Origin of the sequence: Vibrio sp. Vb1729, assembly GCF_033338655.1 — a bacterium.
Taxonomy (GTDB): Bacteria; Pseudomonadota; Gammaproteobacteria; order Enterobacterales; family Vibrionaceae; genus Vibrio; species Vibrio alginolyticus.
This window is the reverse complement of the sequence record NZ_JAWOTB010000048.1, coordinates 166,777-223,566: the sequence shown is the minus strand read 5'-3', so window position 1 is coordinate 223,566 and position 56,790 is coordinate 166,777. Positions and strand designations below refer to the sequence as shown.

The window sequence follows — 56,790 nt, the reverse complement described above, 5'->3', positions numbered from 1 at the left end:
CCGTCCATTGCGCGAGCTGTGTTATCGAGCAGAGTTTGACGTTGCTCTTCGCTCATCAGACGGAATAGGTCACCCGCTTGGCTGAAGTAGTCTTCGTCTACACGGTGATCGTAGTGATCAGCGTTGCCGTTGATGCGTAGAGGTGGCTCAGAGTAATCTGGTTGCTCTGCCCATTCTTGTTTGTAGTTTGGCTCGTAACCTAGTGTTGAACCAAAGTTGCCATCAACGCGCATTGCGCCATCGCGGTGGTAGCTGTGAACAGGGCAACGAGGTGCGTTCACTGGGATTTGATGGTGGTTCACACCTAGACGGTAACGCTGAGCATCGCCGTAAGCGAACAGACGACCTTGTAGCATCTTATCTGGAGAGAAGCCGATACCAGGTACTACTGCAGCTGGGTTGAACGCTGATTGCTCAACTTCTGCGTAGAAGTTTTCTGGGTTACGGTTCAGTTCAAACTCACCAACTGGGATCAGTGGGTAGTCTTTTTGAGACCATACACGTGTTAGGTCGAATGGGTTGAAGTTGACTTCATCCGCTTCTAGCTCAGGCATGATCTGTACGTACATCTTCCATTTAGGGAAGTCTTGACGCTCAATCGCTTCGTAAAGGTCACGGTGATGGCTTTCGCGGTCTTTACCTACGATGGCTTCTGCTTCTTGGTCAGTCAGGTTCTTGATGCCTTGTTGAGTTTTGAAGTGGAATTTCACCCAGTAACGTTCGTTTTCTGCGTTGATGAAGCTGAATGTGTGGCTACCAAAACCATGCATATGACGGTAAGAAGCTGGGATACCACGGTCACTCATTACGATAGTCACTTGGTGGAATGCTTCTGGTAGTGATGTCCAGAAATCCCAGTTGTTGGTAGAGCTACGCATGTTAGTGCGAGGGTCGCGTTTTACTGCGTGGTTTAGGTCTGGGAATTTTAGTGGGTCACGTAGGAAGAATACTGGTGTGTTGTTACCAACCAAGTCCCAGTTACCTTCTTCAGTGTAGAATTTTAGTGCGAAACCACGGATGTCGCGTTCTGCGTCTGCTGCACCGCGCTCACCAGCTACAGTAGTGAAGCGAGCGAATAGTTCTGTTTTTTTGCCGATGTCAGAGAAGATCTTAGCGCGCGTGTACTTTGTGATGTCGTGCGTTACTGTGAACGTACCGTAAGCACCAGAACCTTTTGCGTGCATACGACGCTCAGGGATCACTTCGCGGTCAAAGTGTGCCAATTTTTCAAGGAACCAAACGTCTTGTAATAGTTGAGGGCCACGAGGACCTGCAGTCATAACGTTTTGGTTATGTGCGACAGGGCAACCTGCTGCTGTAGTCAATTTCTTGTTTGTCATTTTTCTTCCCCCTCCAGGGCTCAATACCTTAGAAACTGTAGAGGAGGTTATTACGGAAAAGCTGGGGGAGAAAACTGATATTGCTTATCAATTCAATAGATGGTGACTATGGTCGAAACTATATTAGAATCAGAAATTTACTACATTAGCTTGATTGACATAACAATCGACGTTCTCGAATGCGATTGACTGGGGGGAGCGCTATCCAGTTAGCGTGTCTGCGATGCTAGTAATATCGCCCCTTAAATGAAGTTTTACGTGTCATCAAAGGGGCGAAAGGGGGGAAGTAATTAAGAGTACTTCACTTCAAGTTGTTCAGCTTTTGCAAATGCAGGGTGTGTCGCGAGCTGTTTCCCATAACGTTCAATATTAGGGAAGTGATTAACTAAACCAAACTTTTGAACCAATTCGACAATGAAAGACATCATGATGTCTGCGCCAGTCAGACGCTCTTCTACTAGGTAAGTTTTGCCTTCTAAGGATTGCTCGAAGTAGCCTAGTACATTCATTGCTTCCTTGTCGGCATAGCCTGATAAAAACTGAGTTTCATTTGGCTCTTTGCTTACGAAGATTTTTAGCAGCATAGGTAAAATTGCGGAGCTTTCTGCAAAGTGCATCCATTGCAAATATTCTGTGTGTGCTTTTGTACCGCGCTCAGGAGCAAAGGCTCCGTCACTGTATTTCTCAATCAAATATTCGGTCATTGCACCTGACTCAATGATAATCTCGCCGTTATCTTCAAGAACAGGTGACTTTCCTAATGGGTGAACACTTTTTAGTTCTGGCGGTGCCATGAAGGTCACGGAATCACGGACATAGGGTACAATTTCGTAATTTACATCTAGCTCTTCAAGTAACCAAATGATGCGCTTTGAACGAGACTGATTGAGGTGGTGAAGTTTAATCATTTACATATCCCTTTTTATAATGGGTCGTTAATCTGTACTACAAGTTTGCCGAAATTCTTACCTTCCAACAGACCGATGAATGCTTCTGGCGCATTATCCAGTCCTTGTACTAGATGTTCGCGGTATTGGATCTTTCCTTCTGCCAACCATTGATTAATATCTTGCGCAAATTCACCGTAACGATGTCCGTAATCATCAAAAATGATGAAGCCCTGCACCTTGATTCGTTTGGTCAGGAGCTTACCCATTAGTAATGGAAGATGGTCGGTACCTTCAGGCAGCTCTGTCGCGTTGTACTGAGAAATCAAACCACAAAGTGGGATACGCGCATTTGTATTCAGAAGTGGCAATACAGCCTCGAATACTTTGCCACCTACGTTTTCGAAGTAAACATCGATACCTTTGTCACAGGCATTTTTCAGTTGTTCTGCAAAGTCTTCAGCTTTGTGATCAATACACTCATCGAAACCAAGCACCTCTTTAGCGTAACGGCATTTTTCTTCTCCGCCTGCTATACCAACAACTCGGCAACCTTTGATTTTACCAATTTGACCAACTGTTGCGCCTACAGGCCCCGTAGCAGCTGCTACCACGATGGTTTCCCCTGGTTTTGGCTGACCAATGTCGAGTAAACCCATGTACGCGGTAAATCCTGGCATACCTGCAACGCCTAGCGCGTAAGAAGGATTTTGCGGTTCTTTACCAAGTTTAATGACCATCTCACCAGTTGAGATAGCGTAGTCTTGCCAGCCAACGGTGTAGGCAAGAACCCATTCACCCGCTTCGTAATCTGGGTGGTTTGATGTTTCTACCTGACAAACTGTACCACCGACCATTACGTCATCAATTGCAACAGGGTCAGCGTATGATTCGGCATCACTCATGCGACCACGCATGTATGGATCTAGAGATAAATAAACCGTTCTCAATAGCATTTCACCCTCTTTCGGAGTCGGTTTCGTTACCTCTTCTAAACGAAAGTTTTCTTGTGTCGGTGCACCATGGGGACGTGACGCGAGTACGATTCTGCGATTTGTTGCGTTAGTCATATCTATCTCACTTGTTGATTAGACCGGTCGTCTAGTATTTATTTCAAAATATCCCGCTTATTTAAAGCGGGAAGGTTTACTGTGTTAACACTGACGCTTTTTCTGACAGTGAAACGTGTGTAGGGTGTTCATTCTGCTTCCACGCCGCCCGTTATGGTCAAGTGCGCGTATTCTGCAGTAAGTGTTGAGTATAGGTCAGACTTTGCGTCAATGCTGCCTGATCTTGATAAAGTTTGTTCAGCAAGCTAGCGCCATTCCAAAGGTAGTATATCTGCCTTGCTAATAACGCACTGTCACCATTGGGGATTGAGCCATCTTGAATGCCGATGTCAATGCAATCCGCTATCGCTTGAATGGTTTTGTCTGCTCCTTGGCGTAATGCCAAGCGCATTGACTCAGAGAGATCGGAGACTTCTGCACTTAACTTAACCAATAAACATTTGTTCGCATTACACACGTCGTCTTCTACTTTGATCATTTCTTCGAAATAGCTCATTAGGCGTTGGTAGCCACTCAGTTCAGTATTGGTAAAGCGTGCGTTTAAACGCTCAAAATACTTAGTAAAGTAGTCTTGAATCATCGCTTCACCAAATTGTTCTTTGGATTTGAAGTAATGATAAAACGAACCTTTTGGCACTGCGGCCTTTTTTAATAGCTCTGAAAGACCAACACTCGTGAACCCTCGGTTTACGATCAACTCGTATCCGACGTCGAGAATATGTTGGCGTGTGTCATTCGTCTTTGCGTTCATGAAGTGTACTATAGGATGGATTAGACCAGTCGTCTAGTATTTGTTGTGGGTTATTTAATCAGCTCATACTCAATAACAAAGAGCGTGTCGGTATTTGGGTAGATTTCTCGAATTAACTGCTTGAGTTTTGGTAGTTCGATGGCTTCTTGTTCTGCATGAAACTCATTAATATCTTCAAAGTGAAGTGGTTCTACAGAACGTATCTTGATATCGCAGACTTTACGATCCGTTTCTAAGGTAAAAACTTCGACTTCTGTATTGGGAACGTAATGGCTTTCTGATTCATCTCGAATCGTTATCGTCTTTTTGCCTGACGTGATCAACGGGGTTAAGAATTCAAAAAAAGTAATCTTGGTTGGATGAGATGGCATGATGTACTCGTTAGTCTGGTTGTTTGGCGTAATTATATACCCAAATCCCCCAGAGATTCCTGTATTACTAGAACGATCGAGCGCGGATGAAGCGAATTAACTTGGCACTAAAGTAACCTGAGATAACGCCTATCCAGTTGGTGCTGAGATCATCAAAACTAAATGATCGATTTGGAATAAAAAGTTGGCTTATTTCTTCCATTGAAACGATAGCTAACAGCAGTAGCAAAAGACGAATCCCAAAAACGTCGGTTTTATTCGAGCTCACCAGAGAAGGGAACGTGAAGACCGATAAAAAGCCGATCAATAAACTGAAAGTAAAGTGAAGCGTACTTGATCCGCCTAAGTAGGTTTCCATTTGCAGGTAAGCAGTATGGTGTAGGTCAGAGCTTTTCCACAAAGAGAGTGAAGCGGTTAGCATCAGGACTAAAACAAAACTCGTGCGTGCCAGTATTAAAGCCATAATTAACCTATTGGAAAGAAGCCTAAGTAACGTTTTACAAAGTACAGTGCAGCTAAATTCTGGATAGCCATGCCAATTGCCATTGCCCACGCTGCACCAATCACACCAAACATTTGACAAAGCGTAACAAGTAGGCAGATGGACACCGTACCGGAGGAAATTGTAATGTATTTCATGGTTCTCTCATGACCACTCATTAATAATAAAAAACCTACTGAACCAGTCGCAACATTGACTAACTGCCCCAGAGAAAGGACGACTAATAGTGGTGCCGCGGCGAGAAACTCCTCACCAAAAAACTGCATTACAAACTCGGGGAAGAGGGTGCAAATAATTACGGGTACAATCGCTAAACCAACATTGGCTCGGCACGCCAAGCGGCTCAGGTTCTGCAGTTTGCGCATTTGACGCTCTTTGTAGAGAGAGGCAAACATCGGGGCGACCACAAAGTTAATGGTAATCAGCACAAAGCCAATCAGTAGTGATGTGCGTTGGGCTGCGGCTAACAAACCGATTTCCGCTGTTGAGATAAAAAAGCCCGCAATAACAAGGCTTCCCCATTGAAGAACATTCGTGAAGATACTGCCAACCCAGACTTGCTTGGCAGAAGCGGCCATTTTTTTGTTTGGTACGAAAGCCGATGTTTGATATTGATCTGAGCCAAGCCAATTGGCACTAGATATGACCGCGACGCCTATGCTCGCTAAAAGCAGTGCGGTCATTAGATTGTTGATATTTTGCTGACCGATATAGTCTAGGGCAAAGACAAAAATGACCATCAACATGCTTACCCCAAGCTGCAACGCAAACAGAGATGATACGACTTTTCTACATGCTTGAAGCACCCGACTGTTGGTTTGCGCAAGCACCAAGAAAGGTATACAAAGCAAGCATAAAGTAATCGCATACATTGGTGATTGAGTCTGGTTTAGCTGTTCTGGAAACAGATTAAACCCTGCCAACAAAACGCCTATGGCGAGCAAGCAAAATGCCATACTTCGATACAGTGCGGTTTTATAGTTTTGGCTTTGTTCAAGCTTCTCTTTGTTATTAAAAGCGATCGCATTGTAACGAACTAACGAGACATCAAAACCTAGCTGAGAAACGATAGCGAGTAGCGAGACTAGGTTGAATAAAAAGAAAAATTGACCGGCCGTCGAAGCGTCACTGGTCTTCGATACAATCAGAGTCAGTAAAAAAGCAAATAGCGCACTCAACACACGCGTGATTGCGGTTTTTAATCCAGTAGATAACAAGCTTTTTGTACCGCTGGGCATCAACAGTAATTTTTGTTGAACAGTGTGAAACATAGGGGCATTTAACCGTAAAGTTTATTGAGTGCGAGGCGCTGTTTTTCTTCACTGAAGGCATCGTTTAATTCTGCTGTATATTGGCGAAAATCGATCTCTTCATAATGATTGACACAATGCGCGATCTGCTTGGCCATTTCTTCAGGTGTGAGCGCTAAAAACGGGTAGTTGAGATCTTTGGTTGCGCCGATGGTCCGAATAACCATAGGAAGATGTAACTTGGATGCTTCTAGAATGGTTAACGGCATCCCTTCCCATGCTGCAGTATGTAGATAAAGGTCTGAACCCTTGAGCTTTTCAACTACCTCATCGCGAGGCAGCATGCCCGTTACATCCACATTTTCAGTGCGTAATTTCTGTTCGAGTACGTGGTCACCGCCACCTATCCATGTGATCTCTATCGGGCGGTTAAGCGCATACCGATTAAGGAACTGCAATGTGCTGATAAGAAACTGAGGATCTTTTTGGGGCGTGACACGACCAAGTACAACGAGCTTCAGCGTTTCTTGCTTGTTTCGCTCTATACGATCTTCACTTTGATAAGACACGTAGTTGTTGAGCAGTTCGGCACGTTTCACGCCAATGCTAATCGCCAAGTCACATTCTCGTTGGCTACAGCCTGCCACCACATCAATTTTGCTTAGTTTTACTTTCTCTAGCGCTCTATAGAGCTGGCGCGCGAATTCGGAGATATCTTCACGTTCGAAAGCATAACAGTGCGGAGTGTAAACCAAGCGCGCCTTGCCAAGTTTTAGAAATCGCCCGAGAAATCCCGCTTTACTCGAGTGCAAATGCACAACGTCAGGCGCAAGTGATGCAATCATGTGGTTTGCATCGCGAACAAATTGAAGTAAACCGCCTTCCACCCATTTGGTCTGTGTGAAAATATGATGGTTGTTCTCATTGGTCAAGTCGTTTTCTCGGGCTCTGGCTAGCAAGAAATGCTGATAAGGCTCGTCTCTGGATGAGTGAACATAACTATAGAGAGCAGTTTGAACGCCACCTCCAAATGCTTCTGTAACATGGAGCACTTTCTTCATGATGATTTTGTCCCTGGTGTTTGCATCCATTTGTGTTTAAAAGCATCACGCTCTTGCTCTGAATAAACGTGGCGATACAAGGGAAGATCGTACATATAGAACAGTTTTGAGAAGTCGTAGTGATTCTTAAAGTGTTGGTGGATATTGGAGTACCACTTGTTTTTCGCTTCGTTGCTGTTTTTCAGCACGAAGTCTTGCAACTCAAGAAACTCACCGATTTCTTTATCAAGAGAACTGAGCTGTTCGCATTTGATTAGCATGACGTTGGCCTGATCGTTCTGGAATGTGAAGAAAGGTTGAGTGTTGTCCAGCTCTTGGCGCATCACATCGATATTGAAATTACGCTTTAACTCGTTGTCGAACCAGTCCGCAAAATAGTTGAGATTGATATAGTTATCAAAACAATGCTCGAGGTGCTGATACGTGACTTCCATATCTCGGTGAATTGCATCGTTCTTTTTGCCTTCGATAAATTGCAAATGGAGATCTTGAAAGAAGCGAGAAAAGACAGTTGCGATTGGATCGCGGACCAGCGTAACGATTTTAATCTGCTCGCGTTTTTGTAAGATACGTTTTCGCTGCTTGAGCACTAAGCGATAGAGTGCGCGGTTTCGGAAGTCGAAGAATTTACTCACGTCTTTTTTATTGTGATACATGTGAAATTCTTCGTGATCATCAAAGGTGTGGATGTGATAGCTCGGGATATTTTTCTCCCCTAGCGTGTGCTCAATTGATGAGGAGCCAACTTTGCCCATTTGGTAAACTAAAACAAAATTATCAGCTTGGAGTTCTCGGTTCTTTTCAAATTGTCGAGAGATTGAATACTTCATCTATCCTATCCTTGATTATTCATATTCGTGGTGATGGTTTACCGGAAAAGTATGAGCAATGGCCCTTGAGTCGTTGCTCATGCTGATCATGACGGGTAACAAGAGTATTAAAATTATGGTGGTGTTTACCGCAACGAAAAACACCATGATGAGGGCGTATATCGCAAGTAATAGGCTTTTTCTGTTTTCATTAAGGCTGCGGAAGCAAAAGCGAATAAAAAGAAAATAACCACCAAACAGCAGACCGATACCAAGCAATCCGTATTCAATTGCGGTATCTAACACAAAGTTGTGGGTGTAGATCGCCAGCTCATCATAATTAAAGTAACTGATCATAAAGTTGGGTAACATTTTCGCGCCGACACCTAACACTGGGTGTTGAAGTAAAATATCTAGCCCATTGGCAAGTAAAAGTTTTCTATGAAGATTCGATACCCAGCGTGCTTCACTTTGGTTGGCAAATAAGACGTCTTCTTGGGTTATTTCCAATGTGTCTGCTAGCGTTTCAAACCCAGCGTAGAGTGTGGTTGTGACGGCAGTAAACACAATGAAGCTCAAGGCTAATAAAATCGTCCACGTGTACGTTTCGCTGAGCGATTTTCTCATTAAGTTTTTTACGAGCAGTTGGTCAAAGAAGAAAAGCAGACAAAAACCAAGTAGCGCTTTTCTTTCTTGTGACAACACCAGTAATACTAAAGCTACGAGCATCAAAAGGTGGAAAGCGCGAACTTTATCTCGATAAAGGTACAGTAGTGAGCACAGTACACCGAACCCGTATTTACTTACCCCGAGTAACTTAAACCCGCTTTGATAGCCCTGAGCAAAGTGCCATAAGGCAACGAGCGTACAGATGAAAAACAGCAGATAAGTGAAATAAACCATTACCCATTCATCATCAAACACGCCATAGGCGTACATTAGGCTAAGCAAGCAGAGAATCGCCAGCCATTGCACGGTTTCTATAACTAGCGGCATTAGGGGGACGCGATTTAGCAGGCCATTTAAGAACACATACCCAGTGAACAATACGAGGAACCCCATGCAGGGATGCATGAGTTTTTCAGCTTTTCCTTCCAATACCACTAACGCTGTAAAACCAATGGACAAAAGACTTACGATGTCTGATGGTGCTAGTGCTATTCCTCCAGCACGAAACTTCATAGGAATAAAGAACAATGCTAATAGGCATGCTGCAAACCATGAGGCTCGATGGCTCGATGGCGCGGAGCTATTTGTTGGTGCAAAGCTGCTGGTAGATTCCATAGTAACCTTCACGAAATTTATCGATGGTGTAGAGAGAGGCCCTATTGACTGAGTATTGACTTGCAGCGTCATACCGCTCAACACTTTCACACAGCTGGAGCACTTTCTGGCTCAGCTCATTTGAGTTACCAACCTGAAATAAATATTCGGCACGTCCGGTGACGTCATCCAAACCGGGTACGTCCGATGATAATACGGGTAAGCCTGCTGCCATGGCCTCAACCGCCGCCAAGCCAAAGCCTTCGACATGCGATGATTGCACGTAAATGTCCATGTCGTTCAAAAACGCTGGAACATCAGAAACTACCCCATGAAAGTGAACACGTTGCGTGACGTTGAGCTTTGTTGCAAATGCTTGCAGTGGCGATTTTTTTTCGCCATCTCCAGCAAGATGGAGCTCGTATCGTCTTGGTAAATGGACAAGTGCTTGGATAAGCGTTTCATGATCTTTATGTTGGTGAAGTCGGCCCACCATGCCAATCTTGATGACTGGTTTGTCGATCAGGTGGCTGGCGCACTTCGGCATCATAGGAAACCTTTTTAAATCAACGCCATTGTGCACCACGTGATATTTATGTTGGTAGCGAGGCATGAACTTCACCAGTTCATCTTGTACTTTTTCACTAATACTGACCGTCAAGTCGTGGCCCCAATACAAGACATATTCCATGAACTTAAACAACGGATAGTCACGTCGACGGTTGTAAGAGCAGTGCTCAGTCTGGATTCGTTTTTTACCTACCGCCAATAGCGCTAGATAAATGGAAGGGTAGAGGTGCCCGTGAACGACATGCGGCCAACGCAGCAAACAGTATTTCTCACTCAATGACAAAGTGCGCCAGTTAAAACACTCTATCCCTTGGGCGGATAGCGTTGGTAAGTAATCATTTTCATCACACAAGACCAAAATTTTGATTTCGTATTCAGGCTTATGTTCTAAAACAAGGTCGACTAAGAACTTCTGAGCACCGCCGTTCTGAGAAAGATCATTAATAATATGTAGAATCTTGGTTTTCATGATTAATTGGTCAGATATTGCTGTTTAAGGTCGGTGATTTCTGCATTTGAGAAAAAGTGCTTCGTCAATTTAGAATTCAGCATTTCTTCAACGTACTCGGGTGTAGGTTGAAATTGCGTTTTGAATTCTTTCATTAGTGGCGAGTACCATTTGTTGTCTGACTGATTTTCATAAACAACATCCACGGGGTAACCTAAAAAGTCTTCAACTGCGGAGTTAGCCTTCGCTAGCTTGTCACTTCGAATGACCAACAGTGAGAAGTTGTTGTTGTGGTATGTTTGATAGCCTACTTCGTGATTAAAAGGTTCGTTAAACACATCAATCCCTGTTAGTTGTTTGATCTCGTTGTCAAACCACTGCAGCGCATATTGATGATTCATGTGCTTATCAAATGCCTCTTGGAGTAACTGCGGACGTTCGGTACGTATTGCGCTGTCATCCTTTAGATATTTGTCCGCCATCCAAAAAGGAAGTGCTTGAAAGAACATTGAGACATTTCGTCCGATCGGTTCACGCACCAGCGAGATGATTCGAACTTTTTTCTTGCGCTTTAACATTTGGCTCATTGTTATGCGCTTTAGTCGTCGCTTTAACGCATTGATCTGAGGCTTATGCAATTGCGCTCTAACAGGGGATATTTGTTTTTGCGCATCGACAGTCATAAGGTCGTGCAAGTGAATCGAGTTAGGAATGGAATGCTCTAATGCACTCGAACCTACTTTGCCCATTTGATAGATCAATACCGGTTGTTCTTGGCTTTTCAAGGTTTGGTACCAAGATAGGTTTACGTTAGTAGGCGTATTTCTGGACATAAAGCGTCTCTCCTTCCTTGGCCTTGGCTTGTGTGATTAAGACGCCAAGAGATGGAACTGAGTGTTGTATTTGTTTAGATAACGCAAGGTTAACCAGTGATGATTTTGTTGATTCTGAGCGAATGACGGTGATCAGACCATTGGCATACTGACCAAGAATAAGTGCGTCACTCACTGACAGTAGGGGCGGCGTATCGATAATGATCCGGTCATACTTATTTTGAAAATGTTCGAGCAACTTTTTAAAGCGATCAGAAGCCAGTAATTCCTGTGGGTTTGGCGGAATTAGGCCGGCCGATAATACATCTAAGTTGGCTTCTTTTATATGTGTAACACAATCTTTGATTGGCGTATCCATCGTCAGGATATGCGTTAAGCCAGGGCTTGATTCAGCAATACCGAATCGCTTTGCGATGGAAGGTCGACGTAAATCGCAGTCGATGATCAACACCTTTTCCATTTTTGAAAACGACACCGCCATATTGATACTGGTCGATGTTTTTCCTTCTTCTGGAATAGCAGAGGTAAAGGGCAATATCTTTTGCTTCGTGTTGGTTAATCTGAGCAGAAGCGAGGTTCTGACCGAGCGGCAAGCTTCACTAAATAGCTTTTCTTCATCATCTAAATACGCGGTATAACTGACGCCGTTTTTACGCAAATTGCGTTTTTTGACCATAGGAATCACACCTAAACACGTAACACCAAGTTTTTCCTGCACATCGGCTGCGCTTCGGATAACTTCTCGCATCGTTTCTAAGATGATGACTAGAGCGCAAGCAATGGCAAAGCCAAAAAAGGTGGCAATTAGTACCAGTTTGATTCGTTGTGGTGCCACCGGGAATAGAGGAATGATGGCTTTATCAGTAAAGCGAGCAGTGACATTCTTGTAGTCGCTGGTGGCGTTGGTCTCTTTCTCACGATTTAAGAACGCTTCATAGAGTGCCTTATTGGATTCAACCTCGCGTTTTAACTGTTCGTAACGCGCTTTTTGTGACCCTAACGATTGGAAGTCTGACTTTTTGTTATCGAGCTCTGCTCGAAGCATGTCCTCTTGCGCTTTTGCAGCAAGAAGGTCTTGTTGCTTACTGAAGGAAATGTCCCGGATGAGTTGCTGGGTTCTTGATTGAATTTCAGCAAGCTGTGCTTTCGCCTGAATCATTCGATCATGCTTAGGTCCGTAGCGCTGTGCCAGTTCAGAGAGATTTTTGGCTGCCTGTGCTTCCGACAATTTTAGATCGCGGATTTGCGCTTGATTAGCGAATTCATCAATTGACAACAAGCTGTCTAAACTTTGCGAAGATTTACGTCGTAACAGTTGGATTAACGTCTGCGCTTCAATACGCTTATTAACAGCGATATTCAGCTTGCGAGTGAGTTCTTCTAGCTCATTTGCGTAAATTTCATCAATACCGTTGATATCGATCAACCCTTCTTTTAACAAGAATTCTTGCAGCGCTTGCTCCGAGTTACGTAATCGCTCCTCCAATTTTTGAGAGTTATTTGTCAACCAAGTAGCCGCATTTTGTGTAACGACCAATTTGGCTTCAAAATTTGCGTCAATATAGGCTTGGCCGACCGCGTTGGCGATTGTCGTAGCAAGCTTAGGATCGGTAGAACGAAAGCGAATTCTGACTAATTGGGTGTTACGTACTGGCTCAATATCGAGTTTACTTCTGAAAGCTTGAAGTGCCTGATAATAGGACTCTGAAAACTGCGCGGTTTCTTTTGGGCTTGGTGCCACATTCAGTAGGTCTTGAACAAAAGGAATCGACTTTATTTGGTCGATTTTTTTATTTAACCCCCCTGAGCTTGTGAATTCAGGTAATTGGGTGAGGTTCAGCTCCCTAATTACCTTATCTGCAATATGATTCGATTTTAAAATGGCGATTTGCGTTTGAAAGTACTCTTTTTTTGTCGTGTCGACGCCATATACTTCCTCGATTGAAAGGGCGCTTTTTTGCTCCTCTTGGATGAGTAGCGTAGCTGTAGCTTGGTATATCGATGCTTTGGAGTAGATATACCAAGTACAAGTTAATGAGAACAGAAGCGTGAATGCTGCGATGCTTAGCCAATTCTTTTTAATCGCTTTGAAGTGATGGCCAAAACGAATCAGTTCTACTTTGTTCATCTGGAGATTATTTGGATGAGTCCCGTTCATTTGATTCCCTGTCACTTAAAAGAAGCTCTGGTCAATAAATACAATGTCACCAGGTTCAACGTTGCGGTGCATACTGACCCCCTCCATCGTTTGACCTGTTTTATGCTTGGTGAGGTTAATGCCTTTGCGTGAGGCTCTGTCGGTCAAGCCACCTGCCAGAGCGATGGCCTTCTCTATGGTTAACCCTGGACGGTACTCAAATCCACCAGGTTTCCTGACTTCTCCATTAACGTAAAACAGACGAAAGTTATTGATGGTGACCATCACTTTTGGATTGATGAGATAATCGCCTTTTAAGCCCGTTTCTATTTCGTACTTGAGTTGTTTTGGTGTTTTTTTGATTGCTTTAATTCGGCCAAGGTAGGGGTAATCAAAGTAGCCATCTGACGTTATTAGAATATTTTTAATCGTAAGATCTTCTTCACCATAGACCTGCACGGAAATGGTATCGCCAGTATCGAGTAAGTAATCTTCCTCGTTTGAGTCAGCGTTGACCAAAGTGCTAAATAGCAACAACGCTACACTCATGAATTTGATGAATGCCTTCATTAATAATCCTTTTTACAGAGAAAACTGTGCGCTTAAAGTCCAAATGTTTTGTTCGAAGCTATAACCCGATCGGCTAGAGTTTTTATCTTGGTATTGCCAATCGGCTTGCAGCTGTATCCAACGTTTGATCTGATAATCGATACCAAAAGATAAAGTGTACCGATCGTCGTTTCTGGAGATTCCCGTGTAATCATCTTGTTGATAAACAGCACCTAAGCGAGTTGCAAGGTAACTATTCCAATCGTGCTTCAGGTTCAGTCGGTAACGAGTTTGTAGGTTGTAATCGCCATCTTGATCGGGGTTAACCGCCGCTTGAGTGGTTTTCACGCTGACTAGAGTTTGTTCTTGAGGCAACCATTCAAAGCCGATATCCCAACTAAAGCCTTTAAATGTCTCTCGTTGAGCGCTGTCAAAATCTTTGATTTGATAACCGAGTCGAGCGATGCCTTTGGTTTTTCCTGTAACTTCCCATTCGGCACCGGTGTAATAGAAACTGGTGTTGTTATCTTTCGATGGCTGCGCAGAATTTCGGTGTTGATAATCGGTTACGATTTGGTTTGTTCCGACTAACCAATAGGTTCTTGGCGTCGCTCTTAAATAGAACTCCAAATGTGCATTGGGAGCTCGAAAATCGTTGTATTTAGTTTTAGCGTTTGGGCGCCCAGGCAAGCCGTCACGATAGTTTTGATAGGTTTTATCACTATAGCCTAAACCGAATTCGAGTCTGCCTTTGGCACCGTTAGAGCCAAAGACATAATTGGTTTTTACATCGTTACGGTTGAACTCTATTGGTGAGTCGATTGCGCTACCATTACCTTCGGTAATATCTTCTCCTCGAACTTCATGCTGGGCGCGAAAACGGTAATCAACCACTAAACGATGACGATGATTAAATTCGAAAAAGTTGGAAAACTGAAAAGTGTGGTCGTCGAAGTCGTTGCGATCGTCAGATGAAAAGCCCGCTTTTAACTTATATAAAATATCTGCGCGATAGCGATTCCGTTCTATACGTGCTAGTAAGCTTGGTTCTATACCCCAAATATTGACCGATTCCACATTGCCGGATTTTTCCGCTTTATTGATGTTGTCATCTCCCTCGTAGAAAGTTTTTACGAGGGGAATCAACTCTATACCAGACTCGGTTTGGTAAGCCATCGGTTCTGCGAGCAAATCAGTAGAAAACAGACTCAATGCTATTGCCATTGTCAGTTTCTTCATAATCTCAACCTTAGTAAGCGTTAGCACCAGTGAAGCCTTTGAAAACGGTCATAAAGATGATTTTGATGTCCATCCAAACCGACCAATGGTGGATGTAATCCAAATCAAACTCGACTCTCTTTTCCATTTTTTCTAAGGTGTCGGTTTCGCCGCGATAACCATTAATCTGTGCCCAGCCAGTAATGCCTGGTTTTACTTTGTGACGTAGCATGTAGCGATCCACGATCTGACGGTATTCTTCATTGTGTGCCACGGCATGAGGGCGTGGGCCGACAATAGACATGGTCCCTTGCAGTACATTGATAAATTGAGGTAGTTCGTCCAAAGAGGTGCGACGCAGAAATCCGCCAAAAGGCGTAATACGAGGATCGTTCTTTGTCGCCTGTTTCACGTTGGAACCTTGATCCATGGTTGTCATTGAACGGAACTTCCAGACTTCAATCTTGCGTCCATCAAGACCGTAACGATGTTGTTTAAAGATGACAGGGCCTTTAGAAGTTGCCTTAATGCCAATCGCAATGACGAATAGAATAGGGGCGATTAAGACCAAAATAATGCTCGAAAACAAGATGTCTTCAAACCGTTTTACCCAAGAAGAAATTCCAGCAAAAGGTGTATCAAAGACACTTAGTGTTTGAACTTGGCCGATCTGCGCCCAACGAGAATGTAAAAGGTTATAAGTGAAGAAGTCGGGAATCAGATACGTATTTGCGGTGGTATCTGAGAATTGGTTAAGAAGTGACGCAATGCGCTCTTTTGCGTGCATTGGCATCGCGATATAGACGTAATCTACTTCCCCTTTTTTAGCTCGCTCAAGGGCGTGGTCAACAGCTCCTTTAATAGGATAATCAGAATTTGGCAATCTGTCGGAAGATCGTTCGTCGTAAAAGCCATCAAAAAGCACGCCGTGTTCTGTGTGGTTTTGAATTTCGTTAGCTAGGGTAATGCCGTGAGGAGTTTGGCCGATGATGATTGCAGTGCGAGTGTTGAATCCTTTTTTTCTCAAATAGGCTAATCCGGTACGGAATGTTACTCGCCATGCCAAAAGCAGAGCGGGCGTAATCGCAAACCACAGCGCTAAAATTGTGTTATCAAATAAGGTATGGACTTCAGAAAAATACAGCACAACAAAGATAAGTGCAGAAGTCACCGCCCAAGCAACACAGACAATAAACATCTGCTCTTTAAACGAACTGGTTCGCCAAGAGCGATACAGATTGCCGCTTTCTGCCATAAATAGAAAGGAGATGCCTCCAACGAAAGCCAATATGACGTAATCTTTCCCCATCGCAGTATTCATGTCTTTGAACACTAAAAGCAGCATAAAAGAGACGATGACAGCAAGATCTGAGATGCGATATAAAAAAGCGAACTCCATCTCATGAGAGCGGATAAGTCCTTTTTGTTTCATGACTCAGTTTCCCTTCTGACACGCTACCGCCCTTGGGTGTCTTCCCCAATTGCCGTGTCGTGAACGTTATTAGTAGTTGGTGCACAGAGCATTCTGTTGAATGCTACTGAGTTTTTTTGTCACGTGTAATTTCGTTGATAAGTGTAAAAATTTGCGTTGTTGAGGTAAGTGGAAATAAGAATGATATTTAGCCCTTTGGCTAAGTTTGGCGGGTTAGGAAAAAGCTGGTACTTACTTATGAGGAATGAGGAAAAGTATTAAAAATGAAGTATCAGTACAAAGACAATGGTTTATGTGAGGGTAGAAGAAACGGGTGATTTGATTCGTTAACGATTAATGATTTAGTATCGAATTGCTGATATTTATTAAGATAAAAAAATCCCTCTCAAGTGAGAGGGATTTTTTTGAGTAAGGACGAATGAACTATTCGACTTCTACGCCGTTTTCTTTGTATAGGCGGCGGCATGCGCGACCATCACTGTGGAACAGGTGACAACGATGAGCTGGAATACCGATCTCGATTTTATCGCCAGTGTCGACTGCAAGTGTGTCAGGCTGACGGAAAATAACGTCGGCGTCCGCGCCTTCTAGATTTAGGTATACTTGAGTTTCGTTACCTAGCTTCTCAACAATCATCACTTCACCGTGAATACTTGCATCGGCTTCAGAAGCGGATAATAGGTGCTCAGGGCGAATGCCTAAAGACATTCGGTCGCCGCGGTTAACTGTTGTACCATCCACCGGAATCCAGAAAGATACGCCGTTAGATAGTTGAACTTTGACGCGCTCTGCTTCTACTTCATCAATGAATACGCTCATGAAGTTCATTTTCGGAGAACCGATAAAGCCAGCTACAAAGCGGTTTTGTGGGTAATGGTAAAGCTCAAGCGGCTTACCAACTTGCGATACATAACCGCCGTCTAGTACAACGATTTTATCTGCCATTGTCATCGCTTCTACCTGATCGTGCGTTACGTAGATCATGGTACAACCAAGTTGGCGCTGAAGTTTCGTGATTTGTGCACGCATGTTTACACGCAGTGCCGCATCCAAGTTTGATAGTGGCTCGTCTAGAAGGAATACATTTGGCTGCGATACCAATGTTCGGCCAATCGCCACACGTTGACGCTGTCCACCAGAAAGTGCTTTTGGTTGGCGCTCAAGCAAGTGGCCTAGTTGTAGGATTTCTGCTGCTTGTTCAACACGCTTGTCGATTTCTGCTTTGTCTGCTTTTGCTAGTTTCAAGCCAAATGACATGTTGTCATATAAGTTAAGGTGCGGGTAAAGAGCGTAAGACTGGAATACCATACCAACACCACGTTTGGATGGTTCGACGTCATTCATGCGCTGGTCACCAATATACAAATCACCTGAAGTAATGTCTTCAAGACCGGCAATACAACGTAAAAGGGTAGATTTACCACAACCTGATGGACCTACGAAAACAACAAATTCACCTTCGTTGATTGTTAGGTCTACGTTCTTAGAAATCAGTACGTCGCCATACGCTTTACAAACATTTTTTAACGTGACACTCGCCATGTAGCTCGTCCTCGATCAATTTTTTATTATTCACCGCTCATCATTATATGAATTATCTAGCGAGCAGTAACAGTAGGAATCGGTAAGTTCTTGCGGTTGGTAAGAAAAGTAGGGTAGCACTTCAATAAAATGTCCTGAATAGAAGTGCTACCCATCATAGCCAAGTACGAGTTTCTCTCCCCCACATTATTCGTATTGTCTCCCCCGTGAAATAATTACCACAAACAACACTAATAATGACATTCCACTCGTCTGGCAATGCAAAACCAGCAAATCTTTTTCCTAATACGTAGGCACTGCTGGGAAAGGGTTCTTACCATCCACTCTTGGATGACTGCAGTTTCTAAGATTGTGCGTAGTGCGACATCCTCCTAATAGAAATAATTGTAGGGGGAGTAGAAAGGGAGGAGTAAAAAAGGAGGAGGAAGAAAGCAGTTGGTCGGAAATCACATTATTGCACCACCTAAAGTTGAAACCGATCACAGGAACTATCCATTTTGTGATTTGAGTCTCTTACCCTTGGCGATTTAGATCACGAAAATACGTCATAATTGTAAGGGCGTAGGGATTAGGAGGATGAGACATATTGGATTATTTCAGATGATATATGTCGAAATACGGCTGAACCTCAATGGACTAGCCCTACATCAAAAATATAAAAAGGATACGAACATGAAAAAGTTAAGCGCTGTAGCACTAGGTACTCTTGTTGCTTTGGGTTCTTTTGGTGCTAATGCAGCCATCGAAGAAGGACAACTTACTATCTGGATCAACGGTGATAAAGGCTACAACGGCCTTGCTGAAGTTGGTAAGAAATTTGAAGAAGACACAGGCATTAAAGTGACTGTGGCTCACCCAGATGGCCTTCAAGACAAATTCCCTCAAACTGCAGCGACTGGCGACGGTCCTGATATCGTATTCTGGGCTCACGACCGTTTCGGTGGTTACGCAGAAGCTGGCCTGCTAGCAGAAATTAAACCTTCTAAGAATATTCAAGAAGGTATCGTTGATTTCGCTTGGGATGCAGTACGTTACGACGGTAAATTGATCGGCTATCCAGTTGCGGTTGAGTCTCTATCTCTAATCTACAACAAAGACCTAGTTCCAAACCCACCAAAGTCTTGGGAAGAGGTTGCAGCATTAGATGCAAAACTTAAAAAAGACGGCAAGTCTGCAATCATGTGGAACCTAAAAGAACCGTACTTCACTTGGCCACTAATGGCGGCTGATGGCGGCTACGCGTTCAAATACACTTCTGAAGGTTACGATGTTAAAGACGCTGGTATCGCGAAAGAAGGCGTTAAAGACGCAATGAGCTTCGTAAAAGGCTTAGTTGATAAAGGCGTAATCTCTGCGGATATGGATTACTCAGTGTCTGAGTCTGCGTTCAACCAAGGCAAAACAGCGATGACGATCAACGGTCCATGGTCTTGGGGCAACATTGAGAAGTCTGGCGTTAACTACGGCGTGACTACGCTACCTAAGTTCCAAGGTCAATCTTCTAAGCCATTCGTTGGTGTTCTAACGGCTGGTATCAGCACTGCGTCTCCAAACAAAGATCTAGCAGTTGAGTTCATTGAGAACTACCTACTAACAAACGAAGGCCTACGTATGGTTAACAACGATAAGCCTCTAGGTGCGGTAGCACTTAACTCGTTCCAACGTGAGCTAGATTCAGATACTCGTATCGCAGCAACAATGGACAATGCGATGAACGGCGAAATCATGCCAAATATCCCTCAAATGAACGCATTCTGGGGTGCGGCTAAGAACGCAATCATCAACGTAGTTGACGGTCGTCAAACTGTCGATGCAGCTCTTGCAGATGCAGAAAAACAAATGACTAAATAATTAAGTAAGACCTTTTTAAGGAGGAGGCAACTCCTCCTTACTTTTCTATATTTATTCTATATTCGCTAGCAGGTTCCCTATGCAGTCAGTTCAAGGTACAAATGCTATGACAGCACCAGAAGCCAGCCTTCCGAGCAGCAAAAAAGTGTTCATGAAATGGTCACTTTTAGGCACAGTCGGCATCATCAATGGCTACGCAACAATCCTTATGTATTCTCGCGGTGAGATTGCGTTTGCACTACTTACGCTCATTCTTACCGCTTTAGCGTTGTTCATCTTTGGTAGTAAAAAGACGTACGCACACCGTTACATCTACCCTGGTATAGCAGGGATGATCCTTTTCATTCTTTTTCCTTTGGCGTACACCATAGGTTTGGCGTTTACCAACTATAGCGCGAAGAACCAACTCTCTTTTGATCGCGCTCAGAACGTACTTTTGGACCGAACTTACCAAAGTGGTGATAGCTACCCGTTCACTTTGTATAAAACGGAGCAAGGCCATCAACTTGTGGTTGAAAAAGATGGTGAGCTACTTGCAAGCCCGACTTTTCAGCTTGATAACCTTTCAGCATCGGAGTTTGATCTTTCACCAATTGAAGAAGTAACGGGTGAAAAAGAATCAATCAAGGCGATTGTTAAGAACCGCAGTGCGTTGAGCAGTGTCGATTTACATTTGCCAAGTGGTGATGATATCCGCATGAGTGGGCTGCGCAAATTTGCTGCAGTTGTACCTTTGTACACATTACAAGAAGATGGTGAAACGCTTTACAACAACCGGACTGAAGAAGCGCTACGTCCAAATATGGAAGTAGGTTACTACCAGCCTGTCGATGAAAACGGTCAATTTGTTGGTAGCACAGTGTCACCAGGTTTCGTGGTGAACATTGGTACCCACAACTTTGAGCGTGTTTGGAAAGATGATGGTATCAAAGAGCCGTTTATCAGTATCTTTATCTGGACCATTGTTTTCTCTGCGCTAACCGTATTGTTTACGCTTGTTATTGGTCTGGTCCTTGCCAGTGTGGTTCAGTGGGAAGCACTTAAAGGTCGCTCAGTTTACCGTTTGTTGCTAATCCTGCCTTATGCAGTTCCGGCGTTTATTTCTATCTTGATCTTTAAAGGTTTGTTTAACCAAAGCTTTGGTGAGATCAACATGTTGTTGGAAGGCTTGTTCGGCATTAGCCCGGCTTGGTTCTCTGACCCGTTCATGGCGAAAACCATGATCTTAATTGTGAACACTTGGCTTGGTTTCCCTTACATGATGATTTTGTGTATGGGCTTACTAAAAGCGATTCCAGACGATTTATATGAAGCATCAGCAATTGATGGTGCGAACTTTGTCACGAACTTCACACGTATCACACTACCAATGATGTTGAAGCCGTTAACACCATTGTTGATCGCGAGTTTTGCATTTAACTTCAACAACTTCGTACTTATCCAGTTGTTGACTGGCGGTGGTCCAAACATGATTGGTACATCAGAGCCTGCGGGTTACACCGACCTGCTAGTAAGTTACACCTACCGAATCGCATTCGAAGGTGCTGGTGGTCAAGACTTCGGTCTAGCAAGTGCAGTAGCAACGCTTATCTTCCTATTGGTTGGCGCATTGGCACTTATCAACCTACGCGTAACTAAAGTAGCTCAGGACTAAGGAGAAATTACAATGGCAATGGTACAAGGTAAGTCATTAAAGTATCGTGTTTGGGCTACTCATATTGCAATGTGGGCATTCTTGGCACTGATTATTTTCCCTTTGCTGATGATCATCGCGATTTCATTCCGTGAAGGTAACTTTGCAACGGGTAGCCTGATCCCAGACAACCCAACACTTGATCACTGGAAATTGGCATTAGGTTTCTCGGTGACTAATCCAGACGGTACAGTTACACCGCCACCATTCCCAGTAATGACATGGCTGTGGAACTCGGTAAAAGTGGGTGGTATTTCTGCAATCCTAATCGTGGCGCTATCAACCACATCGGCTTACGCGTTTGCTCGTATGAAGTTCAAAGGTAAGAACACCATTCTTAAAGCGATGATGATCTTCCAGATGTTCCCTGCGGTGTTGGCACTGGTTGCTCTGTACGCGTTGTTCGACAAACTGGGTCAGTACATTCCTTTCCTTGGTCTGAACACGCATGGCGGTCTGATCTTCGCTTACTTAGGCGGTATCGCACTGCACGTTTGGACCATTAAAGGCTACTTCGAAAGTATTGACTCGTCTCTAGAAGAAGCAGCGGCTCTTGATGGTGCTACACCATGGCAAGCATTCCGTTTGGTATTGCTGCCACTGTCTGTGCCAATCCTAGCGGTAGTCTTCATATTGTCGTTCATCATGGTAATTGGTGAAGTTCCTGTAGCGTCACTACTGCTTTCTGATGTAGACTCGTACACACTTGCAGTGGGTATGCAGCAATACCTATATCCACAAAACTACTTGTGGGGTGACTTTGCCGCAGCTGCTGTACTTTCAGCAGTGCCAATCACTGCCGTATTCTTACTTGCGCAGCGCTGGTTGGTTGGTGGTCTAACCGCTGGTGGTGTGAAAGGATAATCTCTTGTGGTCTGAGATTGATAAGAATAACTAGAAAAGGGCGACCACATGGTCGCCCTTATACTTAGCACGGATATTACAATTTTGGTTTGGCCGCCGATCAGTAATATCTTGGCTTTTATTGGCGTTACGCATAGCTGGCTGTTAGCTTAGTTCCTTACGATTCAATCACTAACAGTTTTTGTAACCATAACCTGAGTTTAGACTCAGGTTTTTTTATGCCTGTTAAAGGCAATTGTGCAATAAGTAGATAGAGATTAGCGGCTTTGCAATGGATTACACAGGGCTTGAATAATGCCCTGCGTAGCACTTCACATAAATAACTAGAGCTTAGTAAAAAGCTAAATTGAGGTAGGGAAGGAAGAGATTAAAACTCTCGGCTGGAAGGTGCGCATCCAACGTATTGAAGCAGCGTGTACAAACTTTCTTGCTGCAGTGCGACGCGACGAAATAGATTAGCAAAGGTAACGTCACCGCCAAAGCAAGTTTGAATGTAATGATTAATTTCTGTTTCGTTATACCCCTCGACGTACATGGTTCTCACCCACTGGTACTCGACCGCTTTTAAATTGGTCAACGTCTCTTCACTTAAGGTCGTTTCTTTTAGTCTCAAGATCCAAACTCTATCCAACTCTAAAATAATGGATGGATTTAAGCAAAGCTAGGTGAAGGATTTATGACAGAGAAGGGCGAGCGTGAAACAAATGGCAAAACCATGATGTTGCTCCACACTCTGGGTCTAGGTAACGTTGAGGTACTTAATAGCGTTCTTAACGGATGCCAGTTACTTGAGGTATTTAACGTGTGCTTCCATTTCTTCCCCAATCTCTTTACGCATGTTCATAAGACGGATAGCGGATTGCTCTAAGGCTTTGTCTTCATCTGACTCTGGAATCCATTTCGGTACATCGGTTGGTTTTCCGTTTTCATCTACAGCAACCATGATAACGATACAGTGAGTGGTGAGTCTGTTTTTCATTTGCTTTGGATCACTAGCTTGCACGTCAATCGCAATGTGCATTGAGCTTCGTCCGGTATAAATGACTTTCGCGCTAACTTCGACTAAGTTGCCGACATGAATCGGAGCAACAAACCGAATGCCGCCAGCATATGCGGTAATGCAATATTTACCACTCCACGCTGCAGAACAGGCGTACGCTGCCAAGTCGATCCATTTCATTACGGCGCCGCCGTGCACTTTTCCGCCAAAATTTACGTCGCTGGGTTCTGCTAAAAAGCGAAGGGTAATGTCTCTTTGACCACTGCTCATCTGTCTTTCCTTGATGGGTTATTGTTTTCCCAATTTAGCAGCAAGATGAATTTTCGGGAATAGCGAATGAAACAAAATATTAACTTTTATTCGAACGCTGGAAGTGACAAGCCACAGCGTAGTTCTGTGGCTTGGGGTGTAGATGTTAATTGGCGGTAGAGGCAACCTCAGAATTGGACAATGGTTTTCTCTGTCTTACTTTTATTTGCGACAGGATAACGCCAGAGATGACTAACAACCCACCAATAATATGGTAAGCGTAAATTTTCTCACCAATTAGTGTTGAAGCAAGTATGACGGAAACCACAGGCATTAGGTTCATGAACATAGCACTTGAATCAGCACCAATTGAATCAATCGCTTTTACCCACATCAGCGGCGCGAAAATGGAAGCAGCAATACCAGCATAAGCGATTAATGGTAGCGCGTCTTGGCTTGGTAACAGTTGTTCACTAGAGAGCCAAAGTGGTGTGAGCATCAAAACAGAAAAGAAGCCCTGCATGTAAACCAGAGTCAAACTACTGAATGGCATTTTCCAGCGTTTTAGCAGAACACAATAAGCCGCGTATACCATGGCAGCAACGAGCATTAAGCTGTCACCTTGCGTTAAGTCTTGATGTAAAAAGTAAGTGATATCACCGTGACCAAGCATAAATGCCAAGCCGCCGAGCGAAATGACACCACCGACGATACTTAACATTGATATAGATTTACCGAGCAATGGGACACTTAAAAACACACTGATCAACGGAACTAAAGAGGTGATCAGGGCCATATTAGAGGCCGTTGTTGTTAAACCGGCATAGTATCCAAGTGACTGGTTGAGAACCATACCAAGTAACGCAAGAAACGCCAACTTAGCTAAGTAAGGTCGAATAATGTGTCGTTGTTTGATGATTGCAGGCAGGCAAAATGGCGTTAGGAGTACCATTGCGACAAACCAACGGTAGAAACTCATCGCACTTGGTTCAATGGCGCTCGCAGCCATCTTGTTCACAATTGAGTTACCACCCCAAATCATAACGGTGAAAAACGGAAGTAAATAAATCATGAGAACCCTATAGCACAATTATTGATGGCGCTAGTCTGGCAGGTCTTTATAATAAAAAGTATCTCTTAAAAGACATCGTAAGCGATAGGAAGACAATTTTGAAAAAGAGCGCCAGAAATCTTCACCCCTCCTTATCAATCGATCGTGCGCCATCAGATGTATTTATGAATTTCGAAGCGTTTCTCTCTAATACAGAAACACGAATTCATAGCCACCCTTGGGGGCAAGTGCAACTGATCAGCGGTGGGATTCTGGAGATGGATGCAGAAGACACAAGATTTCTAGCACCTCCACATCTTGCTATTTGGGTTCCCGCCGGAATTCGTCACACTAGCTACAACCGTAAGCCAATCGAATATTGTTCTTTGAATATTGCCCCTGAATTGACGGCGCATTTTCCAACTAAAACGAGCTTGATCAAAGTGACTCCAATCGTGTCATCTATTATTGAGGACTTTCGTCAGCGAGACATTAATGTGGCGCAAACTGATGAAGACAAGCGCTTGGTACAAGTGTTATTGGACCAGCTTGCAAAGCAAGAAGTCGAACATCACTTTTTACCGACTACCGACAATAAGTATCTTGAACCGATTTTAAAAGCAGTAGAAGAATCGCCGACGGATGAGATCAGTTTGGCGGAGTGGGCGGCAAAAGTGCATACCACAGAACGCACGTTAGCGAGACATTGCCAGAGTGAGTTGGGCATGAGCTTTACTGAGTGGCGCTTACGTGTGCGATATTTACATTCTATGGAGTTGCTGCGTAAAGGGCAGACTGTGAAAGAAGTCGCTCTGACGTTAGGTTATAACCAAGCTAGCCCTTTTATCGCGATGTTCAAGAAATACTCCGGCATGACACCGGAGCAATACAAGAATCGATTGTTATAGCTGAGCGATTATGTAATTCAAACCACCCACCACGGCTGCAACCTGTGCATCGTTACATTCTTCGTCGGTCACTGTTGGGCTGTCTGGGTACACTTCCGTTGTCGTGCCGTAAACGCAATTTGTTACGCCGCCACACAGGCCCAGTTTTACCATTGGGTAGTTGATAACGCCAAACTGTACGACGGGTGAACCAATGATTTCTCCGTTTTCATCTGCTGGTGCAATGTGAGTCACTTTTGCAACTGACTCAATGACCGCTTTTTGGAAGTCAGGCTGAGGGTTTTCACTATCTCCCACCGTGTAAAAGCCATCTGGGATCATACCTTCAATGTACTCAATACCATCACGAGCAGCTAAGGCTGGACGGAACTCAGTTTCGTCAGAATCTGTCGTTTCATGTAGATCAATGTGCATTAACACATCGCCTAAAGTTGCAACTAGCTTTATGAGGTTAGCGGACTCTTCGGCAGGGCTATCCTTATAGAAAGAGCGGTTTGGATCAATCGCGTTTGGATTCCAGCGGTTGATCACCTCGTAACCCCAAGGGCTTACGCAGGGTGCAACGACAATATTGAAATGCTCTGCATAGCGCTCTGCTTCCGTTTCTACAAACTTTAAAGCGCCATGTACACCGCTGGTTTCGTAACCGTGCACGCCGCCTGTGACCAACACAGCAGGTTTAGTTGAATCCCAATTGCGTGTTTTGATACAAAACAGAGGGAAGCGTGCCTCGTTGTATGAGAGCGCACCATATTGTTCAACATCAAAACGCTCGCGTAGGGCATCGATTTTACTGACGACTTCATCTTGGTAGCTACGTTTTACTTCTTGCGTTGCTAACCAAGCTTTACGTTCTTCTTCGTTCCAAGGTTGGCCAGGAGTACCGATTGGGTAAATGTATCCACTTTTCATCTATACTTTTTCTTTTGACTGCTGAAAGGTATCACAAGACTAGACCTGTCTTATCTTTACGGCAATATAAAACACCATTTGGGGTGGTATTCTTTGCAAAATCATCACTTTGATGAGTGATTCATTGGTGTTACATTTTGTTACTTACTCAATTTCATATAAGAGACAAAAAATGGCTGGAGCAAGTTTACTCACACTGTTGGATGATATTGCCACGGTGCTTGATGATGTCGCCTTAATGTCAAAGATGGCGGCAAAGAAAACCGCAGGTGTGTTGGGAGATGATCTAGCGTTAAACGCTCAACAAGTGTCTGGTGTTGCATCTGAGCGAGAGATTCCAGTGGTTTGGGCGGTTGCAAAAGGCTCATTCAAAAATAAATTGATTTTGGTTCCTTCTGCTTTACTTATTAGCGCCATTATTCCATGGCTTATCATGCCATTATTGCTAATTGGCGGCTTATTTCTCTGCTTTGAAGGGGCAGAGAAAGTACTTGAGAAAGTGTTCCCTCACTCGCATCCGCACGAAGAAAAAGAGGAGCTAGTTAATACTGGCGAGTCGATAGAAGAGTATGAAAAGCGTAAAGTTTCTGGTGCGATTCGAACAGACTTTATCCTTTCAGCAGAGATCATCGTGATTGCGTTAGGTACCGTGACAGGAGCCAGTCTTGTTACGCAAATTTTAGTTGTCAGTTTAATTGCAGTGATTATGACGGTTGGAGTTTATGGACTAGTCGCTGGGATTGTGAAGCTAGATGATTTAGGCCTTTATCTTGAAAGTCGCTCAAACGGTAAAGGTTGGGTGGCGAAAGTCGGAGGGGCCTTGGTCGCTTTTGCACCAAAGTTGATGAAGTTGTTAACCATTGTAGGAACTGCTGCGATGTTTTTGGTGGGTGGGGGAATTGTGGTGCACAACGTGCCAGCCATTCATCACTTTGTAGAGCCGATTATTATGAACTTTAGTGGTTATTCGGTTGCTACAGCCATTTTGCCTATTTTATTGAACGGTATTATCGGCTTTGTGGCGGGGTTGGTTGTGGTTGCGGTATGGACGATGGTTGAAAAGCTTCGTGGTCAATAATCACATCTAAAACATGAGACGATAATAACAAGGGTCATGACTTCTTTTTACAAAAAGCATGACCCTGTTTTATAGGTGAAATGTCAGTAAAGTACTTACTTCACTTTCCACTCGATCTGTTCATTTGCTCGAATAGGCACAACGATATCATTGCCAAATGGCATCGTTTCTGGCACATCCCAAGCGGATTTTTCTAACGTTACCGTATCTGTGTTACGTGCAATGCCGTAAAAATCAGGACCGTTGAAGCTTGCGAAAGCTTCCAAGTTTTCCAACTTGCCTTCTTTTTCGAAGACTTCTGCATAAAGCTCTAGCGCTGCGTGTGCAGTGTAAGAACCAGCACAACCGCAAGCCGATTCTTTTGCCCCTTTCGCATGTGGCGCTGAGTCTGTACCTAGGAAAAACTTCTTGCTACCACTAGTTGCTGCTTCGATCAGCGCTTGCTGGTGGGTTCCGCGCTTAAGAATTGGCAAACAGTAGAAATGAGGTTTAATACCACCCACAAGCATGTGGTTACGGTTGAAAAGAAGGTGGTGGGCAGTGATGGTAGCCGCTACGTTGTCTGAGGCGTTGCTAACGAAGTTTGCTGCGTCGGCGGTGGTGATATGTTCTAGAACGATTTTAAGATTAGGGAAGTCATTGACGATAGGAGCGAGGACAGTATCAAGGAATTCTTTCTCTCGGTCGAATATATCAACATCGTGATGTGTTACCTCCCCATGAACTAGAAGTAACATTCCGACTTCTTCCATTGCTTCTAAAACGTGATAAATGTTTTTCGCATTGGTCACACCGGAATCTGAGTTTGTTGTGGCGCCAGCAGGATAGAGCTTGGCAGCAACAATGTGTCCGGTTGCTTTAGCCTTACGTATTTCGTCTGGTGTCGTGTTATCTGTAAGGTAAAGCGCCATTAAAGGCTCAAACTGTTCGCCATGTTGCTCTTTAATAATTCGGTCACGGTAGGCTAGGGCGAGCTCAGTTGTAGTAACAGGTGGGACGGTATTTGGCATAATCAGCGCACGGCCATTGTAGCGGCTGATGTCGCGAACGGTGTCTTTAAGAACTTCCCCATCGCGTAAGTGAACGTGCCAGTCGTCAGGACGAGTGATAGTCAGTGTTGTCATTAATTGCTCCCACCATTGAAAAGTTGTCTGATTGGAGCCTAAGCGCCGTATTTGCTTTTGAGCAAACGCTTGCGCTTAGGCGACAGGATGATAGAGGAATTGCCCTCATATTTCATCCCATTTTTCAATTTTATAAAGAGTGAGAGTGTAAGTGGTTACTTCATTGTTAACCAAAGCGCGTGGATCGTACCTGGTAGAAAGAAGAAACACGTCAATATTAGATTAATCAAAAAGTCTTTATTTAGACCTTTCTCCATAAACACCGCGACAGGCGGAAGAAAGATACATAACAAAATCAGAACCAGTTTTCTTGTATCCATAATTAAGCTCCAAATCGATAAATGGGAGTAGTGATAACTTGGGTGAATTATGTGTGTCGTATCACACTTTATCAAACGGTATTTGGTCAGAACGGTGTTAAAAAACGCGAATATTGAGTGTAGTAAATACTTGTCACTAAAACCAAATTTATAAGAATATGGTTTCGAGAAAGTTGAAATGGATGAAGAGGCAGCAGACTCTGCAACTTAATGTGATTTGAGTATACAATACCGCAACAAATAAAAAACACCCGTAGGAAGAAGGCTATGTTGCAACCCGTTTTATCCCAAATTAATGTTTTTCCGGTTAAGTCAGTTGGCGGATTATCGCTGTCGTCCGTATGGGTTGAGAAGCAAGGATTGAGCTTCGATCGTCGCTTTATGATTGCGAAAGCTGATGGCTCGATGATCACTGCGCGAAAGTATCCGCAAATGGTAACCATTAAGTCTGCCTTATTGTCCGATGGAGTGGTGTTTAGTAGTTTGGGTATGGAGCCACTTAAAATCCGTTACCAAGATTTCAAAATGCAGGAGACACCTGCAACGGTTTGGAAAGATACGTTTACTGCCTATACCACGACAGATGATGCAGATGACTGGTTTAGTCGTGTGTTGGGGCAGCGCGTTGAGTTGTTGTTTAGTGGTGAGCAATCGAATCGTGTCCGTGAAAAGCTAGGTCAAAACGTCAGTTTTGCTGATGGTTATCCGGTTTTAGTGATCAGCCAAGCTTCACTTGATGAGCTGAACCGAAGAAGTTCAGAGCTACACTCAATGGATCAGTTTCGTACTAACTTAGTTGTCTCTGATACTAAGCCATTTGAAGAAGATTCATGGAAGCGCATACGAATCGGTGAGGTAGAGTTTGAGTCTCTCAAACCTTGCGAGCGCTGTATCCTGACTACGGTGAATACCCAAAGAGGCACATTCCGTGAGAGCAAAGAGCCGCTCAAAACCTTGCAACAGTTCCGTGCAAACGATGTCGGTGGTGTGTTCTTTGGCCAGAATCTTGTCGCGCGAAATGAAGGCATTATTCGTCAAGGCGATAAAGTTGAAGTATTGGAGTACAAAGAGCCGGAGTTTTACGCAGATAACTCGCCAGTGCGCATGAAGCTTACATGTGTTGAGCGTGAAGAAATTGCCCAAGACTTTGTGACCTTATGGTTAGAGCCAAACAAAGGTTCGTTGCCTAATTACTTGCCAGGACAACACCTGCCAATAGAGGTGAATATTGATGGTAAGAAAGTGGGTCGACGCTATACCTTATCATCCAGTCCTTCTCGCCCGGGTCGTTATGCTATTTCTGTAAAGCGTATCGCGGGTGGAAGAGTCTCTAACTCACTCTTAGACAACTTACAAGTCGGTGATGTTTTAGAGGCAGAACAACCTGACGGTCAGTTCCACCTTAAAACGCATGAAGCGCAGCCTCTGCTGTTACTCTCTGCGGGTAGCGGAGTAACACCAATGTTATCAATGGTGCGTTACTTAGCGGATCACAATCAGTTGGATAATGTGGTTTTCTACCATCAATGTCGCACCGAGAATGATATTCCTTGTCGCTCAGAGTTGGAGCAGTTAAAGCGTGAGCACCCAGGGCTAGAAGTAAAAGTCTGTTTAACGCAACCTGCTGTTGATTGGTTTGGTTTGAAAGGGCGTTTAAGTTTGTCACACATTAAGCAAATCAAAGATGTTGAACAGCGGCAGGTGTTTGTGTGTGGCCCGGATGGCTTTATGGATAAAGCAAAAAGTCTTCTACTAAGAAAAGGGCTGCCAGAGGAAAACTACCATCAAGAAGCGTTTGGAGTTTCTTCTCTTACGTCAAAGCCAGAGACGTCAAAGCCAGAGAAAAGTCTCGCTATTGACTTTAATGGAGCTAAAGTCGTAGGCAACAACCAAAAAACGTTGTTAGATCAGCTCGAAGATGCTGGGAAGGTCATCAGCAATAGCTGTCGTGCTGGCTTATGCGGCGCGTGTAAAGTTCAGCTTACGTCGGGGCAAGTTCATCATCCGGACGTGCCCGCGCTGACTGATGAGGAACGTGCAATGGGAACCGTGTTGGCGTGTTGTGCTGTGCCAGAGACGGACGTAACAGTAACCAACTAGGCGAGAGCAACTTTGTCATTCGACAAAAACTGTTCCTAGACAAAAAAACGCTGCTATTTTTAGCAGCGTTTTGAGTTTTAAAGAGAGCTGAAAATATCGCTTAGTCGTAAATCGTCGGGATTGGCTGGCGTTTGTGCTGCGTTGCTTTGTAAATCGCTACCAGACGGTCACTCACTTGCTGTGGAACAGGTTTGCCCTCTAAGAAGTCGTCGATTTGCTCGTAAGTTAGGCGTAGGGCATCTTCATCTGCTTTCTGTGGAGCAAGCTCTTCTAAGTCTGCCGTTGGCACTTTCTTCACTAGTTGCTCAGGTGCACCCAATGTAGCAGCCACTTCACGAACTTGGCGCTTACTTAATCCGAACAATGGTGCCATGTCACAAGCGCCATCACCAAATTTAGTGTAGAAACCAGTGATGTTTTCTGCTGAGTGATCAGTACCAAGAACAAGGCCGCCTACGTAGCCCGCGATCTCGTATTGAGCAACCATGCGAGCACGCGCTTTTACATTGCCTTTTACGAAGTCGACTTTTGCTGCATCAGTTGGTAGAAGGTCTGTGCCTTCTAATGCAACGTGAGAAGCCGAATGAAGCCCGTCAACACCTGCTTTGATGTTCACCGATACAGAATGGGTTGGCTGGATAAAAGACAGAGCGAGCTGAGCCTCATCTTCATCTTTTTGCTCCCCGTAAGGCAGGCGAACTGCGATAAATTGGTAGCTATTGTTGCCCGCTTCTTCGTTTAGTTGGTCTACAGCCAACTGAGCTAAACGACCACATGTCGTTGAGTCAACGCCACCGCTGATGCCAAGAACAAGAGACTTACAGCCCGCTTCTTGCAATTTACGCTTAATAAAAGCGACACGGCGTTCAATTTCAAAATGCGGATCAATTGAAGGGAGTACGCGCATTTCGTCACGGATGGATTGTTCCATTTAGGGTTCCTTTTCCTGCAAATATTTCAGACTCTAAAGCGCATTTGCTCAAATGGTGATAAACCATACAGTTGAGGCTCATTAAACGCGACTTTAGGGTCAAAAGCTGTAAAGATTAGTAGTATCATACCGAAATCATCAGATTAGAAAACTCTCTTCAACCAGGTAATCACCGGATATGAAAAAAATCGCCATTTTTGGTAGTGCATTTAACCCACCTAGTTTAGGGCATAAAAGTGTTATTGAGTCTTTGAGCCACTTTGATCTTGTGCTACTTGAGCCAAGCATTGCACACGCTTGGGGCAAGAACATGCTTGATTACCCAACTCGGTGCAAAATGGTTGACGCGTTCATCAAGGATATGGGGCTTTCTAATGTTCAGCGTTCTGATGCAGAGCAAGCTTTATACCAACCTGGACAAAGTGTGACGACCTATGCGTTGTTAGAAAAAATTCAAGAAATTTACCCAACTGCCGATATAACTTTTGTCATTGGTCCTGATAATTTCTTCAAATTTGCTAAATTTAGTAGAGCTGAAGAGATTACGGAACGTTGGACTGTTATGGCATGTCCTGAAAAAGTAAAAGTCAGAAGCACAGATATTCGCAAAGCATTGGCCGAGGGTGAAGAGATCGGCGCCTATACAACACCTTCCGTACGTGATTTATTACTTAGTAAAGGCTTATACAGAGAAACATTGTCTGGGAACTGAGAGGTCAGATTTTCATGGTCAGAGTAGTTTTATTTAGTGCATGTGCGCTGCTTGTGGTGACACAAGCTCATTCCGCGTGTAACTATTTTTCTGATCGTTCCGTGGTGTTTGAAGATAACACGCTTCCAATCTGTGAAGAAATTTTAGATTCCATCGGCGTGTTAAGTACTGAAGCATTGATTTGGTATGCAGCGGAAGCGAAGCTTGAAGGACCAACAGAAAACTATTGGGAGGAGTGGGCGATTAAGCCGGAAGACACCCCACTTCTAACTCAAAACTTAGAAAAGAATTACTTTGGTCTTGGTTTTTGGATGCCGGAAGAGCTCCGAGACGAAGAGAGTAAAATGGATACAGAAGAGTGGCTTCGTAGTCACGGGTTGATGTTCAGCGTTGGTTTTGGTGATAAATCCGACGGACAGCCAAGAATGCGGTTTGATTATCGTTGGCACGAATATTATGACGCTGACTGGATGATGCAGATAGAAGTACCTTTCTAGACACCTCAAGCAAATGAAAAAAGGGCGTACATTATCAATGTACGCCCTTTTTGCTTTTACTTGAATCTCTACTTTCTGTATCCGTAACTCTACGTAATGCTGAAAACGTAGCTTGTTAAAGAGCAAGTTATAGCGCTTCTCCAAAGACTAAAAAGCAAAGCTGTTCATATTCTTCGGTGTTACCAGCAAAAAGAGAGTCAACAATTTGCTCTTCCTTCTTCCCCGACAGTTTCATTTTTCTTGCTTCACGTAGTGTTAGTACCAAGCAAAGCTCTTTAGAAATATTCATGTCACAGCCAGGAGTCCATTGATTGATGGTTCTCGTTAACGTTGAGTGCGCTAGTTTAGGAGACAGCGTCAATACTTCATGTCTTACTACTGTCAGTAGATCGGTTTGCAGATCCGAGCGTTCGGCAGTTGTTGCTAGCTTCTCGACGAGCGCTTTTAGTAGCGGTGAAGGCTTCACAAAGCCCGCTTGTTGTGAGAAGTCGTCATTTAAACGCACAGAAAAATCACAACGATATACACGAGAATTAGGTAAAAAGGTGAGGGAGCTCAAACATCCTTGAGGAATCCAAAAATATTGGCCTGGTTCAATGGCATACTCCTGCTTACCCAATTTAATGACGGCTAACCCTTCGATGACAGACAATAGACTGTGCTTCAGTGCTTTTTTACGCGCAGCTACATCAAGAAAGGGGTATTTAGCGTCGTGAAATTCAATTGCGTAGTTCATTATGAGTACCAGTGTTTTTTGGCGCTAAGGGTAACGTTAAACCCATACGATTCCAACCTGCTGAGAGAATTTTTTAGCATGATAAATGGTGGCTTAACTGGTATGACCATGTTAAAAGTATGGGTTGAAATGCTGCTTGTCAGCAAAACTATGCGTAAAATGTGCCAGCTTTTTTTGATATGTAATGAACAATGACAGCCAATACCGATCCTTATATTGAAATTCGTCCTTACAACGACGAAGAAATTCCAGCAGCGCTGGATCGTCTAATCCAAGATGATGAATTTATCACTGCTATCCTAGAACATCGCTTTGCTAATAAAGCAGCGTGGTTCAAAACGCTAATGAGCCCGATCCTGCGCATCTACCTGAAAGCTAAGTGGAGCAAGCTTGATTCTGTCGAAGCAATTCAGATTGAAGTGAAGAAGTATCTGAAAGATACATTGAATAAGACAACGGATGGCGTCACTTTTTCTGGTTTGGATAAGCTGGATAAAAACACGTCATACCTATTCGTTTCTAACCACCGTGATATTGCGATGGACCCTGCGCTCGTAAACTATGGCTTGTACCAAAGTGGGCACCGTACAGTTCGTATAGCGATTGGCGATAACCTGCTGAAGAAGCCATGTGCGACAGAATTGATGCGACTCAATAAGAGCTTCATCGTTAAGCGCTCTGCTAAAGCGCCTAGAGAAATGATGAAAGCATTGGGACAACTTTCAAGCTATATCAAACATTCGCTTGATACTGGCAATTCAATTTGGATTGCCCAAAAGGAAGGCCGTGCTAAAGATGGAAACGACTTTACTGATCCTGCGATTTTAAAAATGTTCCATGTTGAAGGTCGTAAACAAAAGATCAGCTTTGGTGAGTACACGCGTTCTCTGAAAATCGTTCCTGTCTCGATTGCCTATGAAAATGATCCATGTGACACTGCCAAAGCAAAAGAGCTGTACGAAAAAGCAGAAAATGGCCGCTATGAAAAAGGCGAATTTGAAGATATCGAAAGCATCATTCAAGGTATCGTTGGCTATAAAGGCCGTGTACATGTTGCGTTTGGTGATGTGATTGAGCAAGAGTTTGAAACGCCGGAATCTCTTGCTGGTGAAATCGACCGCCAAATTCACAACAACTACAAGTTGTACCCAATCAACTTGTTAGCTGCTGGGCATGAAGATTCGAGCATCATTACGGAAGCGGTTAAGCGTCATCTCGCGGATAAGTTGGATCAGCTACCTGAAGGCGCAAGACCTTATTTGGTGGCGAGCTATGCTAATCCTGTGAATAACCAAGAGTAATCTTCGTCACTGAACTCTGTTGATTCAGAATGCCTTAAAGCCTCGGCCTGCCGGGGCTTTTGTTTATCTGCTCTTTAAGGTGCGACGGCGCCACCAAGGGTTAAATTGCTAGGCCATTTGGTGATCCTGTTACCACCTAAATAGATATTCCCTTTCACCGTCATTGTGTCTGGAAATACTTTCAGCGCTGATCCTCCAATATAAAGATTACCATCAACCACCAATCCTTCAGGAAGTTCAGAAATGGGAGTGCGAATAACACTTAGATCACCTTTTACTCGAAGTTTAGCTGGAAGCGCTTTTAACGGTGTATCTGTCAGATTTAGGTAACCGCCTAGTTTGATGCCTTTAGGCCAGTTTTCGATCTTACTACCTAGTAGGTTTGCATAGCCTTTTATCTTTGTTCCTGAGCGAATAACTTTGAGTGCGCTGTTAGTTGCTTCCAGACTGCCTTCAACATCAAGCCCTTTAGGCAAGGTTTTGATAGGGGTTTGTGAGATGTTTAAGTTGCCCTTTACCACTAGGCCAGAGGGGAGTTGGGTGTAAGGCTTGTTTCTAAGATCAAGATTGCCGTAATTATCGATGTGACCAAACTTAGAATAGTAATCTAGCTCATATGCCAAAGGAGACGAGCAGAGCAGGATTGAAGTAATGCATAGGGAAACAAAACGCATAGTCAAAGAGTTAGTTAAATACCGAGATCAACAGGTGCTTATCTTATACTTAAATAAACCTATTATGCATTTTTTGCTCACAGTTTTTGATTCATAACTTAAATATTCAAATTAGAGATACACGTTAAAAGTGTGCGCTTCTTTACTGAGCTAAGTAACTTCAAGCTTACTAAAATGAGATAAATTAAATGATTGAATGTGAAGCAGACCCAAGTGTAGAGGTGAGAAAAATATCAGTAGATATTTGAATAATATGAGATTCTTCCAAGAACTTCACAAGGGTCCTTGTTAGTATTATTGAGGTTTGAGGGAGATTTTCATGAAGTTAAAAAGTGTATCTATTTTTACCGCTGGTGTTTTTGCAGTACTGCTGTCGGGTTCCGTTTTTGCTAAATCATACAGTACACCAGAAAACAAAGCGCTAATAGTTGCTGACGGTAAGGTAGGTCAGCGTATCTGTTACTACGATGATAAAGCCTACACCACAGGGGCCGTGATTAATGTTGAAGGCGTATTACTGATGTGTACCGCTGAGAACGATTTTGAAACCAATGGCTCGTTAAAGTGGGTCGTGTTCAAAAAAGATAAATAAACGCGCCGAAGTTGTCTGTTTCATTTAGAGCGGTTTAAGATTAAGAGATTGGAAAAATAAAAAGCGAGCATCATGCTCGCTTTTTTCATTAACGCGCGAGTGAGCGAGTTTTTAATTCAAAGATAAGTTTTTCAGCACTTACTTCAAATTTGAATCGAGCCGTCGCTTGGTTCGATTCTTCGGTTATTTCTGAAACATTGTATTCAACATCAGCACATACTGATTTAGCGAGCTCGATGTATTTTTGTAGTTCAGACTCTAGCTCTGTTTTTGTCTGTGCGAAAACCGTTACGTCGGCAACTTCGTCACCTTCTTTGATGATAAAGCCTATCTCGCCAGCACAGCCGCAGGCCTCACATACTTGGTTTTTTTCTAATTCGACACTCATAACGAATCCTCTTGTAAATACTAAGGGTATTCTATCAGGTATTTGATCTGTATCTACAAAAATGACGACTTTTGCGTAAAAAAGGAACAGAATAGGCACTTGTTAAGTAAGGGTTAAAGATTGGATTACTAAATCATCAAGAACGTTAATGTGATATATATCAACATTTAAAATCAATTAACGAACATAGTGACGAGATTTTGCTCAGTCCAGTTGAACTAATGGTTAATTTATAAGACTATTTCTTGATTGATTATTTTTAATAATTATCATTCTTGGTCTTTGAATAGTTTCGATGAATAATTGGCGCAAGGTTTTGATGAGACTAACTTTTCGCCTTATTTTGAGTAGCATGTATTGACAAAAACATAACTGAAAATTACACATTACGCAGTGTAAAGACGTTATGGTTTGGAACTCGACATGATATTAAATAGTCGCAATACATATACCCAAAGCGCTTTCAAGTGCAGCGCTTAGCAACCTGATTTCTAGGTTTTCGCTAATCGAACCGCATCGGCGAGCCGGGTATAATGCTAAGAATGATTTCATTCTGGCCTCATTTAATAGTGAGTTAGATGGATTTACAAAGAGAAGAGCTTAAAATATGCCAAAGCGTAGTAAAGAAGATACCGAAATCACTATCCAAAAGATCATGGATGCCGTTATTGATCAGCTACTCAGATTAGGTTACGACAAAATGTCGTACACGACGCTAAGCCAGCAGACAGGTATATCGCGTACCGGTATTAGCCATCACTTCCCTAAGAAAACGGACTTCACCGCCGCACTGGATGGCCGTATCTTTAAAATGTTTATTGAACACTTAGAGTTTGATAAAGGATTAAATGCATTTTCACAAAGTTGGATTAAAGCGCTGGAAGATGCTGAGTTTCTCGCGATTTTACGACTGCTATTCCATCACATTGTCACCGCTGAAAATGCGCAAGAATTTGCTGCTAATGGTATTGACCGCTTATACAAAATGGTTGAAAGCCAGTTTGGTGCGGGTGGTGACAAAGAGCTTGAGTGGTTGATTGGTCGATCATTGATCCAAATGAGCAAGTAATAGCCTTTAAAGCACCAAATTCTGCCACTATCAAAGCAAAGGCCCGCAATTCTCATATTGCGGGCCTTTGTCGTATCAAAGTGTTTTAGAGACGGCTTAGAGGAGATACGCTTTATGCTGCGGCATGCACTTGAGGGAAGTCTAGCGTCGGATGTTTTGTCACAATAGATCGATAGCCATAAACTTGCTCAATGCGCTCTGACGTTAGTGCATTCCATGGCGTGTCATCACAAACTAGTTTCCCGTTATGCAAGAGTACAAGGCGGTCTGCGTACTGAGAGGCTAGATTCAAGTCATGTAACACCACAACCACCGCTGCGTTTTGTGCTTTTGCCGTTTCACGAGCAATCTTTAACGTGTTGTGTTGGTGGGCGAGATCCAACGCTGAGGTAGGTTCATCAAGCATTAAGATTCGTTTTTCGCCAGATTGATGTAGTTGTGTCATCACTCGTGCTAGATGCAGTCGTTGCTTTTCTCCACCAGATAAAGACGGGTACAGGCTTTCTGCTAAATGCAATACGTCGGTTTGTTCCATGTAATGTAAAGCCAGTTTAGTGGTTTCTTTATTGGACAGTGATAGCGGTATTGCCCCCAGCTCTACTACTTCTCTGGCTAGAAATGGGAAGGTTAAGGTGCTGTGCTGCGGGAGCATTGCAATATGTTTGGCGCTTTTTTCAGGCTCCCAATCATGCTTTTGTTTACCGAAGTAGGTGATGTGATGATTCGAAGAGATCTCACCGCATAGAAGCTTGAGCAAAGTACTTTTACCTGCGCCATTGGGGCCGAGTAGGGCGGTCACTTCACCAGCTCGGATATCAATGTTGATGTCATCGAGCACCACACGGTTGCCATACGTCATCGAAATGTTTTTCCCCGATAAAACGATCTGGTTCATTACAAAATCTTCCCTTTTTGCTGGAACAATAAGTAGATGAAAAAGGGCGCGCCAATCAATGCGGTCACGATTCCAACTGGTAATTCAGCTGGTGCCACGGCAACACGAGCAAACATATCTGCGGCAGTAAGAAGCAGAGCTCCCATTAAGGCAGATATTGGTAATAGCGTTCGATGGTCAGGCCCAGCGAGCATGCGCCCTAAGTGTGGAATCACGAGCCCAATAAAGCCAATTGCACCACTGATGCTCACCGTAATACCAACACCCAGTGCAGAAAGTAAAATAAGCTGACGTTTGAGTTTTTGAACCGGAACTCCTAAGTGTCTTGCTTCTGATTCCCCTAACAACAGAGCATTCAGCGCCATCGACTTCTTCTGAAACCAGAGTAATAGGATGACGAGTGTTACAGCAGATAGAGCAATCCCTGACCAATTTGCACCAGCTAATGAGCCCATCGACCAAAGCGTCAAATCTCGCAGCATCTGATCATCTGCGATAAAGTTCATGTAGCCAATCGCAGCACCCGAGAGCGCGCTGATGGCAACGCCGGCTAACAACATAATTGTAACTGAGGTACCAAACTTACTTGTGCCGAGTTTATAAACGAGAATAGTCGTTAGTGCACCGCCAAGGAAAGCAAAAAGAGGCAGAGCCGCTAAGTTCATTAGTTGCGGATAGTTTTGGCTAAATTCAGCAAATACAACAATAGCGAATGCACCACCAAGAGCAGCGCCAGCAGACACACCAATGATACCAGGCTCGGCTAATGGGTTACGGAACAAGCCCTGCATAACCACACCACAAATTGCCAAAATAGCGCCGATGAACATACACAAAATGGTGCGAGGCAATCGGATTTCGTTAATGACCAACTGAATGTGAGGAGCGAGATCAGAACTGCCTCCCGTTAGGCTACGCAAACTGTCAGCAAAGCTAATGTTCATTGGGCCAACGGTAATAGAGGCGATAGCAATAAATGCTAAAAATCCACTAAGCACTGATAACGTCGTTGAAAGGGGGATGCGTCTTAACAACATGTCATGTCTCTATGGGTAAAGCAGTGCATTCAAGCGTTTAGCTTCTGCAAGGCTTTTAAGGCCCAAACCACCTACCAGAGCATGGCCATCAATCGTTATGATGTCTTTGTTCTTTCCAGCGGGTGTTGCAGCAAGAAGCGGCATTGCTTTTAAAATTGCATCGGCACCACCCAACGTTTCATAGCTGCGACCGCTAACAAGAATCACGTCAGGCTGCATCTCTACCATCGCTTCTGTGGATAGAGGCTTGTAAGACGAGAGTTGTGTAGCGGCTGGGTTTTGTCCGCCGGCGAGTTGAATAATTGCATCGGGTGTCGTTTGTGAGCCCGCAACATTTGCAGGTCGCCCTTCATGGATCAGCAGAAAGAGCACTTTCTTTTTCTTCGCTTGATCAGGTTGGTTTGCATTGAGTGCTTGTACTTGCGCCTGGACATCTTGCTTTAAGCTTTCAGCTTGAGCCTTGCGATCCATAAGGTTCGCAATTTGATCAATACGTTGATAAAGGCCCTCGACATTTGCATCAGTATTAACAATTTCTACATCTACGCCAGCCGATTTCAATTGGCTCAATGTTGTTTTCGGCCCCATCTCATCAGAACCAAAGACTTTTGTCGGACGTAAGGCGAGCAACCCCTCCGCTGAAAGACGACGATGGTAGCCCACTTTAGGCAGTTCCATCCCTTTTGGTAATTGACTGGTGACGTCGATAGCAACCAAGCTATCTTTAGCGTCGAGTTCAAGCAAGAGTTCAGTGACGGCGCTGCCTGCGCTAACAACGCGCTCTGAGGATGGCGTTTCATTGGCAAAAAGTTGACTACTTGCAAGTAGGGAAATAGCTGCCGTGACAACAGCATGAATAGTGATGCGTGTGTTCTTCATTTTGAAAGGATCTCTATCTTACTTATTTTTATGATGGCTCTTCAGTGAGTAACTGAGTTGCTTGAATTCCGTTTTCTTGTAAAAAGCCGAGAAGTTGTACTAGCGACTGAATATTCGCGGTTTTTTCTGCTCCAATTACAATCGGTTTATCGCTTGACTTACTCTCTTCTAACAGCGCGAGGGTAAAGTTGTCCCAATCGATATATGTCTTGCCGTTAATAGCCCAGTAAGGCTCGTCTTTAAGAATATTTACCGTGATGGATTGCTTATCGACATCTGCAACAGCCTGAGATTCTGTGCTCGGTAAATTGACGTCTAATGAATCGAGTTTGACCGCTGCGGTTAACATCAGGAAAACCATGACGATAAAAATAATGTCTAACAGCGGTGTTAAATCGGGGGTTAAACCGTTACGACTATTTTCTTGTGGTGTTTTAATCATTGAGTTGCAGCCTCAATCTTCTCAGAAGAGCGCAGTGTTACTTTTGAGTGGTCTGGCGAGACATGCTGTAACGAGATACCTTCAAGCCATAAGTTGACGTAGTTTAAAGTGTGCTCAAGCTTGGCGATTACACGATCCGCCCACAAACCAATGATCTGCGCTCCTGAAATGGCAGGAAGTGCGATAATGAGACCCGCGGCAGTGGTGCGCATAGCAAGACCTAGGCCGTCAGCTAAATCATTCGGAGTGATATTCCCGGTTGAAACCGCGATGCCTTTAAACATGTCAATTAAGCCAAGTACCGTACCAAGCAAGCCAATTAAAGGGCTGATGACGCCAATCAGCGTCAGCAAACGAAGGCCGGAATGCAACTGATGGCGTTTTTCTTGCAGCCAAATACCTGCGGCATCTTCTCTTAAAGATTTCGAAAACGAATGATGAGCAAGCAACATCGCAACACCACGGTACAGAAGCGGCCGCTTATTCGACAACTCTTCAGCAAGTGCTTCAAGTTCGCTCCCATTTGTTGGGTCTAATCCTGTGAGCTTTTGGCGAATGGCTCGCTTTCCTACACCAAGGCTAATTAACACATGGAATAATCGCTCGGCGATGATCATCACGGTTAGAGCTGAGCAAATGATCAAAGGCCATGTCATCAGCCCAAATTGAGTTTGTAATTCTTGTAGTTGTTCCATTATCCATCCAACTTAAAACGAACAGGTACTTGTACTCGGTGAGCGACTTTTAGCCCACCTGAAATATGTGGTGTAAATTGCCACTGTTTGATCGCACGAAGTGCTGAGGCATCTAGCGACTCTGTGCCGGAAGACTCAATCAAAACCTGTTTAATCTGGTTACCATTCTCATCTAGCCATATCTCATACAAGGCTACACCTTCAATACCGCGTCTTTGTGCAGACCTTGGGTAACGGGGTTGTGTTGGTTGACTCACAAACGTTGGTTTGTCGACCAAGACAGGCTGAGACGTTGCCCCTTTGGATTGGCTCGCAGGTGCGGATTGTTGAGCTACCGTCTCTTTCTTCACCGGTTCCGTTTTTTTCTTTGGTTTCGCTTCGGGCTGAACCTTTTGCTTTGTTACGGTTTTGGTGGGCTCGACCGTTTTAGGTTTAGATTGTTTAACCGGTTCTGGTTTTTTCTCTACTACCTTCTTCTTAACAGCGTCTTTCTTGACGACCTGTTTTTTTACAATCTTCTTTTCTGGTTCAGGTTGGTCTTGAGGCTGCTCTTTTGGTGGTGCTACATTTTCTGGTGTAGACTTTTCGACAGCGGGAGGAGCAGACACAAGATTTAGACTTACCGAACTTGCTGGGTTTCCAGCCGGCATCGCGAACACCTTTGTCTCTTGAGAAACAAAAAGAAGTGCGGCATGGATGGCAAGGGAAGCACCTCCTGCAATGACATATCTTTGTACGTTCACGGAATATCTCGGGAAACTATGAAAACTTGGGCAGATTATTACTTACAATGGAAATAAGATCAATTATCAATTGCATTATCATTACGCTCAAATTATGATTCTTGCAGAATTTTCAAGATCAGCTTCCATCCCTTACATGATGGGAGTTAAGCGAGTATATATGAGCGTCGATATCGATAAGCTTGATGAATCAGTGTTGGGCAGTGATAGTCCTGATCCATTGCGATTTGCTTTTGTTAAGAAGCATTCTGCACATGCCGGGGGAGCGAGCGTACCTGTGCCCTCGTCTCAACAACAGGCGATTTTTTCGAGTATTACGGCTAACTCAATTAAAGCGACCAATAAACGCTGTCTTTATATTCATGTTCCGTTTTGTCGCGTTCGTTGCACTTTTTGTAATTTCTTTCAAAATGCTGCAAGTCGCACACTGGTTGATGAGTACTTTGAAACATTAATGCAGGAGCTTAGAGAGAAAGCGGCATTACCTTGGACACAAAATGGTATTTTTCACGCCGTATATATCGGGGGCGGAACGCCAACGGATTTATCTCCAATACAGGTTCGTGTGTTAGGCCAGGCTATCCGAGACCACTTTCCTTTGGCTGCAGACTGCGAAATCACCTTAGAAGGTCGCATCAATCGTTTTTCTGATGAGTTGTATCAAGGCGCTTTAGAGGGTGGGTTTAATCGTTTCTCTTTTGGTGTGCAAAGTTTTAATACACAAGTGCGCCGCAGCGCAAAACGTTTAGATGATAGGGAAGATGTCCTCAAACGAGTGAGCGAGATCGCCAAAGAAGACAAAATTCCGGTCATTATCGATTTACTCTATGGCTTACCTTATCAAACCAAAGAAGTGTTAGAGCAAGATTTAAATGATTTCCTCTCGACTGGCGCACACGGACTGGATTTGTATCAGTTAGTGGTTGGCGGGTCAGCTCCCATGCTCAACCTCGTAGAAAAGGGAAAAATCCCGCCACCTGCGACCACACCAGAAAAAGCGGGAATGTATGAGCTCGGTGTGAACTTTATGGCCAAACACCATATGAAGCAACTGAGTGTGAACCATTGGGCAATCGATAACCGCGAGCGTAGTTTATACAATAGTTTAGCCAAGACTTATGCAGAGGTATTGCCAATTGGCTGTGGTGCTGGAGGTAATATCGGTGGCTACGGGATGATGCAACACCGCACACTAGAGACCTATATTAAAGCGGTCAAAGAAGGTCAAAGCACCATCGCGATGATGATGAAGCAAAGCCCTCTAGAACCACTTTTTTCTGCACTCAAATCTGCGTTTGACCGTGGCATTGTTCAAGCAAATCAACTTCCATCATTTATGGGAGAGGACGCGTTCGGGTTTTTATTGCCTCTATTTAAAGTGTGGCAAGCGAAAGGCTTAGTACAACTACATGAACGTAGCGCAGTCCTTACTCTTGCAGGCAGCTTCTGGGCTGTGTCATTGGCTCAAAGTTGTATTCAGGTACTCACGTCAGAGATGAACGAAACCGTACCGAAAGCATCCAATAATTAATGAAAACAAATTGAACAAAAACGGAAGACACAATGGAATCAATCAAGCAACAAGTTGAAGTATTACTAGAGCAAGAACCACAATTATTGCCAGCTGCGATGGCAGAGCGTCTTGGCATTTCCGAGTTTGAGGTTGTTGCGGCTCTACCTCAGGAAATGGTGGCTATTGCACCAGGAGAGCAAGCGCAAAGCATCCTAGAAAGTTTGGTTGGTTTTGGCCCGGTGACGACCATCGTCCACTCTTTTGGTTCTATCTTTGAAGTTAAAGCGCCGTTTCCAAAAGGAAAAGTGGCGCGTGGCTATTACAATTTAATGGGTAGAGAAGGTGAACTGCACGGCCACCTTAAATTAGATAACGTTAAAAATGTCGCATTAGTCAGTAAACCGTTTATGGGTAGAGAGAGTCACTATTTTGGTTTTTTCTCAGAGTGCGGAAGCAATATTTTCAAGATTTATTTAGGCCGTAACGAAAAGCGCGAGTTGATTGAAGAGCAAGTCACCGCATTTCGCGCCCTACAAGCCGAATTAAAAAAGTAATCACAAACATAATCGAGGCTTAACTCGAATACTAATTAGTAAAGTCAGGTATCAATATGGATCAACAAGTTAAACAAGAGCGTTTGCAAGGTCGTTTAGGGCCAGAGATCAAAGAGTTCCGTCAGGAGCGTCGTACACTTCAGCTTGCAACTGTCGATGCAGAAGGTCGCCCGAATGTAAGCTACGCGCCTTATGTCCAAAACCAGGAAGGTTATTTCGTTCTCATTTCTAAAATCGCTCGTCATGCCCGTAACCTTTTAGAAAATCCAAATGTTTCATTGATGATGATCGAAGATGAAGAGTCTTCAAAGCAGCTGTTTGCTCGTAAGCGCTTAACTTTTGATGCGGTAGCAAATGTAGTTGAGCGAGACACAGAGATGTGGCAACAAGTTGTTGAACAAATGAAAGAGCGTTTTGGTGAGATTATTGATGGTCTAAGCCAGCTAGAGGATTTCGTTTTGTTCAACTTAAAGCCAGAATCGGGGCTATTTGTTAAAGGTTTTGGTCAGGCGTATCAAGTGTCTGGTGATGATTTAGTAGATTTTGTTCACCTTCAAGAAGGTCACAAGAAAGTCGAAAGTGCCTGATTGTAAACCGATCATATGAATATCGATCATTTGGCATAATGAACGTTTAAAGGGAGTTAGGTTATACTGACTCCCTTTTTTATATTGGAACAAAAGCATGAAACCTGTAAGCAAGGAATTGAGCGAGATTTGCTATCCGTTTATTTACGAGGACAGTCCGGTTTGTGACTTTGAAATTACAGCAGATGAACTTTGTAGTCGTATTGGCCTTGTTCTCGCTATGGAGTTGGACGAGTTTAGCCGCGATATACTGACAAGAATGCAGCCTAATGTTTATCATCTAAATGGTTCGGTTCGCGGAAAATTAGCGATTACAGAGACGGAAGTTGAAGAGTTAAAGGCCGATTATGCTTTGCTCAAGCAACGCATTGATGGTGGCTTCAAAGGCTTTGTTCTACCCGGAGGACATCCGGCAGCCAGTCAATTGCATTTGTGCCGTTGCCAAGCTAAAAAAACGGTACGAGCATTAGTTGCCGTTGAACATACAGGTAAGAAGCAGCCCGCACCTATTTTGTTTCGTTACGCGAACTTATTAGCGAATGTACTTTACAGCCTAGCTTCTTATATTAATCATACTCATCAAGTCAAAGAGACGGAATTCGTTTCTCGTAGTTACGCGATGCCAAAGAAGTGAGCTGAGAAATTAGCGGATGTGAGCATCAGGGATAGGACAAGCACTGCATTATATTCTCAAATCAACTCGTCCAATAAGAGTTAAGAAGTCATAGCTTTGGCTTCTAGCTCTTTTGCTCCGCGAAGCATCGCTTCGATTAGTTCTCCTGCATTGAATTTCTCAAGTGCCTCATGCGCGCCAACTTGGTGAGCTCTGTCTACACAGATTTCGCTCGATAACGATGTATGTAAAATGCGGTATGAATGGTTCAGAGAGGAATTATTCTGAACTTCAAATGCTAATTCATAACCGTCTAATCCGGGCATTTCAATATCGCTGACCAGAATATCAATTGGGCGATGAGCCGCAGCGTCACTTTTCATCAGTTCCAATGCATCTAAACCATTTTTACAGATTTGATACCCAATATTGATGCTATCGAGTGCGTCACACAGCTGTTTACGAGCGATGGAAGAGTCATCCACCAATAGAATACTGAGTGCTTTTAGGCGTTCTCGCTCAATATCTGTCAGCATTGGGATCTTTGAATTCTCGTACTGCGGATAAATTTTGGAAAGTAGCAGCTCCACATCCAGCATTTGAACAGTTTTGTCCTCGTAGCGAGTAATTCCAGTCACGAAAATATTTTTTCCAGCGCTCGGAGGTGGCGTTTCAATAGCTTTCCAATCGCACTCAATGATCTTCTCTATACTACGAACCATAAAAGCTACCACGGTTCGCAAGCAATCTGTCACGATCAAGTAGCAGCTTTTATATTCTTCTTCACTTATAGGACGAAAGCCAACAGCCGCTGACATATCGATCACTGGTACTGTTAAGTTACGTATCGTAACGGTTCCAATGACGTGATGATGCGAGTAAGGGATCTTTGTCGTTGGCATGTACGGGACGATTTCACGGACTTTTAGCGTACCGATAGCGAAACTCTGTTGCAGGGTGAGCTTAAACATCAACATGCCCTGAGATTGATTCGCTTTGCTAATGACTTTTGCCATGAAAATAACCTTATAAACACCACCGAATTGTGTCTAATCTAATCTTATCAGACGAAGGCTTCAACCATCGGAGAGACAAATGTGAGCTTTTTAGACAATCTTTTAGAGACATAGTGATTAACTGAGCAAAACTTGTTTGTATTTTAAACTCATTATGTAGACGATTTTATATTCCTCGTGTATTGGGGCCTTTACCGCTGAGCTATTATTAAGAAATGTTTGGTCTGTTAAAAAGGATTGGGTACACTTGCGCGACCAGAATAGTGAGAGATAGATCAATGGCAAATACAGCAGCCGCATTACATATTCTTGTGAAGCAAAAAGAGCAAGCGGAAGACATAATCAAGCAACTGAAAAAAGGCGCAAAGTTTCAGACATTAGCGAAGAAGTATTCAACTTGCCCGTCAGGCAAACGCGGTGGTGACCTTGGTGAATTCCGCCGTGGTCAAATGGTACCTCAATTCGACAAAGTGTGCTTTTCTGGCGAAGTGTTAACGCCGCATTTAGTTAAAACCAAGTTCGGTTGGCATGTTGTAAAGGTGCTTTACAGAACATAAGGCTTGGTATCTACCTAAACATTGTCAGATGAAACCCACAAGCATTGAATATCATCTGTACGGTCTCTTTTCACCAATCACTACCGTCATGACATGGCAGATACATTCTGATCTGCCATGCTCAACCAAACGCTAATCTTTCCAAACTAGAAACTCATTTATATGCAGTTAACTTGGCTTTTCTCATAAGTCGTTATCCTATTTCAAGCTTTGGTATGAGAATACGTTTGCTGGTTGTATCAATTATCAATGCTATTCCTTGCTGGCGAACTTTGGTTCATGTTCGGGCGCCATTCGCATATGATAGCGACCTTATAAAAATTAATCCTGTTCATAATTTAAGATGTCCCTGACTCATAAAGACTATTTTAAAATCGCATTTCCTTTCATCGTTTCTATTGTTACCCAACCATTATTGGGGGCGGTGGACACCGCGGTGATCGGTAAACTCGGTGTGGCTGAGATGATTGGTGGTGTAGCGATAGGCACCGTCATCATGAATACCTTGTATTGGCTGTTTGGCTTTTTCCGCGTCAGTACTACTGGGCAAAGTGCAATCGCATTAGGTAAAAATAGCCCGGAAGATCAAGCGAGCAGCTTATTCCGTCCTTTCGTGCTTTCGCTTTGCCTTGGCTTGATTTTCATTGCGTTGCAGTCCGTGATTTGGATGGGGGCAGAGCTGATTATCTCCCCTGATGCAGTCGTGGCAGAAAACGCTAAGACTTACTTCGATATCATGATCTTTGGTGCGCCGTTTGTACTGCTGAACTACACCGTTATTGGTTGGTTGATGGGGCAAGCGAAAGCTAAAGCAACCTTGTTCACGCAAGTGTTTGGTAACGTTCTGAACATCGTGCTGGATATCGTCTTTGTGTTGTACTTTGATATGGGCATTGCTGGTGTTGCGGTGGCGACACTTATCGCGCAAATCTCGACGTTTGTTATTGGTGCGGTGCTGGTGTTGAAAACCTGTCGCTTCCCGCTGTTTGATCACATTCAGACCGCAAAAATGACGCGTAAAGATCTCAAAGTCATTGCGTCTTCCAATATGGATCTGCTGCTTCGTACTGTGTGTCTATTGGTGTTCTTCAACATGATGGCGCGTGTAGGCTCTCAGCTTGGTTCTGATGTGCTTGCTGCGAACGCAATCTTGATGCAAGTGACCTTTATCGTCAGCTACATGTTCGACGGTGTGGCGAATGCGTCGAGCGTCTTTGCCGGTAAAGCGGTAGGGCAGAAGAATCCGACATTGCTTGATAACGTGATTAAGCTAAACACGCAATGGACCGCGGCGTTTGTTGTTGTCTTGACCTTGCTGTTAGTGCTGTTCAAACACCAAGTGGTGATGTTGTTTACCACCTTGCCAAACCTTGTTGAACTGTATCTAGACATGAGCCCTTGGTTATTGGCATTCCCGTTGGTTGCTGGTTTTGGTCTTACGTTTTACGGCATCTTTACCGGTACAGGGACGACGCGACCAGTGCGTAACTCTACCTTTCTAACCATGGTGTTGTTCTTAGTGACTCAATTTATTGCGGTGCAATATTGGGGCAACCACGGTTTATGGCTGGCATTCACTCTGTTCTACGTTGGGCGCTTTGTCTTCTTGTTCCCATACCTCGAACAAGTCAAACAAAAGTGTCAGTAATTCACACTGTCACAAACGACCTAATTTAGATGTTCTTATAACAAGGGTGGAGCCATCTGCCCTTGTTGATAAATCTGAAAAAGGTGATGAAATAACCCCTCCGACTGGTTTCCTTGCTTTAACCCGCATGATATTATTTGTGATGTTATATTATTACATTTAGTTTGATGCCGTGATTTCTCAACCAGTACTCTCCGTTAATAATCTCAGCCTTACAGACTCAGAACGCACACTCTTCAAAGACATTTCTTTTGAGCTGTTTCAAGGTGAAGCTCTTGCCATTATGGGACCTTCCGGCATTGGTAAATCCATGTTGTCGAAAGCCGTCGCAGGTTTTTTGCCGTCAGATATTTGGGTAGACGGAAGTATCCAGCTTAACAGCAGTGAAGTCGCACAAACTGCCATGCTGCAACGGAGTCAATCACAGCGTCCCGCGGTCATTTTCCAAGATGCACTTAAAGCGCTGAATCCATTGGCGTCTGTCGAACAACAACTGTGTTTGGCATTGACGGGCAACAAAACACGCTTGTCTTCAGCAAACCGAGAAACGGTGACGACCTTGTTGTCTCAACTCGGATTTGCGGATCCAAAAGCAGCATTAGCGCAGCATCCAAGTCAGCTATCTGGTGGTCAACGTCAGCGTATTTGTATTGCCATTGCATTGCTTGGTAGTGCCAACTTGATCATCGCTGATGAGCCCACCAGTGCGCTCGATCCAATCACCGAAGCGGAGATCCTTGAGTTGTTCCGCTGCAGTGTTCAGCAACGCAGCATCAGTGGTTTGTTGATCACGCACGATCTGTCTGCGGCTTTGGCGTGTGACAAAGTCTTGGTGATTGCGGACAACACCATGGTGGCTTATGGCGCACCGTGGCAAGCCATTCAGCAAAGTTCGCATCCTTTCTGCCAACAACTTGCGCAACTGCTGCCTTAACCTCATCTCTGGAGCCTATTTTGACTAAGCACAACTTGAGCGGGCACACACAGCCTAAATCGGCGGAAGTTCGCTTTGAGCAAGCCAGTGTTCACTATTACTCCAAACCAAGTTGGTTAGGGGGCAAACCGTTCAAAGCGCTCGAACAATTGGATCTTGCCATCGACACAAAGAACATTGCGATTGTTGGTCCTTCTGGTGCGGGTAAATCGACTTTGATTGAGCTTCTGTTTGGTCTTCGTAAACCCACATCTGGTGAAGTGTATGTGTGTGGTTATCCGTTATCGCGTAGCTCGGCTAAGCAGCGACAAGAGTTGTGTCAGCACATTCAGCTGATCCCACAAGAGCCGCAATCGAGCTTGAATCCGTACTACACCGTTCGCCAGATCTTACTGGAGCCGCTAAGCAATATTGGTTTAACGCAAGAGCTTAACGAGAAGGTGGAAAAGGTTTTGGCGGATGTCGGTTTAGATCTCACATTGTTAGATCGTAACCCGCAGCAATTATCAGTTGGGCAAGCCCAACGTGTGGCTATCGCTAGAGCTTTGATTGTCGAGCCTTGTGTGTTGGTTGCCGATGAGCCAACCAGCAGCCTAGACCCCGTCAGTCGTAAACAGGTTCTTGACCTGTTGGCAGGCATTCAAAAGAGTCGTCAGATGCGCCTGATTTTGGTGACGCATGACCTCGATGCGGCACAAACCCTATGCGATGAAATCCTAGTGTTAGACAAAGGACGCGTTGTCGAGCACGGCACAGCACAGAACGTGACAAATAACCCATCGCACTTGATCACGAGAGCCTTGATGAGCGCTCAACACAAAAGTAATGAATTCACAAAAACCATTGGAGAGGTTTCTTATGCACCTTAGTACTCCCAAGTTAGCTTTGTCGCTGGCTTTAAGCGCACTGCTGACGGGTTGTTTTGACTCTGGCGAAAGCAAGCCAGAAGCGGAAAAAGCAGCTGCACCGCAAGCAACGGAAATTCGCGTTGCCATGATGCAACCACCACGCACAGGTTTGTCACCACTTTCAGATGACGCGTTCAAACTGTCACGTTGGAGCACGGCAGAAACGCTGGTGAACCTAAACGATCAGTCGGTAGCAGAGCCTATGCTGGCAACAGAGTGGGAACAAATTGACCCGATGACGTGGCAATTTACGGTACGTAAGGGCGTGAAATTCCACGATGGTTCTGACCTTGATGCCAATGCGGTTGTGAACTCTCTACAAAAAGCATTAGATGCCGCTCCTAAGCCACGCATTTTGGATGGTATCGAATGGCAAGTTCGCGCATTGGACGACTTCACTGTTGAAATCAAAACGACCTTTAACGATCCACTGTTGCCAAGCCGTCTTTCTAGCCCACAGCTAGCGATCCTTTCTGGTGCTGCATATCAAGAAAACGGTCGTGTTGTGCCAATCAATGCGGGTACGGGTCCATTCGTTCTGACAGAAATCAACGGGACAACCAGCGCAAAACTGAAGCGTTTTGACGGTTACTGGGGTGAAAAAGCAAAAGTAGACAGTATCTTTGCTGAATACGTACCAAACGGTTTTGCTCGTGCTGCAGCGCTGCGTACCGGTGAGGCGGATGTAGTTGAAGCGGTTCCTGTATCGCAAATCGCGATGATGGAATCTTCACAGCTGCACGAAGTCGCCATGCCGCGTACCAACACGCTTTACCTAAACAACAAATCAGATGTGTTTAGCCAGTTCGGTTTGCGTAAAGCAGCGGCTCAAGCGGTTAACCGTGAGCAAATCATCAAAACGGTTTACGAGAACCACGCCGATTCAGCAAAAGGTTTGTTAGGTCCTGCATTGGCATGGGCTCAGCCAATTCGTGATGCGAACCCTCGTATGGAAACCATGGAAATGCGCCACGCGAACGGTGAGAAGATCACCATCGGTACATTTACCGACCGTGCTGAGTTGCCAGAAGTAGCGGTGCTGCTAAAGCAACAACTTGAAGCGGCTGGCTTTGTGGTTGAGCTAGATGTTCGTGAATACGCACAAATCGAAAACGATGCACTAGCAGGTAAGTTCGATGCGTTCTTGTTGTCACGTGCAACAGTGCTGGATTCTGGTGACCCAGTAGCGTACATGCAAAGTGACTTTAGTTGTAAAGGTTCTTACAACCTAGGTCAGTTCTGCTCTGAAGAAGTGGACGCAGCATTGAAACACGCTGATCGTCAGCCATTGGGTGAGAAACGCCAACAAGCGATAATCGAAGCAGAAAGCAAAATCCTTGAGCAATACGCTGTGATTCCACTGCTTCACGAGCGTGTAATCCAAGGTGAGAGTGACCGCGTGAAGAATGCACAACGTGACCCACGTGAGCGTCGCCTGATCGACCAGTTTACTGAGGTGAACTAACTCGATGTCGTCTGTTGCCAACATGCGCTTTCGTTGGGGCGCTTGTATGCCCGAATGGTTTGCGCGTTTTTTGTCGCGCTTCCTGTCACTCGGGGTAGTGGTTGTACTGGTGGGTTTGATGCCGGATATTGCCGGTATCGATCCAAGCCAATCAATCCTCCGTGCCCGTGCGGGGGCTCAACAATTGCTGACGGCAGAAGCTCTGCAAGCAATTCGAGAAGATCTTCAACTTGACCGCAGCGCTGCTGAGCGACTGTGGGATTGGTTGACGCTTGCCATGCAAGGTGACCTAGGTGTCTCTTGGGTGAGCGGGGCGTCCGTCATGGAGAGCGTTCAACAAACCGCAAAAACGTCACTATTACTGATGCTTACAGCGTTAGGTATGGCATTTGTAATGTGCATGGCGAGCGTGCTTTACACCGTGCGTCGTTGGCAACAGAATCGTTTAGACAAGCATCATGACACGCTCAGTTCGGTGTTGGTCTCATTGCCAGAATACGTGATTGCTTCGTTGCTGATCATGGTGTTTTCCATTTGGTTGGGCTGGTTCCCGCCTTATGGTTGGCAAGGCGTGCAAAACCTCTGGCTACCAAGTTTGGCAATGGCATTGCCTGCTGCTGGCTTGTTCGGGCGCTTGCTCAATGACAGCCTCAAGCGAGTATTAGATGAGCCTTGGGTGATCACTTGGCTATCGGCAAACGTCAGTAAGTTTCAAATCTTACGCTTTGCCTTGTGGCGTGCCGTTAGTAACTTGATTCCTCAAATCGCAATGACGGTGATTGGTTTAACCGGCGGCGCGGTTGCTGTGGAACAAGTGTTTTCCATTCCGGGCATCGGACGACTAATCTTAGGCGCAGCGAAGTCACAAGATCTACCGATGCTGCAAGGTGGCTTGTTGGTGTTGCTGGTGTTCTCGATGTTGATCAGCAGTGCGAGCATCTTATTGCAACGCTGGTTACTCGGGCACAGTGTCACGAGTGGCAAGTTGATCAGCAGTCACAGCACGTTCCGTTTTACCCAAAGCACCACCAAACGTATCGTCAGTGCAACAATCTTTGCCTTGCTGATTGGTTGTGCGGGATGGGCGTTAATGCGCGATCCTTACACTATCCAATTTACTCGCCTTGAATCGCCTAGCTTAGCAGCACCGTTTGGTGCCGATGCGGTTGGTCGAGATCTGCTTGCTCGTGTTGGCGGCGGTATGATGTCGACAATCAAAATGGGCATCATCGCAACCTTCCTTAGTTTGGTGATTGGTTTGCTGCTCGGCTTTGTGACTCGTTATAGCCAAGGCTTAATTGAGATTACCAAAGGTGTGCCATACATTGTGGCGGGTCTGCTGATTGCTGGTCTAACGGGGATGAACCCAAACAGTGCCTTGATTGCGATTGTTATGGTGTCATGGGCACCATTAGCAGCGCACTGTGCAAGTTTGTTGATGGAAGCCAAAGCGCAGCCTTACACGCATCTTGCGCCCATTTGGGGAACCAGTCAGTGGCGAGTACTCCGTTACTACTTGTTGCCTTATGTGCTGCCGCCATTGATTCGTCATGCGTTTCTACGTTTGCCGTACATTACGCTCAGCCTGACTTCTCTGAGTTTTATCGGACTTGGCGTTAAGCCGCCAGAACCTGAGTGGGGTTTATTGATTGCGGAAAACTTGCCTTACATCGAGCGCTCACCATTGGGTGTCTTGCTGCCAATCTCAGGTTTAGTTTTGATGGCAATTGCGGTGAATTTGATTTTTGATGACAAGTGACGAGCAGCGATAAAGCGAAGTGAGCTTCCATATCCAGATGTAATCAGTAATTTGGTAATTTAGAAAACAAAAGGATGTGTTTTCTGCCAGAAAGTACACAGCACGGTCTATGTATATTGGAAGCGCTCAATCCCCACTTATTACCTATACAGTTGGCTTTTCTATCGCTAAGCTGTTGCTAGTTAAAGAAAAGTTATACTTACCAAGGACACTTCGTTAACCAAAGGAGTGATATCCCCTAAAAATGAAAAAAGACTCAGCAAGTAAGCCGAGTCATTTTTTTCGTTAGTCTTGGTTTGTCGTACTTTTGATATTAATCCAGTAGCTTTGGAATATCGCCGCTGAAGTCGATCCATGAGTTAGTACCCAGCGTTTCCGTACCTTCAACACTCGGCTCTTCATAACGCATAACAAAGTTTTTAGGGCCGTGTGCATAAGCGACAACCAAGCCATAAGGTGCATCTAAGAACCCACCATGAGGTACGAGACCTGGGTAGCTGATTCGCCACGCATCACCATCTAGTGAGACGTGACTCAGCGTCAGTTTACCAATCACATTGTCTGGTAATACAAAGAACCAAGTCCATGGCCCACCAGACACGATGGTCATCACTTCATCGATACCTACGCCATTCTCTGAGCTATTAACATGTAACTTGCCGAATTTTTCTTGTAGAAAGTGCATAACTTCTGGAGTCATTGCTTTCATATCATAAACCTTTGGATATGGAGCAACGCCTACTTCAGACGTCGATAGGAAACCGCCTCTGTGTGCCTCTGGTAATCGGCCAGCTTTTTCGATTTGATCCAGTAAGTCACCACGGTGCATAGAAAATAGTGAGATTAGTTTTTCACTTTCTTCCTTTGTAATAGCTCTTTTTTTGGATATTTCCAGAATAGGTTTGGCTTCTTCAGGCAGCGAAACGGTACTAACTCGCACACCAATAGTTTTGAGCACTTCGTTGACCTTCTCAACGCCTTGAGTTGGCGCTCTACCATCACTGTAAGACAGAGTCAGCTGACCCTCTGTTGACATTGTTTTTGCTACGCTTTGTGCGATCGGCATAGTGGCAATCATGCTCACTAATACTAAATTGATCCATTTTTTCATCATTCGGTCTCCTGCTTGATTATAGGACGATGAGTTGTGTTTTCAGGCCTAAGTGTAGAAGTCGCGCTAAATCAGATAAACAGCACTCAGGTAAACAAATTGTTTACCAATAGTGAACTGACGATGTGGAGGTGTATTAATAAGGAGTCAATTACTACAAACTATTTCTCTTTGGTAAACAGTTAAGTTACTAAATGGAGCTTTAATTACTCAATGCGGCTGTTATGGTTAAGTCTTTAGTGCTTGAGCACTAGTAGAGTATTTATCCCCTTAAAATAGATGGCCTTGATGTGAAAAATATTAAATATCACCTTTTGTCCTTATTAGTGACAGCGCTGGTTGCAGGATCTTTTTTATCTTCAGAAAAACTATCCGGTGTAATCAATCCATTCTCCTTAACGTTATTGAGATTCCTGCTTGCAGCACTGGTATTGTTTCCTTTTATTCTGACAAAGAAACATCGCATCAAAATGGCAAAAGATGTGTTTCCAAGAAGTCTTATCATGAGCCTTTTCTTTGCGATCTTTTTTATATGTATGTTCAGGGCTTTGCAGACAACCACGGCATTAAACACAGGCACACTGTATACATTAGTGCCATTTATTACTGCCATTGTTAGTGTTTTCCTCTTTAAGGAAAAATTATCTATTCAGATGCTTGGCGTTTATTTGGTAGGGACTGTCGGGACATGTTGGGTGGTTGTGAAAGGAGATTTAGAGACATTATTGAAACTAAACCTCAACAAAGGAGATATTTTGTTTTTGCTCGGGTGTATGTCTATGGTGTGTTTTTCTGTCTCGATGAAAGTTTTTCATCGTGGAGAAGAAACCATTGTTACCGTGTTTTGTACTCTGATTGGCGGTGCCTTCTGGATGTTGCTGGCATTGTTTGTATTCCATCAACCACTAGACTGGTTTGCATTAAATGCCGAGCTTACCTTGCACATGCTATACCTCGCTTTGTTTGCGACATTGCTCTCAACCTTTATCATCCACAAAGCCACCGTTGTACTGGGGCCTGCAAAAGTGATGGCTTATATTTATCTAAGTCCTGTATTTGTTGCTTTTATCATGTTGTTATTTGATGGAAAGAGTATACCCACAGCTGTATATCCTGGTATTGCACTATCCATTCTTTCTACTGTGGTATTGCAAGTGTCGAATAGTCAGGCCGAGCGAAATCAAGTCTGTTGAAAAATCTGGCCACCTTCTCACATCTGGCCACCTTCTCACAAAGGTTGCGTTTTCATGCTCAGGTAATCAATTTGACAGGAGAAGATGAAGGCTAGTGCTGTTTGTTTTCGAAGTGTTTAACGACAAAATCAATAAAAGTTCTGACTTTTTGAGATTGC

58 protein-coding genes (2 of these 58 cut by a window edge) are annotated in these 56,790 nt (G+C 44.2%); 22 read left to right on the top strand and 36 right to left on the bottom strand.

The window, feature by feature from the left end; genetic code table 11:
• The 17 genes from R7E29_RS20360 to malK all read right to left on the bottom strand — a co-directional run.
• Window positions 1–1,340, bottom strand: partial view of a catalase gene (locus R7E29_RS20360; protein ID WP_033906756.1) — the 5' portion only. Its footprint begins 100 nt before the window's first position; the window shows 1,340 of its 1,440 coding nt (coding positions 1–1,340); the start codon lies at window positions 1,338–1,340; its stop codon lies off the left edge, out of view.
• 290 nt (window positions 1,341–1,630) lie between these two features.
• Window positions 1,631–2,248: a glutathione S-transferase family protein gene (locus tag R7E29_RS20355; protein ID WP_005375238.1), complete on the bottom strand. Its 618-nt coding sequence runs from the start codon at window positions 2,246–2,248 to the stop codon at window positions 1,631–1,633.
• A gap of 14 nt (window positions 2,249–2,262) precedes the next feature.
• Window positions 2,263–3,297, bottom strand: coding sequence for an NADP-dependent oxidoreductase (locus R7E29_RS20350; protein ID WP_054577065.1), 1,035 nt, complete (start codon window positions 3,295–3,297; stop codon window positions 2,263–2,265).
• A gap of 157 nt (window positions 3,298–3,454) precedes the next feature.
• Complete coding sequence (locus R7E29_RS20345) at window positions 3,455–4,048, bottom strand: TetR/AcrR family transcriptional regulator (protein WP_054577066.1); 594 nt, start codon at window positions 4,046–4,048, stop codon at window positions 3,455–3,457.
• Window positions 4,049–4,098: 50 nt separating this feature from the next.
• The gene (gene yqfB, locus R7E29_RS20340; RefSeq protein ID WP_005385855.1) at window positions 4,099–4,419 is read right to left on the bottom strand and encodes a N(4)-acetylcytidine aminohydrolase; all 321 of its coding nucleotides are present in this window, start codon (window positions 4,417–4,419) and stop codon (window positions 4,099–4,101) included.
• Between the two features lie 67 nt (window positions 4,420–4,486).
• Window positions 4,487–4,882 carry a VanZ family protein gene (locus tag R7E29_RS20335; RefSeq protein WP_033906760.1) on the bottom strand — a complete coding sequence of 132 codons (396 nt, stop codon included), beginning with the start codon at window positions 4,880–4,882 and terminating at the stop codon, window positions 4,487–4,489.
• Window positions 4,883–4,884: 2 nt separating this feature from the next.
• A complete protein-coding gene (locus tag R7E29_RS20330) occupies window positions 4,885–6,192 on the bottom strand; it encodes an oligosaccharide flippase family protein (protein WP_054577067.1) in 1,308 nt (435 codons plus the stop codon).
• 8 nt (window positions 6,193–6,200) lie between these two features.
• Window positions 6,201–7,232 (bottom strand): glycosyltransferase family 4 protein, encoded by a 1,032-nt coding sequence (locus R7E29_RS20325; RefSeq protein ID WP_054577068.1) that lies wholly within the window; start codon window positions 7,230–7,232, stop codon window positions 6,201–6,203.
• On the bottom strand, window positions 7,229–8,062 hold the full coding sequence (locus R7E29_RS20320) for a putative capsular polysaccharide synthesis family protein (RefSeq protein ID WP_005375258.1): 834 nt from the start codon (window positions 8,060–8,062) through the stop codon (window positions 7,229–7,231). The genes R7E29_RS20325 and R7E29_RS20320 overlap by 4 nt, the downstream gene beginning before the upstream one ends.
• 15 nt (window positions 8,063–8,077) lie before the next feature.
• Window positions 8,078–9,325, bottom strand: a complete 1,248-nt coding sequence (locus R7E29_RS20315) for an O-antigen ligase family protein (RefSeq protein ID WP_170889995.1) — start codon at window positions 9,323–9,325, stop codon at window positions 8,078–8,080.
• Window positions 9,291–10,343, bottom strand: coding sequence for a glycosyltransferase (locus tag R7E29_RS20310; RefSeq protein ID WP_170889996.1), 1,053 nt, complete (start codon window positions 10,341–10,343; stop codon window positions 9,291–9,293). Before R7E29_RS20310 ends, R7E29_RS20315 begins: the two co-directional genes overlap by 35 nt.
• A 2-nt stretch (window positions 10,344–10,345) precedes the next feature.
• A complete protein-coding gene (locus R7E29_RS20305; RefSeq protein ID WP_170889997.1) occupies window positions 10,346–11,155 on the bottom strand; it encodes a putative capsular polysaccharide synthesis family protein in 810 nt (269 codons plus the stop codon).
• The gene (locus R7E29_RS20300) at window positions 11,133–13,313 is read right to left on the bottom strand and encodes a GumC family protein (protein WP_213906721.1); all 2,181 of its coding nucleotides are present in this window, start codon (window positions 13,311–13,313) and stop codon (window positions 11,133–11,135) included. The genes R7E29_RS20305 and R7E29_RS20300 overlap by 23 nt, the downstream gene beginning before the upstream one ends.
• A gap of 15 nt (window positions 13,314–13,328) precedes the next feature.
• The gene (locus R7E29_RS20295; RefSeq protein WP_005375265.1) at window positions 13,329–13,862 is read right to left on the bottom strand and encodes a polysaccharide biosynthesis/export family protein; all 534 of its coding nucleotides are present in this window, start codon (window positions 13,860–13,862) and stop codon (window positions 13,329–13,331) included.
• 12 nt (window positions 13,863–13,874) lie between these two features.
• Entirely contained in the window at window positions 13,875–15,080 is a 1,206-nt protein-coding gene (locus R7E29_RS20290; protein ID WP_213899129.1) for an outer membrane beta-barrel protein, read from the bottom strand.
• Between the two features lie 10 nt (window positions 15,081–15,090).
• A complete protein-coding gene (locus R7E29_RS20285) occupies window positions 15,091–16,491 on the bottom strand; it encodes an undecaprenyl-phosphate glucose phosphotransferase (RefSeq protein WP_042521578.1) in 1,401 nt (466 codons plus the stop codon).
• A gap of 423 nt (window positions 16,492–16,914) precedes the next feature.
• Window positions 16,915–18,033 carry a maltose/maltodextrin ABC transporter ATP-binding protein MalK gene (gene malK / locus R7E29_RS20280; RefSeq protein ID WP_005375271.1) on the bottom strand — a complete coding sequence of 373 codons (1,119 nt, stop codon included), beginning with the start codon at window positions 18,031–18,033 and terminating at the stop codon, window positions 16,915–16,917.
• Between the two features lie 672 nt (window positions 18,034–18,705).
• On the opposite strand from malK, the gene malE reads away from it, so the two are divergent.
• The 3 genes from malE (at window position 18,706) to malG (ending at window position 22,441) form a co-directional block, all read left to right on the top strand.
• Window positions 18,706–19,884 (top strand): maltose/maltodextrin ABC transporter substrate-binding protein MalE, encoded by a 1,179-nt coding sequence (gene malE / locus R7E29_RS20275; protein ID WP_064369667.1) that lies wholly within the window; start codon window positions 18,706–18,708, stop codon window positions 19,882–19,884.
• Between the two features lie 79 nt (window positions 19,885–19,963).
• Window positions 19,964–21,538 carry a maltose ABC transporter permease MalF gene (malF, locus tag R7E29_RS20270; protein WP_017821250.1) on the top strand — a complete coding sequence of 525 codons (1,575 nt, stop codon included), beginning with the start codon at window positions 19,964–19,966 and terminating at the stop codon, window positions 21,536–21,538.
• A 12-nt stretch (window positions 21,539–21,550) separates the two neighbouring features.
• Window positions 21,551–22,441, top strand: coding sequence for a maltose ABC transporter permease MalG (malG, locus tag R7E29_RS20265; RefSeq protein WP_005375275.1), 891 nt, complete (start codon window positions 21,551–21,553; stop codon window positions 22,439–22,441).
• A gap of 367 nt (window positions 22,442–22,808) precedes the next feature.
• On the opposite strand, the gene R7E29_RS20260 is transcribed toward malG, so the two are convergent.
• From R7E29_RS20260 to R7E29_RS20250, 3 genes are all read right to left on the bottom strand, one after another.
• Entirely contained in the window at window positions 22,809–23,054 is a 246-nt protein-coding gene (locus tag R7E29_RS20260; RefSeq protein WP_005375277.1) for a hypothetical protein, read from the bottom strand.
• 171 nt (window positions 23,055–23,225) lie between these two features.
• Window positions 23,226–23,711, bottom strand: a complete 486-nt coding sequence (locus tag R7E29_RS20255; protein ID WP_005375279.1) for an acyl-CoA thioesterase — start codon at window positions 23,709–23,711, stop codon at window positions 23,226–23,228.
• Between the two features lie 145 nt (window positions 23,712–23,856).
• Entirely contained in the window at window positions 23,857–24,762 is a 906-nt protein-coding gene (locus R7E29_RS20250) for a DMT family transporter (RefSeq protein WP_017635281.1), read from the bottom strand.
• A 98-nt stretch (window positions 24,763–24,860) separates the two neighbouring features.
• Here R7E29_RS20250 and R7E29_RS20245 point away from each other — a divergent pair, with 98 nt between their 5' ends.
• On the top strand, window positions 24,861–25,649 hold the full coding sequence (locus R7E29_RS20245) for an AraC family transcriptional regulator (protein ID WP_005385013.1): 789 nt from the start codon (window positions 24,861–24,863) through the stop codon (window positions 25,647–25,649).
• Here R7E29_RS20245 and R7E29_RS20240 read toward each other — a convergent pair.
• On the bottom strand, window positions 25,644–26,561 hold the full coding sequence (locus R7E29_RS20240) for a M14 family metallocarboxypeptidase (RefSeq protein WP_017635280.1): 918 nt from the start codon (window positions 26,559–26,561) through the stop codon (window positions 25,644–25,646). The two genes, R7E29_RS20245 and R7E29_RS20240, sit on opposite strands and share 6 nt — an antisense overlap.
• A 172-nt stretch (window positions 26,562–26,733) precedes the next feature.
• Here R7E29_RS20240 and R7E29_RS20235 point away from each other — a divergent pair, with 172 nt between their 5' ends.
• On the top strand, window positions 26,734–27,639 hold the full coding sequence (locus R7E29_RS20235; RefSeq protein ID WP_017635279.1) for a DUF808 domain-containing protein: 906 nt from the start codon (window positions 26,734–26,736) through the stop codon (window positions 27,637–27,639).
• A 95-nt stretch (window positions 27,640–27,734) separates the two neighbouring features.
• Here the strand turns inward: R7E29_RS20235 and pyrC are convergent, their stop codons facing one another.
• Together pyrC and R7E29_RS20225 are read right to left on the bottom strand one after the other, a co-directional pair.
• Window positions 27,735–28,763, bottom strand: coding sequence for a dihydroorotase (gene pyrC, locus R7E29_RS20230; RefSeq protein ID WP_053303823.1), 1,029 nt, complete (start codon window positions 28,761–28,763; stop codon window positions 27,735–27,737).
• Between the two features lie 155 nt (window positions 28,764–28,918).
• Window positions 28,919–29,083, bottom strand: coding sequence for a YqaE/Pmp3 family membrane protein (locus R7E29_RS20225; protein ID WP_005375297.1), 165 nt, complete (start codon window positions 29,081–29,083; stop codon window positions 28,919–28,921).
• Between the two features lie 267 nt (window positions 29,084–29,350).
• Between R7E29_RS20225 and R7E29_RS20220 the strand changes: the two genes are divergently transcribed.
• Window positions 29,351–31,183: a hybrid-cluster NAD(P)-dependent oxidoreductase gene (locus R7E29_RS20220; protein WP_054577073.1), complete on the top strand. Its 1,833-nt coding sequence runs from the start codon at window positions 29,351–29,353 to the stop codon at window positions 31,181–31,183.
• A gap of 100 nt (window positions 31,184–31,283) precedes the next feature.
• Here R7E29_RS20220 and nadE read toward each other — a convergent pair whose 3' ends face one another.
• Window positions 31,284–32,114 (bottom strand): ammonia-dependent NAD(+) synthetase, encoded by an 831-nt coding sequence (gene nadE / locus R7E29_RS20215; RefSeq protein WP_005385021.1) that lies wholly within the window; start codon window positions 32,112–32,114, stop codon window positions 31,284–31,286.
• A gap of 178 nt (window positions 32,115–32,292) precedes the next feature.
• Between nadE and R7E29_RS20210 the strand changes: the two genes are divergently transcribed.
• Both R7E29_RS20210 and R7E29_RS20205 read left to right on the top strand, forming a co-directional pair.
• Window positions 32,293–32,826 (top strand): nicotinate-nicotinamide nucleotide adenylyltransferase, encoded by a 534-nt coding sequence (locus tag R7E29_RS20210; RefSeq protein WP_005375300.1) that lies wholly within the window; start codon window positions 32,293–32,295, stop codon window positions 32,824–32,826.
• A 14-nt stretch (window positions 32,827–32,840) separates the two neighbouring features.
• Window positions 32,841–33,323 (top strand): hypothetical protein, encoded by a 483-nt coding sequence (locus R7E29_RS20205; protein ID WP_017635276.1) that lies wholly within the window; start codon window positions 32,841–32,843, stop codon window positions 33,321–33,323.
• 127 nt (window positions 33,324–33,450) lie between these two features.
• Here R7E29_RS20205 and R7E29_RS20200 read toward each other — a convergent pair whose 3' ends face one another.
• Window positions 33,451–34,059, bottom strand: coding sequence for a hypothetical protein (locus R7E29_RS20200; RefSeq protein WP_005375302.1), 609 nt, complete (start codon window positions 34,057–34,059; stop codon window positions 33,451–33,453).
• Between the two features lie 191 nt (window positions 34,060–34,250).
• Between R7E29_RS20200 and R7E29_RS20195 the strand changes: the two genes are divergently transcribed.
• Window positions 34,251–35,360: a 1-acyl-sn-glycerol-3-phosphate acyltransferase gene (locus R7E29_RS20195; RefSeq protein ID WP_017635275.1), complete on the top strand. Its 1,110-nt coding sequence runs from the start codon at window positions 34,251–34,253 to the stop codon at window positions 35,358–35,360.
• Between the two features lie 74 nt (window positions 35,361–35,434).
• Here the strand turns inward: R7E29_RS20195 and R7E29_RS20190 are convergent, their stop codons facing one another.
• Entirely contained in the window at window positions 35,435–36,034 is a 600-nt protein-coding gene (locus R7E29_RS20190) for a hypothetical protein (protein ID WP_025998668.1), read from the bottom strand.
• A gap of 319 nt (window positions 36,035–36,353) precedes the next feature.
• Between R7E29_RS20190 and R7E29_RS20185 the strand changes: the two genes are divergently transcribed.
• Entirely contained in the window at window positions 36,354–36,626 is a 273-nt protein-coding gene (locus R7E29_RS20185) for a YnjH family protein (protein WP_005375306.1), read from the top strand.
• Window positions 36,627–36,714: 88 nt separating this feature from the next.
• Here the strand turns inward: R7E29_RS20185 and R7E29_RS20180 are convergent, their stop codons facing one another.
• Window positions 36,715–37,014, bottom strand: coding sequence for a YfcZ/YiiS family protein (locus tag R7E29_RS20180; RefSeq protein ID WP_005375307.1), 300 nt, complete (start codon window positions 37,012–37,014; stop codon window positions 36,715–36,717).
• Window positions 37,015–37,621: 607 nt separating this feature from the next.
• Here R7E29_RS20180 and R7E29_RS20175 point away from each other — a divergent pair.
• Window positions 37,622–38,083, top strand: coding sequence for a TetR/AcrR family transcriptional regulator (locus R7E29_RS20175; RefSeq protein ID WP_005385033.1), 462 nt, complete (start codon window positions 37,622–37,624; stop codon window positions 38,081–38,083).
• A 112-nt stretch (window positions 38,084–38,195) separates the two neighbouring features.
• Here the strand turns inward: R7E29_RS20175 and R7E29_RS20170 are convergent, their stop codons facing one another.
• From R7E29_RS20170 to R7E29_RS20145, 6 genes are read right to left on the bottom strand one after another with little or no spacing between them, the layout of a single operon-like run.
• Window positions 38,196–38,978, bottom strand: coding sequence for a heme ABC transporter ATP-binding protein (locus R7E29_RS20170; protein WP_005385036.1), 783 nt, complete (start codon window positions 38,976–38,978; stop codon window positions 38,196–38,198).
• Window positions 38,978–40,015: a FecCD family ABC transporter permease gene (locus R7E29_RS20165; RefSeq protein ID WP_005375318.1), complete on the bottom strand. Its 1,038-nt coding sequence runs from the start codon at window positions 40,013–40,015 to the stop codon at window positions 38,978–38,980. Before R7E29_RS20165 ends, R7E29_RS20170 begins: the two co-directional genes overlap by 1 nt.
• 9 nt (window positions 40,016–40,024) lie before the next feature.
• Window positions 40,025–40,894 (bottom strand): hemin ABC transporter substrate-binding protein, encoded by an 870-nt coding sequence (locus tag R7E29_RS20160; protein ID WP_213906720.1) that lies wholly within the window; start codon window positions 40,892–40,894, stop codon window positions 40,025–40,027.
• A gap of 28 nt (window positions 40,895–40,922) precedes the next feature.
• The gene (locus R7E29_RS20155) at window positions 40,923–41,336 is read right to left on the bottom strand and encodes an ExbD/TolR family protein (RefSeq protein ID WP_005375322.1); all 414 of its coding nucleotides are present in this window, start codon (window positions 41,334–41,336) and stop codon (window positions 40,923–40,925) included.
• On the bottom strand, window positions 41,333–42,031 hold the full coding sequence (locus tag R7E29_RS20150) for a MotA/TolQ/ExbB proton channel family protein (RefSeq protein WP_005385044.1): 699 nt from the start codon (window positions 42,029–42,031) through the stop codon (window positions 41,333–41,335). Before R7E29_RS20150 ends, R7E29_RS20155 begins: the two co-directional genes overlap by 4 nt.
• Entirely contained in the window at window positions 42,031–42,774 is a 744-nt protein-coding gene (locus tag R7E29_RS20145; RefSeq protein ID WP_021707650.1) for an energy transducer TonB, read from the bottom strand. The genes R7E29_RS20150 and R7E29_RS20145 overlap by 1 nt, the downstream gene beginning before the upstream one ends.
• Window positions 42,775–42,934: 160 nt before the next feature.
• Here R7E29_RS20145 and hutW point away from each other — a divergent pair, with 160 nt between their 5' ends.
• The 4 genes from hutW (at window position 42,935) to R7E29_RS20125 (ending at window position 46,062) form a co-directional block, all read left to right on the top strand.
• Window positions 42,935–44,305, top strand: coding sequence for a heme anaerobic degradation radical SAM methyltransferase ChuW/HutW (hutW, locus tag R7E29_RS20140; RefSeq protein ID WP_054577074.1), 1,371 nt, complete (start codon window positions 42,935–42,937; stop codon window positions 44,303–44,305).
• Between the two features lie 32 nt (window positions 44,306–44,337).
• Window positions 44,338–44,841, top strand: coding sequence for a heme utilization cystosolic carrier protein HutX (gene hutX / locus R7E29_RS20135; protein ID WP_005375329.1), 504 nt, complete (start codon window positions 44,338–44,340; stop codon window positions 44,839–44,841).
• A gap of 56 nt (window positions 44,842–44,897) precedes the next feature.
• Complete coding sequence (hutZ, locus tag R7E29_RS20130) at window positions 44,898–45,428, top strand: heme utilization protein HutZ (protein WP_017635270.1); 531 nt, start codon at window positions 44,898–44,900, stop codon at window positions 45,426–45,428.
• Window positions 45,429–45,525: 97 nt separating this feature from the next.
• A complete protein-coding gene (locus tag R7E29_RS20125) occupies window positions 45,526–46,062 on the top strand; it encodes an ATP:cob(I)alamin adenosyltransferase (RefSeq protein WP_033906781.1) in 537 nt (178 codons plus the stop codon).
• Between the two features lie 80 nt (window positions 46,063–46,142).
• Here the strand turns inward: R7E29_RS20125 and R7E29_RS20120 are convergent, their stop codons facing one another.
• Window positions 46,143–47,057 (bottom strand): chemotaxis protein, encoded by a 915-nt coding sequence (locus tag R7E29_RS20120; protein ID WP_033906782.1) that lies wholly within the window; start codon window positions 47,055–47,057, stop codon window positions 46,143–46,145.
• A 215-nt stretch (window positions 47,058–47,272) separates the two neighbouring features.
• On the opposite strand from R7E29_RS20120, the gene ppiC reads away from it, so the two are divergent.
• The 6 genes from ppiC (at window position 47,273) to R7E29_RS20090 (ending at window position 54,328) form a co-directional block, all read left to right on the top strand.
• Window positions 47,273–47,614 carry a peptidylprolyl isomerase PpiC gene (ppiC, locus tag R7E29_RS20115; protein ID WP_081008359.1) on the top strand — a complete coding sequence of 114 codons (342 nt, stop codon included), beginning with the start codon at window positions 47,273–47,275 and terminating at the stop codon, window positions 47,612–47,614.
• Between the two features lie 343 nt (window positions 47,615–47,957).
• Window positions 47,958–49,262, top strand: coding sequence for an MATE family efflux transporter (locus tag R7E29_RS20110; protein WP_054577076.1), 1,305 nt, complete (start codon window positions 47,958–47,960; stop codon window positions 49,260–49,262).
• Between the two features lie 172 nt (window positions 49,263–49,434).
• On the top strand, window positions 49,435–50,196 hold the full coding sequence (locus R7E29_RS20105; protein ID WP_081008274.1) for an ATP-binding cassette domain-containing protein: 762 nt from the start codon (window positions 49,435–49,437) through the stop codon (window positions 50,194–50,196).
• A gap of 20 nt (window positions 50,197–50,216) precedes the next feature.
• On the top strand, window positions 50,217–51,065 hold the full coding sequence (locus R7E29_RS20100; RefSeq protein ID WP_054577077.1) for an ABC transporter ATP-binding protein: 849 nt from the start codon (window positions 50,217–50,219) through the stop codon (window positions 51,063–51,065).
• Window positions 51,055–52,569, top strand: a complete 1,515-nt coding sequence (locus tag R7E29_RS20095) for an ABC transporter substrate-binding protein (RefSeq protein WP_053303812.1) — start codon at window positions 51,055–51,057, stop codon at window positions 52,567–52,569. Before R7E29_RS20100 ends, R7E29_RS20095 begins: the two co-directional genes overlap by 11 nt.
• Before the next feature lie 46 nt (window positions 52,570–52,615).
• Window positions 52,616–54,328, top strand: a complete 1,713-nt coding sequence (locus R7E29_RS20090; protein ID WP_196363368.1) for an ABC transporter permease subunit — start codon at window positions 52,616–52,618, stop codon at window positions 54,326–54,328.
• Window positions 54,329–54,641: 313 nt separating this feature from the next.
• On the opposite strand, the gene R7E29_RS20085 is transcribed toward R7E29_RS20090, so the two are convergent.
• On the bottom strand, window positions 54,642–55,442 hold the full coding sequence (locus tag R7E29_RS20085) for a hypothetical protein (RefSeq protein ID WP_202599865.1): 801 nt from the start codon (window positions 55,440–55,442) through the stop codon (window positions 54,642–54,644).
• A 287-nt stretch (window positions 55,443–55,729) separates the two neighbouring features.
• Here R7E29_RS20085 and R7E29_RS20080 point away from each other — a divergent pair, with 287 nt between their 5' ends.
• Window positions 55,730–56,632, top strand: coding sequence for a DMT family transporter (locus R7E29_RS20080; RefSeq protein WP_053303811.1), 903 nt, complete (start codon window positions 55,730–55,732; stop codon window positions 56,630–56,632).
• Window positions 56,633–56,723: 91 nt separating this feature from the next.
• On the opposite strand, the gene R7E29_RS20075 is transcribed toward R7E29_RS20080, so the two are convergent.
• On the bottom strand, window positions 56,724–56,790 hold the 3' portion of the coding sequence (locus R7E29_RS20075) for a LysR family transcriptional regulator (RefSeq protein ID WP_053303810.1). Its footprint extends 833 nt past the window's final position; the window shows 67 of its 900 coding nt (coding positions 834–900); the start codon falls outside the window, past its right edge — the gene reads right to left on this strand; its stop codon occupies window positions 56,724–56,726.

What these genes read in the sequence shown, in the direction of transcription:
- malF (WP_017821250.1), top strand. Translation starts at nt 19,964, where the DNA reads ATGCAGTCAGTTCAAGGTACAAATGCTATGACAGCACCAGAAGCCAGC.
- R7E29_RS20170 (WP_005385036.1), bottom strand. Translation starts at nt 38,978, where the DNA reads ATGAACCAGATCGTTTTATCGGGGAAAAACATTTCGATGACGTATGGC.
- R7E29_RS20220 (WP_054577073.1), top strand. Translation starts at nt 29,351, where the DNA reads ATGTTGCAACCCGTTTTATCCCAAATTAATGTTTTTCCGGTTAAGTCA.
- R7E29_RS20090 (WP_196363368.1), top strand. Translation starts at nt 52,616, where the DNA reads ATGCCCGAATGGTTTGCGCGTTTTTTGTCGCGCTTCCTGTCACTCGGG.
- yqfB (WP_005385855.1), bottom strand. Translation starts at nt 4,419, where the DNA reads ATGCCATCTCATCCAACCAAGATTACTTTTTTTGAATTCTTAACCCCG.
- nadE (WP_005385021.1), bottom strand. Translation starts at nt 32,114, where the DNA reads ATGGAACAATCCATCCGTGACGAAATGCGCGTACTCCCTTCAATTGAT.
- R7E29_RS20240 (WP_017635280.1), bottom strand. Translation starts at nt 26,561, where the DNA reads ATGAAAAGTGGATACATTTACCCAATCGGTACTCCTGGCCAACCTTGG.
- R7E29_RS20210 (WP_005375300.1), top strand. Translation starts at nt 32,293, where the DNA reads ATGAAAAAAATCGCCATTTTTGGTAGTGCATTTAACCCACCTAGTTTA.
- R7E29_RS20235 (WP_017635279.1), top strand. Translation starts at nt 26,734, where the DNA reads ATGGCTGGAGCAAGTTTACTCACACTGTTGGATGATATTGCCACGGTG.
- R7E29_RS20290 (WP_213899129.1), bottom strand. Translation starts at nt 15,080, where the DNA reads ATGAAGAAACTGACAATGGCAATAGCATTGAGTCTGTTTTCTACTGAT.
- hutZ (WP_017635270.1), top strand. Translation starts at nt 44,898, where the DNA reads ATGGATCAACAAGTTAAACAAGAGCGTTTGCAAGGTCGTTTAGGGCCA.
- R7E29_RS20305 (WP_170889997.1), bottom strand. Translation starts at nt 11,155, where the DNA reads ATGTCCAGAAATACGCCTACTAACGTAAACCTATCTTGGTACCAAACC.
- R7E29_RS20225 (WP_005375297.1), bottom strand. Translation starts at nt 29,083, where the DNA reads ATGGATACAAGAAAACTGGTTCTGATTTTGTTATGTATCTTTCTTCCG.
- ppiC (WP_081008359.1), top strand. Translation starts at nt 47,273, where the DNA reads ATGTTTGGTCTGTTAAAAAGGATTGGGTACACTTGCGCGACCAGAATA.
- R7E29_RS20250 (WP_017635281.1), bottom strand. Translation starts at nt 24,762, where the DNA reads ATGATTTATTTACTTCCGTTTTTCACCGTTATGATTTGGGGTGGTAAC.
- malE (WP_064369667.1), top strand. Translation starts at nt 18,706, where the DNA reads ATGAAAAAGTTAAGCGCTGTAGCACTAGGTACTCTTGTTGCTTTGGGT.
- R7E29_RS20320 (WP_005375258.1), bottom strand. Translation starts at nt 8,062, where the DNA reads ATGAAGTATTCAATCTCTCGACAATTTGAAAAGAACCGAGAACTCCAA.
- R7E29_RS20155 (WP_005375322.1), bottom strand. Translation starts at nt 41,336, where the DNA reads ATGATTAAAACACCACAAGAAAATAGTCGTAACGGTTTAACCCCCGAT.
- R7E29_RS20195 (WP_017635275.1), top strand. Translation starts at nt 34,251, where the DNA reads ATGACAGCCAATACCGATCCTTATATTGAAATTCGTCCTTACAACGAC.
- R7E29_RS20335 (WP_033906760.1), bottom strand. Translation starts at nt 4,882, where the DNA reads ATGGCTTTAATACTGGCACGCACGAGTTTTGTTTTAGTCCTGATGCTA.
- R7E29_RS20185 (WP_005375306.1), top strand. Translation starts at nt 36,354, where the DNA reads ATGAAGTTAAAAAGTGTATCTATTTTTACCGCTGGTGTTTTTGCAGTA.
- R7E29_RS20175 (WP_005385033.1), top strand. Translation starts at nt 37,622, where the DNA reads ATGCCAAAGCGTAGTAAAGAAGATACCGAAATCACTATCCAAAAGATC.
- R7E29_RS20085 (WP_202599865.1), bottom strand. Translation starts at nt 55,442, where the DNA reads ATGATGAAAAAATGGATCAATTTAGTATTAGTGAGCATGATTGCCACT.
- R7E29_RS20205 (WP_017635276.1), top strand. Translation starts at nt 32,841, where the DNA reads ATGGTCAGAGTAGTTTTATTTAGTGCATGTGCGCTGCTTGTGGTGACA.
- R7E29_RS20110 (WP_054577076.1), top strand. Translation starts at nt 47,958, where the DNA reads ATGTCCCTGACTCATAAAGACTATTTTAAAATCGCATTTCCTTTCATC.
- R7E29_RS20325 (WP_054577068.1), bottom strand. Translation starts at nt 7,232, where the DNA reads ATGAAGAAAGTGCTCCATGTTACAGAAGCATTTGGAGGTGGCGTTCAA.
- hutW (WP_054577074.1), top strand. Translation starts at nt 42,935, where the DNA reads ATGAGCGTCGATATCGATAAGCTTGATGAATCAGTGTTGGGCAGTGAT.
- R7E29_RS20285 (WP_042521578.1), bottom strand. Translation starts at nt 16,491, where the DNA reads ATGAAACAAAAAGGACTTATCCGCTCTCATGAGATGGAGTTCGCTTTT.
- R7E29_RS20330 (WP_054577067.1), bottom strand. Translation starts at nt 6,192, where the DNA reads ATGTTTCACACTGTTCAACAAAAATTACTGTTGATGCCCAGCGGTACA.
- R7E29_RS20345 (WP_054577066.1), bottom strand. Translation starts at nt 4,048, where the DNA reads ATGAACGCAAAGACGAATGACACACGCCAACATATTCTCGACGTCGGA.
- R7E29_RS20200 (WP_005375302.1), bottom strand. Translation starts at nt 34,059, where the DNA reads ATGAACTACGCAATTGAATTTCACGACGCTAAATACCCCTTTCTTGAT.
- R7E29_RS20315 (WP_170889995.1), bottom strand. Translation starts at nt 9,325, where the DNA reads ATGGAATCTACCAGCAGCTTTGCACCAACAAATAGCTCCGCGCCATCG.
- malG (WP_005375275.1), top strand. Translation starts at nt 21,551, where the DNA reads ATGGCAATGGTACAAGGTAAGTCATTAAAGTATCGTGTTTGGGCTACT.
- R7E29_RS20255 (WP_005375279.1), bottom strand. Translation starts at nt 23,711, where the DNA reads ATGAGCAGTGGTCAAAGAGACATTACCCTTCGCTTTTTAGCAGAACCC.
- hutX (WP_005375329.1), top strand. Translation starts at nt 44,338, where the DNA reads ATGGAATCAATCAAGCAACAAGTTGAAGTATTACTAGAGCAAGAACCA.
- R7E29_RS20310 (WP_170889996.1), bottom strand. Translation starts at nt 10,343, where the DNA reads ATGAAAACCAAGATTCTACATATTATTAATGATCTTTCTCAGAACGGC.
- R7E29_RS20160 (WP_213906720.1), bottom strand. Translation starts at nt 40,894, where the DNA reads ATGAAGAACACACGCATCACTATTCATGCTGTTGTCACGGCAGCTATT.
- R7E29_RS20150 (WP_005385044.1), bottom strand. Translation starts at nt 42,031, where the DNA reads ATGGAACAACTACAAGAATTACAAACTCAATTTGGGCTGATGACATGG.
- R7E29_RS20165 (WP_005375318.1), bottom strand. Translation starts at nt 40,015, where the DNA reads ATGTTGTTAAGACGCATCCCCCTTTCAACGACGTTATCAGTGCTTAGT.
- R7E29_RS20095 (WP_053303812.1), top strand. Translation starts at nt 51,055, where the DNA reads ATGCACCTTAGTACTCCCAAGTTAGCTTTGTCGCTGGCTTTAAGCGCA.
- R7E29_RS20180 (WP_005375307.1), bottom strand. Translation starts at nt 37,014, where the DNA reads ATGAGTGTCGAATTAGAAAAAAACCAAGTATGTGAGGCCTGCGGCTGT.
- R7E29_RS20295 (WP_005375265.1), bottom strand. Translation starts at nt 13,862, where the DNA reads ATGAAGGCATTCATCAAATTCATGAGTGTAGCGTTGTTGCTATTTAGC.
- R7E29_RS20350 (WP_054577065.1), bottom strand. Translation starts at nt 3,297, where the DNA reads ATGACTAACGCAACAAATCGCAGAATCGTACTCGCGTCACGTCCCCAT.
- R7E29_RS20120 (WP_033906782.1), bottom strand. Translation starts at nt 47,057, where the DNA reads ATGGCAAAAGTCATTAGCAAAGCGAATCAATCTCAGGGCATGTTGATG.
- pyrC (WP_053303823.1), bottom strand. Translation starts at nt 28,763, where the DNA reads ATGACAACACTGACTATCACTCGTCCTGACGACTGGCACGTTCACTTA.
- R7E29_RS20125 (WP_033906781.1), top strand. Translation starts at nt 45,526, where the DNA reads ATGAAACCTGTAAGCAAGGAATTGAGCGAGATTTGCTATCCGTTTATT.
- R7E29_RS20300 (WP_213906721.1), bottom strand. Translation starts at nt 13,313, where the DNA reads ATGAACGGGACTCATCCAAATAATCTCCAGATGAACAAAGTAGAACTG.
- R7E29_RS20190 (WP_025998668.1), bottom strand. Translation starts at nt 36,034, where the DNA reads ATGCGTTTTGTTTCCCTATGCATTACTTCAATCCTGCTCTGCTCGTCT.
- R7E29_RS20355 (WP_005375238.1), bottom strand. Translation starts at nt 2,248, where the DNA reads ATGATTAAACTTCACCACCTCAATCAGTCTCGTTCAAAGCGCATCATT.
- malK (WP_005375271.1), bottom strand. Translation starts at nt 18,033, where the DNA reads ATGGCGAGTGTCACGTTAAAAAATGTTTGTAAAGCGTATGGCGACGTA.